This is a genomic window from Jatrophihabitans sp. (assembly GCA_036399055.1).
GTDB lineage: Bacteria > Actinomycetota > Actinomycetes > Mycobacteriales > Jatrophihabitantaceae > Jatrophihabitans_A.
Genome location: DASWNX010000023.1, coordinates 1 through 45,835, shown reverse-complemented (window position 1 = coordinate 45,835; position 45,835 = coordinate 1). Strand labels below are relative to the sequence as shown.

The window sequence follows — 45,835 nt, the reverse complement described above, 5'->3', positions numbered from 1 at the left end:
GGCTCGCGGTGCTCGCCCCACAGCGGCTTGAACGCGTTGCAGATCTCGCCCAGGGTCGCCTCGGCGCGGACCGCGTCCAGCATCGCCGGCACGGTGTTCTCACCGTTCTCGGCGGCAGCCACCATTCGCTTGAGCGCCTCGTCGACGGCGGCGGAGTCCCGGCCGGCGCGCCGGTTGCGCACCAGCTCGACCTGCTCCAGCTCGACCTCGTGGGAGACCCGCAGGATCTCCAGCGGCTCGCCGTACTCGCCCTGGTGGACGTTGACCCCGACGACCCGCTTGTCGCCCTTCTCCAGCGCGACCTGGTAGCGGAAGGCCGACTCGGCGATCTCACCGGTGAACCAGCCGTCCTCGATGCCGCGCAGCAGGCCGGCGGTCATGGTGCCGTCGCCGCCCATCTCCTTGATGTGCGCGAAGATCTTCTCCGCCTCGGCCTCGATCTTGTCAGTCAGCGCCTCGACGTACCACGAGCCGCCGAGCGGGTCGGCGACGTTGAGGACACCGATCTCCTCGCCGATCACCTGCTGGGTGCGCAGCGCGATCTGGGCGGACTTGTCGGTGGGCAGGGCCAGCACCTCGTCCAGGGCGTTGGTGTGCAGCGAGTTCGTGCCGCCCAACACCGCGGCCAGCGCCTCGATGGCGGTCCGGACGATGTTGTTCTCCGGCTGCTGGGCAGTCAGCGACACCCCGGCGGTCTGGGTGTGGAACCGCAACTGCTGTGCCTTCACGGTCTTGGCGCCGTAGACGTCGCGCAACCAGCGCGCCCAGATCCGCCGTGCTGCCCGGAACTTGGCGATCTCCTCGAAGAAGTCCAGGTGGGCGTCGAAGAAGAACGACAGGCCCGGCGCGAACTGCTCGATGTCCAGGCCGCGGGACAGGCCCAGCTCGACGTAGCCGAAGCCGTCGGCGAGGGTGAACGCCAGCTCCTGCGCCGCCGTGGCTCCGGCCTCGCGGATGTGGTAGCCCGACACCGACAGCGGCTTGTACGCCGGGATGCCCTCGGCGACGTACTCCATCAGGTCGCCGATCAGCTTCAGGTGCGGCTCGGGAGGGTAGATCCACTCCTTCTGCGCGATGTACTCCTTGAAGATGTCGGTCTGCAGGGTGCCGTTGAGCCGGGCGACGTCCACCCCTTGGCGCTCGGCGGCCACCACGTACATGCAGAACACCGGGACTGCCGGCCCCGAGATGGTCATCGAGGTGGTGACCGAGCCCAGGTCGATGCCGTCGAAGAGGACGTCCATGTCGGCGACGGAGTCGATCGCCACGCCGCAGTGCCCGACCTCGCCCAGCGCGCGCGGGTCATCGGAGTCCCGGCCCATCAACGTGGGCATGTCGAAGGCGACCGAGAGCCCGCCGCCGCCGGAGGCCAGGATCATCTTGTAGCGCTCGTTGGTCTGCTGGGCGTTGCCGAAGCCGGCGAACTGCCGGATCGTCCAGGGCTTGCCGCGGAATCCGCTGGCGTGCAGGCCGCGGGTGAACGGGAACTCCCCCGGCCAGCCGATCTGCTCGAAGCGAGGGTCAGAAGTGCCCTCGGGCGGCCCGTAGACCGGCTCGACCTCGACGCCGGACAGGGTGGTGAAATCGCGCTCGGCGATCCGGGACTTCTCGTAGCGCTGCTGCCAGCGGGCGCGGCCCGCCTCGATCTCCTCGGAATCCATTCCCTGATGGTACTAGGACGTCCGACTAAGTGCTAGGACGTCCTAGTAGATAGCGTCACATCGACGGGACGCGCTTTCCTGCCCGTCGCCTGGGCGCTCGGTCGACGGGACGCGCTTTCCTGCCCGTCGCCTGGGCGCTCGGTCGACGGGCGCGCTTTCCTGCCCTGTCGCCTGGGCGCTCGTCGACGGGCTAGCGGACGGCGTCGGTCAGCTCGCTGACCTGCTCGGCGGTCAGCCGCACGTCGGCGCCGCCCATGTTCTCCTCGAGGTGGCTCACCTTGGAGGTGCCTGGAATCGGCAGGGTGACCGGCGACTTGGCCAGCAACCAGGCCAGTGCCACCTGCGACGGCGTGGCCCCGGTCGCCTGAACGACGTGGTCGACCGCGCCGCCGGGCTTGGCCAGGTCACCGGCCGCGATCGGAAACCACGGGATGAAGCCGATGCCGTGGGTCTCGCAGTAGCGCAGCACGCCTTCGGACTTCCGGTTGGTCAGGTTGTAGAGGTTCTGCACGGTCGCGATGTCGGCGACCTTCTGCGCCGCCTGGATCTGCTCGACGCTCACCTCCGACAGCCCGATGGCGCCGACCTTGCCCTCGTCCTGCAGGGCCTTGAGCTCGCCGACCTGATCGGCCAGCGGAACCTCCGGGTCGATCCGGTGCAGCTGGAACAACTCGATCCGCTCGAGCTTGAGCCGGCGCAGCGACAGCTCGGCCTGCTGGCGCAGGTAGGCCGGGCGTCCCACCGGGACCCACTTGTCGGGTCCGGTGCGGGTCAGCCCGGCCTTGGTGGCGACCAGCACCGTGTCGGGGTAAGGGTGCAGCGCCTCAGCGATGATCTCCTCGCTGACCACGGGGCCATAGGAGTCGGCGGTGTCGATGAAGTCGACGCCCAGCTCGACCGCCCGGCGCAGCACCGCGACGCACTCGGCGCGATCGGCCGGCTCTCCCCAGATGCCGGGGCCGGTGACGCGCATCGCCCCGTATCCCAAGCGGCGCACGCTCTTGCCGCCGATCTGGAAGGCGCTGGGCTGGTCGGGTGAGGTCATGTCACTCCTTGCGACGAACGCGGTCCTTTCGATTGAGACTAATGCAGCGCCTCTGAGTTCCTCCGCCGTCGAATGCGCTTGCCGGCATGGTGACAATGATCGGCATGGCCGCCTTCGCATCGACTCTGCCGCCCGCGCTGCGGCCGGGCGACACCGTCGCCGTCGTCTCGCTGTCGGCGGGCGGGGCCGCCGCGCTGCCGCACCGCTACGCCACCGGTAAGCGGCAACTGGCCGAGACGTTCGGGCTTCGGGTCATCGACGCCCCGCATGCCGACCGGGACTCCGACTGGTTGCGCGCCAACCCCCGGGCCCGCGCCGACGACCTGCACTGGGCGCTGGAAAACCCTGACGTGCACGGCATAATCTCGGCCGTCGGCGGTTATGACTCAATCCGGATAGTGCCGTTCCTGGATTTCGACCTGATCGCCGCGCACCCCAAGGTGTTCACCGGCTACTCCGACACCACCATCACCCATCTGGCCTTCGGCAAGGCCGGCGTCGGCTCGTTCTACGGCATGGCGGTGCTCAGCACCGCCGCCGAGAACGGCGGCATCGCCGAATTCAGCGCCGACTCGTTCACCGCGACCGTGATGTCCACAGCGCCGGTCGGCGACCTGGCGGCTGCGCCGGAGTGGACCGAGGAGCTTCTGGACTGGAGCGATCAGCGACTGCAGAGCAGGCGGCGGCGCTGGGTGCCCAACTACGGCTGGCTGTGGCTGCAGGGCGGCGAGCCGGTGCAGGGCCCGCTCATCGGCGGCTGCCTGGAGGTGCTGGCGATGGCGTTGGGCACCGAGATCTGGCCCGAGCTGTCGGCCTTCGAGGGGGCGGTGCTGCACCTGGAGATCTCCAACGAGCGGCCACCGCTGACCCAGGTGGTCGCCTGGCTGCGCAACTTCGCCGCGCTGGGCATTCTGCAGCGGATCTCGGCGCTGCTGTTCTCGCGGCCGGAGGCCCTGCCACTGCGCGACACCCTGGCCCTCTACGAGGCGATCGGCGAGGAGCTGGTGCTGTCCGGCCGACCCGACCTGCCCTTCGTGGCCAATCTCGATTACGGCCACTCTTCCCCGATGGGCGTGCTGCCGCTGGGACGGCAGATGCTGGTCGATCCGCGGCAGCGCCGGCTGAGCATCACCGAGCCGGCGGTGCGCTGAGTGCCGGCGGTGCGCTGAGTGCCGACCGGCGCTGAGCGTCTCCACTCGAGTGCCGGCGGTGCGCTGAGCGTCTCCACTCGACCGGCGCTGAGCGGTTCAGACGGCGAAGTCGCCGGCCTCGATCCGCAGCCGGCGCAGGGCGGCGAACAGTCCCTGCAGGTCCTCGGGCGGGAGTCCCTGCAGTCCGAACTGGTTCTTGTGCAGCTCGCGGGTAGCCGCGTCGGCGACCCGCCGGCCCTCGTCGGTGATGACCGCCAGGGTGCCCCGGCCATCATGCGGATTGGGCTCGCGCCGCACCATGCCCGAGGCCTCCAGCCGGTCGATGAGGTTCGTCACGCTGGTCGCGTGCACCTGCAACCGCTCACCGATCTTGGACAGCGGCAGCGCCCCGGTCGATGAGAAGGTCAGCAGCACCAGCGCCTCGTACCTGGCGAAGGTCAGGCCGAAGGGCCGCAGCGCGGCGTCCAGGCCGGCGATCAGGATCTGCTGGGCCCGCATGATCGAGGTCACCGCTCGCATCGCGGCGTACACCTGCTCGCCGGCTTCGGGGTAGTGCTTGGCCCACGAGTCGCTGGCGCGCTCGACCGGATCGAAGGGCAGCGGTCCGGACATGTCCGACAGCCTAACGACTAGCCCACATTCGCTGCTCAGCCCGACCGGCGCGGGCGGCGCCGAGGACTATCGTGGCGTCCATGACGATCGAACCTCAGGCCGACTTCGACGCCCTCGACCGGTTGGACCTGCTCGACCTCGATGACACCCTGGACAGCGAGGACCGGCTGCTGCGCGACACCGTCCGCCGCTTCGCCACCGAGCAGCTTCGCCCGCACATCGCCGAGTGGTTCGAGGCGGGCGCCCTGCCGGCTCGGGACCTGGCGCTGGAGTTCGGCAAGCTCGGGGTGCTCGGGATGCACCTTGAGGGTTATGACTGCGCCGGCGCGAAGGCCAGCCAGTACGCGCTGGCCTGCACCGAGATCGAGGCGGTCGACTCGGGCCTGCGCTCTCTGGTCAGCGTGCAGGGCTCGCTGGCGATGTATGCCATCCACGCCTATGGCAGCGAGGAGCACAAGCGCGAATGGCTTCCCCGGATGGCGCGCGGTGAGGCGATCGGCTGCTTCGGCCTGACCGAGGCCGACGCCGGCTCGGACCCGTCGTCGATGCGCACCTACGCCCGCCGCGCGGGAGCGGGCGAGGACGCCGACTGGATCCTGCACGGCTCGAAGATGTGGATCACCAACGGCTCGATCTCCGACGTCGCCGTGGTGTGGGCGCGCACCGACGACGGTGTCCGCGGCTTCCTGGTCGAGAAGGGCGCCCCCGGGTTCACCAGCTCCGACGTGCACCACAAGATCTCGCTGCGCGCCTCGATCACCTCCGAGCTGAGCTTCGACGAGGTCCGGCTGCCCGCCAGCGCCCAGCTGCCCGAGGCCCGTGGGCTGCGGGCGCCGCTGGGCTGCCTGACCGAGGCGCGGTTCGGGATCATCAGCGGCGTGGTCGGCGCGGCTCGGGACTCCCTCGCCAGCGCGCTGGACTACGCCAACAGCCGCGTCCAGTTCGGCCGGCCGATCTCGTCCTTCCAGCTGACCCAGCGCAAGCTAGCCGAGCTGGCGGTGACGGTGACCAACATGCAGCTGGTGTCGCGCCGGCTCGGTGAGCTGAAGGACGCCCACCAGCTCCAGCCGCACCAGGTCAGCTTCGGCAAGTTCTCCAACGTGCGCTCTGCCCTGGAGGTCTGCCGGGAGGCGCGCAGCATCCTGGGCGGTTCGGGCATCACCACCGAGTACTCCCCCCTGCGGCACGCGGTGAACCTGGAGACGGTCTACACCTACGAAGGCACCCACGAGGTGCACACCCTGGTGCTGGGCGAGCGGCTCACCGGGTTCTCGGCCTACCGCTGAGGTCGGCTGCCGCCAGGCTCACCGAGCTGGGCTGTGGATAACTCGACGCGCTGACCGGGCGGAATTGCCTAACGTGCTGCGGCATGCGGATGAGGCCCGGGCGGCGTGGTGGCCATGGCGGTTAGCCGGTTCGAGCTGCCCGGTGACGGGTTGTCGGCGGCGCGGCTGTGCCTGGGCCAGCGCATGCCGGCCGGAGACCCGGCGCAGATCCGGGCCGCGGCCCGCCGGACCGGCGCCCAGGCCGCAGACCTGCGCCGAGTGGCTTCGGCGCTGCTGTCCCGGGTGGACACGCCGTTATGGAGCGGCCCGGCGCATCGGGCGTTCGTGGAGCAGATCCACGCCCACGCGCCCTCGATGACAGCCACCGCCGACCGCTATGAGCAGTACGCCAGCGCGTTGCACGCCTACGCCGGCGCCCTGGACGAGACCACGCCCCGGCTGGTCACCGCCCGCAGCCGGCTGCGCCAACGCCACGACGAGCTGGTCCAGCAGCTGGCCCGCTCCCAGCAGGCGCCGGCAGCCTTCGGAGCCGCCGACCAGCAAGGTTGGCCGGCGCCCGACACAGTGGACCTGCTGCTGACCGCCCGAGACTTCAAGGCCGGCTATGACCGGTGGGCCGACGCCCTGGAGCACTGCATCCGGGCACTGTCCCGGGCCGACGAGGCTGACCCGACCCGCGACCGACACGGCCTCGGCGGCCTCGGCGGCTTGGCGCACCAGCTCACCGCGGCGGCCTCCCGGCACCTCAGCCCCTTCGCCCGGGCGATGAGGCACCCGTCACTGCACAACATCTCCGACTGCCTCAGCGCGCTGACCACCGACCTGACCGTGCTCGGCCTGGGTCTGCTGCTCATCTGCCCACCCGCGGCAACCGCCTGCCTGGCCGCCGCGACCTTCCTCGCCCTCACCCAGCTGGCCGTGGACGCGACCCGGCGCGCCCACGGCGAGCAGGTCAGCAACACCGACCTCGGCCTGGGACTAGCCGCCGCGATCCCGATCGGCGGCGCCGCCGTCCGTGGTTTACGAGCTGCTGACAACGTCGTTCACCTCGTTCCTGGCGGCGGACTGATGGCCCACGAGGGACTAGACGGCGGACATACCCTGGCCAAGCACGTCGGCAAGAGCGAGGACTACCTGCGCAACCGGCTAGCCACCGAACCCAACCTCGGCATCGCCTCGACATTTCACAATCGTCAGATTGCTGAGAGTTCCCTGTCTCAGCTTCTCGACGCAAACGCGCGCGGGGTCGAGCGCTGGCTTGTAGATGGTTCAAGAAGCTTGGTCCTAAACGGTCGGATGCCACATCCGGTAGGCGTTGCAATCATAAGAGAGGCTGTTGGTCCCGTCGAAGCTTCGGGAATAAGGTTGGTGCTCAAGCGCAGCGCAACTATGACAACGGGATACCGGATACACACGGCAATGGTGGAGCTATGAAGCGATTGGCAGCGTTAGAGCTCTTTCTGGGTGCCTACCTTCACGAAGATTGGGCCGACGACTACCCGGACCTGTGGCATGCGGTCGACGACTTCACCGATGGTGAACCGCAATCGGCTCCGCACTTTCGTGCCGATGTGGAGCAAGTACTGAGCCAGTGCCAGAGTGAGCAGGAAATCCAGCAGCGCCTTCGCCAACTGGGCATCGTCTATTACCCGCCTGGCGATGGGTGGCAGAGTCACCGTGCCTGGTTGCTCGCCGTAGCGGCACACGTTGACAAGAATTTGCACAAGTCACCGGCCGCCTGAGGCGCCGGACTCCACCCGACACGATCAGCGCGGCGCCTTGCGGGCCCCTCGCAGCACCCGTGCCACCATCGCCGGCTTGAGCAGCACGGCGGGATCGGCGATCAGGTGCTGCACCGAGGTGAACGCCTTGCGCACCTGGGGATCGACCATCGAGGCCTGCTGGACCCGCTTGGCGTAGGCGTTCTTCAGCCCGACGCCGCGCGGGCGATCCCCGCTGGTCTCGGGATAGCTGAAGTCGCCGCCGGTGGCGAACTGCCACGGCGTCGCCACGATCTTGGCGGCCTGCAGGTAGTACTGGATGGACAGCTCCGGGATCGGACCGGCAGCGGCGGGCCCGGGGCGGCTGTCCAGCAGCCTGCCCAGCTCGAGGGCCTGCAGCGCCGCGCAGGTCATGCCCTGGCCGTAGATCGGATTGAAGCTGCACAGCGCGTCGCCGAGCGCCAGGTACCCGCCGGGCACCTCGGACAGCTCCTCGAAGTGGCGTCGCCGGCTGCTCGGGTACTGCACCACCGACAGCTCCGTCACGGGCTCGCACCGCTCGATCAGCCGCGCGATGCCCGGATGCGGCAAGGCCCGGGCATGCTGCTCGAAGGCGGGCAGGTCGCGGGGGAAGTCGTCGTGCCAGCCGCCGAGGGAGATCAGCCAGCGGTCGCCCTCCACCGGCAGGGCCAGCCCGGCGCGCCTGTCCTCGGGCGGGCTCGGCAGCGAGAAGACCGCCGAGCCCTCGGCCAGGTCTCCCGGTGAGCGGCGGTAGAACCGGGTCGCGTATCCGACGCCGACCTTGACCTCGCTGACCCGCGGAGCCGGAAAGCCCAGGGCGCCCAGCCAGTGGTTGGACCGGGCGCCGCGGCCGGTGCAATCGAGGATCAGGTCGGTTCCGATCACCTCGCCGTCGTCCAGCCGCGCTCCGGTGACCTGGCCCTCGGCGCCCTGCAGGGCCGTCACCGACACCCCGTCGCGAATCCTCACCCCGGGCAGCGCCGCCACCCGGCGGCGGATCGCCAGCTCCAGCAACGGCCGGCTGAAGGTCACCAGCCGCAGCTCGGAGGGCACCCGGGGCCAGATCGCGCCGAACCGGTAGAAAGACAGCTCGGCGCCCGGGTCAAAGCGCGCCCCGCCGGCCTCGACCAGCTCGTCCATCAGGCCCGGGAACAGCTCGTCCAGCGCCCGTTGCCCCGAGACCAGCAGGACGTGGCCGTGCCCGCCCTGGGTCACCCCACGCCGGGGGACGGCGGTGTCGGGCAGCTCGTCACGATCGAGCACCAGCACCTGCTCGAACCGGTCGGCCAGCGTGCGGGCCGCGCACAGTCCGGCGATCCCGGCGCCGATCACCAGAGCTGACTTTCCGACGGGCTGCGTCACCACCACAGCGGCAGCTCTTCCAGCCGCCGGACCACCAGGCCCTGGGTGTAGCGCAGCTCGGACTCGGGCACCGCCAGCCGCAGGTTGGGCATCCGGCGCAGCAGTCCTGCCAGCGCCTCCTGCAGCTCCACCCGGGCCAGCTGCGCGCCGAGGCAGTGGTGCACGCCCGCGCCGAAGGCCAGGTGCGGGTTGCTCGGCCGGTTCAGATCCAGCCCGTTCGGCTCGGAGAACATCGCCGGATCGCGGTTGGCGACCATGAAGGCCGGCAGCACGGTGGCGCCCGCGGGGATCAGCGTGCCGCTCAGCTCGATCGGCTCGGTCGCGATCCGGGGCAGCATCACGCCGGTCTCGCCCAGCTGGATGAACCGGCTGAGCTCCTCGACGGCATCGGGGACCTTGCTCGGATCGGCTCGCAGCGCGGCCAGCTGCTCGGGAAAGCGCAGCAGGGTCAGGACGAACAGGTTGATCTGGGTGGTGGTGGTCTCGTGGCCGCCGATCAGCACGCCGATGCTGACCATCAGCAGCTCCTGGTCTGAGAGCCGGTCCTGGTCGACGTTGACCTTCAGCAGCGCGGTGATCAGGTCCTCGCCCGGGTGGGCCCGGCGCCTGTCGATCAACTCCGAGAAGCCCTGGACGGCGGCCGCGGTGCCCTCGGGGTCGAGCTGCCAGTCCCCCATCATGGTGTCGGACCACTCCTTGCACTTGTTCCGCTCGGACTCCGGAATGCCGAACAGCTCGCTGATCACCGCCACCGGCAGCGGAGTCGAGAAACCCTCGACCAGGTCCACCGGACCCGGCCCCACCAGCATCTTGTCCAGCAGCTCGTTCACCAGCTCGGCGATCCGAGGCCGCAGCCCCTCCACCCGGCGCGGGGTGAAGGCATGGGACACGAGCTTGCGCAACCTGGTGTGGTGCGGCGGGTCCATCCCGATCAGCGACTCGGTCTCCAGCTCACCCAGCTCCTTGGCCGGCCCGCCCGGGCCCTTGACGGCCTCCCGGCTGAAGCGTCGGTCCACCAGGATCTGCCGGACGTCGGCGTAGCGCGACACCAGGTAGGCCTCGGTGCCGTCGGCCATCACCACCTGCACCACCGGCTGCTCGCGCTGGTACTCCACAAGCTGCGGCAGCGGCTCGTAGATCGAGGGCGGCGGCGGCAGCGGGTAGCTGATCGGTTGGCTCACAGGTGCGCTCCTGACAGTGATCCGGCACGGGTGGTGCTGCAAAGCCGTTCCAAGACCGGCACGATCTGCGACGGCGCGGGCATCGCGCGGATCTGGTCGGCGACCTCGGCCGCTCGTCGCCGTTCCGGGGCGCCGCTGAGCAGCTCGGCCACCAGTCGCCGCACCTGCGTCGGCCCGGCGGCGCCCTGCGGCAGGCTGCGCCCGGCGCCGATGGCGACCAGCCGCTCGGCGTTGAGATGCTGGTCGGCGACCAGCGGCACCACGACCTGCGCGACGCCGGCTGCCAGCGCGGTCATCATGCTGCCGGCCCCGCCCTGGTGGATCAGCGCCTGGCAACTGGGCAGCACCAGCTGCAGCGCCAGCGGTGTCCGGGCCAGCCGGACGTTGCCGGGCAGGTCGGTCAGCCCGGCGTGTTGAGCCGGGTGCAGCGCCAGCACCAGCTCGACGTCGAGGCTGGCCACCTCGGCGATCATCGCCGCCAGGTCCCGCGCCGGGTCCAGGCCCAGCGCGGCCATCACGGTGCCCCAGGTGAGGCAGACCCGGGGGCGTTCGGGCGGCGTGCGCAGCCAGTCGGGCAGCATGCTGGGCCCGTTGTAGGGGATGAAGCGGACCGGCTGGGACGGCCCGGCCAGCCGGACCTGCATGCCCGGCGGGCACGGGTCCAGCATCAGCGAGCCGGCCGGGCGGACATCGGCCGGCGCCACGCCGACCCGGTCAGCCAGCGGCCCGAGGATGGCAGCGGTGTCCAGGTCCAGCTGGGTGGTCTCGTCCGGGCCCCAGAGCTGGCGCACCCCGGGCACCCCCAGTGCCGCCGCGGTGATCGCGGCGGCGAAGTTCTGCGGCTCGAACACGACCAGGTCGGGATCGAACTCACGGCCGAAGGCGACCAGGTCGCCGACCATCGCGGCGGCGAACCGGACCACTCCGCCGTCGGGGGTCACCGCCGGTCGCAGCGCATCCGGGGTAGCCGCGCCGCGAGCCCGCTCAGCCCGGGTCGCGACCCGCCCGACCTGGCCGCTGAACACCTCGATGAAGTCCAGGTCCTCGCCGACCGCGACGGCCGGCAGGCCGGCGCCGAGGATGACCTCGGCCATGCCGGGCTGGCTGGCGACCAGCACCTCGTGGCCGGCCGAGCGCAGCGCCCAGGCCAGCGGGACCAGCGGATAGAAGTGCGAGCGCCAACCCCAGCTGGAGACCAGCACCCTCATCCGGGCGCCACCGCGCTCAGCAACAGCCGGTTGGCCTCGTCGGCGCCGACGGTCACCCGGACCCCCACGCCCGGATAGGCCCGCACCAGGACGCCGGCGGCGTGGCAGCGGGCGGCGAAGTCCTCGGTGTCGGCGCCGATCGGCAACCACAGGAAGTTCGCCTGCGAGTCGGGGACCGGCAGCCCCGCCGCCCGCAGGTCCTCGGTGAGCTGGGCACGGACTCCGGCGAACTCGGCGCAGCGCTCGAGCACCTGCTTGTCAGCCTCAGGCTCCAGCGACGCCACCGCGGCTGCCTGGGCCAGGCCGCCGGGGTAGAAGACCAGGCCGGTCATCCGGGCCCGCTGGGCGATGGCTTCTGCCGCCACGGCGTAGCCGACCCGCAGGGTGGCCAGGCCGTAGGCCTTAGAGAAGGTCCGCAACACGCACACGTTGTCCCGGCCGGCCCGCAGCTCCAGCCCGTCGGCTGCTTCGGGATCGGTGACGAACTCCCGGTAGGCCTCATCGATGATCACCGGCACCGAAGCCGGCACCCGGTCCAGGAAAGCCGCCAGCTCAGCGCGGCCGAGCACGGCGCCGGTCGGGTTGTTCGGATTGCAGATCAGCACGCAACGGGTCCGCTCGGTGACCGCGGCTGCCATCGCGTCCAGGTCATGGGTGTCGCCTGCCATCGGCACCGCGACCGGCCGGCAGCCGGCGTTGAGCACCATCAGCGGGTAGGCCTCGAACGACAGCGCCGCGTACACCACCTCGTCGCGGCCGGGGCCCAGCGAGGTGATCAGGTTCTGGGTCAGCCCGGCCGAACCCGGGCCGACCAGCACCTCGGCCGCGGGCACGTCCAGGTGGCTGGCCAGCGCGCTCACCAGCCCGGCCGCGGTGTGCGAGGGATAGCGGTGCAGCTGCGCGGCGCCCTGCTCGACGACCGCGCGCACGCTGGGCAGCGGGCCGAAGCGGGACTCGTTCATCGACAGGTCGTGCATGCTCATCAGCCGGTCCCCTCACTGCTGGCTGGGCTGTGGACGGCGGACGCCGAACCCGCCCCGGTCTGGGTCTTGCTCTGGTACAGCCCCAGCGCGCGCAGCGCCAGGCCTCGGGTGATGGCGCCGTTGGGGTAGTGCATGTGGTGCCGGATGTAGGCGCAGACCCGGCTGGGCTGCCAGCCGCCGGTGGGCTGCTGGGCGTTCACCAGCCAGTCGACTGCCGAGCTGGCCGGCGCCGAGGCCGGGTCCAGCCCGGCCTCGAGCAGCGCGTGCAGGGCCCAGGCCGTCTCCTCCACCGAGCTGTCGGACTCGGCCCCGTCGCCCCACGAGCCGTCCGGGCGCTGGGTGTCCAGCAGCCACCGCCGGGCCCGCTCGGCCACCGGGTCACCGGCCTTGCCGGCCCGGCCCAGCGCGGCCAGCACCGCGGAGGTGCCGGTGGTGTGATCGCGGTACCAGAGGTTGTCGAAGGTCCCGTCGGGCCGCTGCTGGGTGAGCAGCCAGCCCACCGCCTTGCTGACCGCGGGGCCGTCGGCCGGCTCGCCCGCGTCCAGCAGCGCCGTGATGGCCTGGCTGGTGATGCTCGGGCACGGGCCGTCGTTGGCCAGCTTGGTGTCGCGGACCCACAGGCTCCACGAGCCTCTGCTGTCCTGCCGGCCGCGCAACCACTCCAGGCCGGTTCGCAGCGACTGGTCGCTCTGGTGGCCGGGCATCCCGGCCAGCGCGGCGATGATCTCGGCCGACTCCAGCGTCACCGGCCAGCCGCGCGCGCCGGAGAAGCTCCAACCGCCCGGAGGGCAGGCCAGCACGGTGAACTCCTGGCGTTGCTGGCAACGGTGAAACAGCTGCCGGGTCGGCTCCAGCCGTGGATCGGCGGCGTAGCCGGCCGCGATCAGGCCGGTGGCCGCGAAGCCGGACCGGGTCAGGTCCAGGTTGCTGACGGCGTCCCAGGAGCCGTCGGGGCGAACCGAACGGCGCAGGTAGCCCGCACTGGCAGCGACCATGTCCGGCGCCAGGCCGGCTCTGGCAAGGCTCAGGCAGACCAGCGCGGACGGCCACGGGTCCTCGCTGAAGTCCCCGGTCCGGCCCTCGTGCTCATAGACCTCGCCAAGCAGCCGCAGCGCCTTGCCGCGGGCCAGCCGCGAGGTCTTGCCACGCAGCCCGCGCGCCGGATCGGTGACCGACTGGGCCAGTGCCATCGCCGCGAACGGCGCGGTCCGGAACGAGACGTTCTGCCGTCTGACCCTGTCGAACAGCACGATCTCCAGCGGTAACCGGCGCAGGTCCTCCGGCTGCAGGAAGCCGGCCAGCATGCCGAAGGTCTTGCACAGCAGCAGCACCGCCGGATCGGTCACCGCCGCGAGGCCGCCGAGCTGCTCGAGCCTGGCCCGGCCGGCGGCGATCGCCTCGGCGCTGGCGTCGGGGTCGACGATCTGCAAGGTCGCGGCGGCCACCGAGGTGGCGACCGGCTCGCTGCCGGCGCCGAGCACTCCGCCCCAGCCGCCGTCGGGCAGCTGCGCCGAACGCAGCCATTGGCTGCCGGCGGCGACCAGCTCCGCCGAGCCGGCGGGATCGGCGAACCGCAGAGCGGTGATCGCGCCCGCGGTTCCCAGCACCGAGCTCGGCGGGTCGTCGCCGAAGGCGCCGTTCTCGCGCTGGCGGCCGAATAGCTCCTCGGCGCCCAGCCGGATGGCGTGCTCGGCCCGCTGGGAGACTTCAGGCATAGGTGCTTCCTTTCGGGACGCTCGGCGGGTGCTCGGCAGTCGGCAGGTGCTCGCCGGCGGCGCCGGAACCGAATTCGTACCAGCTTCGCAGAGTGCGCTGTGACCACCAGGTCAGGATCAGCGCCGGCGCCAGCAGCAGCGCCGCCTTCCACGCTCCCAGGCCCAGCCCGATCACCGCCGCGGCCAGGCACAGCCGCTCCAGCACCAGCAGCTCGTGGGCGCGCAGGGCGTCCCGGGCGGGCAGTTGGTGACGCCGGCTCAGCATCGGCACGATGGCGGCGAGGCCGAACACCGCGACCCCGGCCAGCCCCGCCGGGTACCAGGCCCTTCCAGCGGCGGGTTCGGCCAGGGCCCCGCCCCAGGCGGCCGCCAGCAGCGTCAGGATGTACAGGCCCAACGCGACCCGGACCCCGGTCGCGGCGCCATGGGTGACCGGCAGGGTGCGGTAGCCACCGGCCCGGTCGCCTTCGACGTCGCGCAGTGTGCCGACCAGGTTCGAGCAGGTGTCGTGCAGCCAGAAAGCGGCGACGAACGGCAGCAGCGCCGTCCAGTCCAACGGCGGCACGGTGGCCGCCCCGTACAGCAGCGCCAGCGCTCCGAGGGCTCCGCGGACCAGGTTGCCGGCGATGCCCAGGGCCTTGAGCCGCAGCCCGTAGGCCAGCACCGCGGCCACCGCCAGCACCGCGATCAGGCTGGTGCGCCAGCCGGTGAGCACCGCCGAAGCCGCGACGCACAGCATCGCCAGCACCCCGCAGGCCAGCGCCACCCGGGCCGGCAGCCGGCCGGACGGGATCGGCCGGTGCGGCTTGGCGATGGCGTCGAGCTCACGGTCGAAGTAGTCGCTGAGGTAGTGCCCGCCGAGCCAGCCGAGCGTGGGCACCGCCCAGGCGGCGAACAGCCGGAGGCCCTCATGCTGCCCCGGGCTCAGGCTGGCGCCGGCCAGTCCGAGGAACCCGACGTACCAGAAGGTGTAGAGCCGCCAGGTCTGCAGATGCGCGATCGCCCCGACGCGGAGCCGGGGGCCAGCGGGCTGAGCGCTCATGGCCTGGTGGTGATTGCCCACCGGACGATGCCGGCAAGCAGGTCGACGCTGCGCGAGGGCCGCAGCCGGGAAAGCTCATCCAGGGCGCGGCGGCCGTACTCGCTGGCGTGCTCCTGACAGCCCCGCAGGGCGTCGGTGGCCATCAGCAGCGACCGGAACTCGTCGAACTCGGCGGGTTCGGCCGAGCGGCGGGTCAGGGCGGCGCCCATCGCCAGCCGGGTGTCGGCGTCGCTGGTCTGGTAGGCCATCAGCACCGGCAGGGTGGGCCGGCCGTTGGCCAGGTCACTGCCCGTGGGCTTGTCGCTGACCTCGGGATCGGCGAACAGGATCAGGTCGTCCCGAATCTGGAAGGCCACCCCGAGGTCAGAGCCGTAACGGCCCAGCGCCGCGGCCTGCTCGCTGTCGGCGCCGCCCAGCAGGGCGCCGATCTGGCAGACCGCCCGGAACAGCGCCCCGGTCTTCAACCGAGCCATCTCCAGGTAGGTCTCCGGCTCGGCGGTGATGTCGCCGACCAGCCGCGCCTCCAGCATCTGGCCCCGGCACAGGTCCGAGCCGGCTTCGGCCAGCACCGCCACCGACTCCACGACAGCCGGGTCGCGCCGCCCGGCCGCCCGGCACTCGGCTATCCCGGTGAACGCGGCGAAGATCAGGTGATCACCGGCGACGATCGCGTGCGCCAGACCGTGCGCGACGTGCACCGTGGGACGTCCCCGGCGCAGCATGTCGCCGTCGATGATGTCGTCGTGAGTCAGGGTGGCCACGTGCAGGTACTCCATCGCCAGCGCGGCCGGCAACACCTGACCTGGCTCACCGCCGACCGCCTCGGCCGCCGTCATGGTCATCACCGGCCGCAGGAACTTGCCGGCGGGCAACAGGGCGTAGCGGGCGATGGCGTTCAGCTCGTCGCAGTCCGCGGGCCAGCGCGTCGCCAGCGCGTCGTAGAGCAGTTCGCCGGTGCGACTGCGCGCCAGGTCATCGAGCAGCGCTCGGGGAACCGATCCGGTAATAGTCATGGCCTGAGGTCTCCAGAGTGGCAGGTGGACAACATCCGCGGCACGGGTCCGGCGCCAAGTGCTAGTGGGTGGGGCGCCTGGCCGGCACTAGGCGCATGCGTGTTCCTGTGACACTCGATCGACGTCCACCGCCTCCGCTGTCGCGTCCACCTCAGGCACTCCGGCCGCCATCTGCGCGACCGCTCTCAACCAAGCCGCCACCTGAACCGCCAGGGCCGTCTCCAAAGCGATCAGGCCGGGCAGTCCGATGCTCGATCAGGCCCGCCGGCCCGACGTTCGGGTCGTGGGAGGTGGCTGCGTCAGAGGAGAAGGGCACCAGGTGGGCTTTCTGTTCGGGCACAACGTCGTCAGGCGGCCGGCGTGCTCGCCGCATCGTGCTGAGTCGTGCGGGTAGCGCAGACACTAAGTCAAGGTTCGAATCGTCCGCTAGCCAATGGAGATAATCGTCGGGGCCGGCGAATCGACTTGCCGAATAACTGACCAGAAATGCTGAGTTGTCTATGACTATTCAACTTGGGCATTTGTCTGATAACCGCTGTTTCGATCACAGCGGTGAGCGCCTCCCCGTGCCGCGGCCGGCTACCAGGTCACTGGAAACTCAGCCAGCCCGCAGTTGATTCGCTCGTCGCGCCAAGGCAAATCCCGCAGATCGGATGCCGGCGCCAGCGCCGGCATCCGGCGCAGCAGGGTGCCGATGGCGATCTCGACCTGCAGCCGGCCCAGCGCCGCTCCCAGGCAGAAGTGCGGGCCGAAGCCAAAGGTCAGGTGCGGGTTGTTCTGGGGCCGGTCGAGGTCGAAGCGGTCGGGTTCGTCAAAGGCCGCCGCGTGCCGGTTGGCCGCCCACGGCACCGCCATCACGCCGTCGCCGGCGCGCAGCTGCTGCCCGCCCAGCTCGAGGTCCTCGGTCACCGTCTGCACCAGGAACATCGGGCTCACCGAGGTGTAGCGCAGGATCTCCTCCACGGCCGCCGGCAGCAGCGACGGGTCCTCGCGCAGCCGCCGCAGCGCCGTCGGGTGCTGGAACAGCGCGCGAATGCCGGCGCTGGTCGAGCTGATCTCACGACCGCCGATCAGCACCGCGATGGCCAGTCCGACGATCTCGGCGTCGCTCAGGTCAGAACCAGCCTGGGTCGCGATCCAGGACGAGAGCAGGTCCTCGCCCGGCTCGTCGCGCCGGGCGGTCAGCCGCCGCAGCAGGTACGCCCGCAGCTCGGCCTCGGCCTGGGCGGCGCCGGCCTGGCCGTGCGCGGTCAGCGACATCATGTCGTTGGCCCAGTCGGCGATCTTGTCGCGGTCGGCGACCGGAATGCTGAGCAGCTCACAGGTGACGATCACCGGCAGCGGCACCACCAGGCCCGCGACCAGGTCCCCCGGCGGCCCGACTGCCATCAAGGCGTCGATGAGCTCGTCGGTGATCGCCTGCACCCGGGGGCGGTAGGCCTCGATCCGCCGGGCGGTGAAGGCCCGGGCCGCCAACCGGCGCAGGTCATGGTGCGGCTTGCCGTCCATGCTCAGCTGGCGCAGACCGGCTGGGCACTGCCCGGCCTCGCCCGACTCCCGTGACGCCGGGGCGCTATCGGCCTTATCGGCTTCGAGCGCTTCGACGGCGCCGACCGGGCAACCTTCGGGCTGTCCGGCTGCCATGATCTCGGAGTTGTGCCGGGCGAACCGCGGGTCCGAGAGCACCAGGCTCGTCTCGGGGTAACCCACCACCAGCCAGACCACCCGGCCGTCGGGAATCCGGACTCTGGAAACCGGCTTGGTGTGCACCATCTCCAGCAGTTCATGCGGCAAATCGCCTCGAAAGGGCTCGAACGGGTAATCCCGAATCTGCTCTTCGGCGACAGTCATCGACAGCCCCATTCTTCTCATCGCCGACGACTGACGCCTGACGCCGCGCCAGTCTAGAGTTCGCAGACGGTGGATTGCCATCGACTCGTGAGAGTCGAACCGGCGCGGTGAAGGGAAGCCATGACTGAGCTGATCGTGCTGGTCGACGAGGCCGGCGTCACGGTGGGAACCGCCCCGAAGGCGAGCAGCCACCACGACCGCACTCCACTGCACCTGGCGTTCTCGGCCTACGTCTTCGACGCGCGGGGCCGGTTCCTGCTGACCCAGCGAGCGCTTTCCAAGCAGACCTGGCCCGGGGTCTGGACCAACAGCTGCTGCGGTCACCCCATGCCGGAGGAGTCCAACGAGCAGGCCCTGCGCCGGCGGCTGGACTTCGAGCTCGGGCTGAGCGCCGACGAGGTGATCGAGCTGCTCCCCGACTTCCGCTACCGAGCCGAGCTCGACGGCGTGGTGGAGAACGAGATCTGCCCCGTCTTCGGCGTCCGGGTCAGTGGCGAGCCGACACTGCGGCCCTCGGAGGTCGAGCAGAGCCGATGGCTGGACTGGGACGACGTGCTCTCGGGCCGGACCCCGCAGCTGTCGCCATGGTGCGTGCTGCAGCTCCAAGCGCTGGCCGGCCATCCCGGCATCGAACAGCTGCGGTCGCCGGAACAGAGCCGTCCAAGCGGAGCCTGAGCGCAGGCAAGCGCCCTGCGGGCACCCGCGGCCGGCTCAGGCAGCGCGGCTCAGGCAGCGCGGCTCAGGCAGCCCGGCTCAGGCAGCCCGGCTCAGGCAGCCCGGCTCAGGCAGCCCGGCTCAGGCAGCGCGGCTCAGGCAGCGCGGCTCAGGCAGGCAGTGAGGCGACCAGCTCGTCGGCGGCGGCGTAGGGGTCCAGCCGGCCGGCGGCCACTCCGCTGGCCAGCTCGTCCAACCCGGCCGCGCCGTGGATCTCACTGAACCGTCGCCGCACAGCCTCCACGGCGATCGCCTCGATCTCGGCGCCGGCCCGGGCCTGCCTGCGTCGCCGCAGCTCACCGGTGCCCGTCATCCAGTCCCGGTGCTTGTCGATGGCGGCCACCAGGTCCTCGACGCCCTCGCCGCGCGCTGCCACGGTCTTGACGATCGGCGGGCGCCAGGCGCCGGCCGTGGAGTGCTTGCCGCCCAGGGACTGCATGTAGCGCAGGTCGCGCGCGACTTGATCGGCGCCGTCACGATCGGCCTTGTTGACCACGAAGACGTCGGCGATCTCGAGGATGCCGGCCTTGGCCGCCTGGATGCCGTCACCCATGCCCGGGGCGAGCAGCACCACGGTGGTGTCGGCCAGCTGCACCACCTCGACCTCGGACTGGCCCACTCCCACCGTCTCGATCAACACCACGTCGCAGCCCACCGCGTCCAGCACCCGCAGGGCCTGCGGCGCCGCGGCGGCCAAACCGCCCAGGTGTCCACGGGTGGCCATCGAACGGATGAAGACACCCGGGTCGGTGGCGTGGTCCTGCATCCGCACCCGATCACCGAGCAACGCACCGCCGGAGAACGGCGAGGACGGGTCGACCGCCAGGATCGCGACCCGCTTGTCCGCCGCCCGGAGCGCGCCGACCAGGGCCGACGTCGAGGTCGACTTGCCGACACCCGGCGAGCCGGTGATGCCCACCACCTGCGCATGGCCGGTGAAGGGCATCAACCGTTCGGCGACCTCCCGCAGCGCGGGCGAGCCGTCCTCGACGAGTGAGATCAGCCTGGCGACCGAACGCGGGTCGGCCTGCCTGGCCCGCTCCACGAGTTCGGCTACGTCAGGCCTGGCCCTGCGCGAGGAAGGTCGCCCGGAGACCACCGATCAGGCCGCTGGGGTCGGATTGTCAGAGGTCGGGTTGTGGGCGCTCGATCGCTTGGGGACCCGCACGATCAGGGCGTCGCCCTGACCGCCGCCGCCGCACAGCGCCGCCACGCCGATCCCGCCGCCGCGGCGCTGCAGCTCCAGCGCCAGGTGCAGGGTGAGCCGGGCGCCCGACATCCCGATCGGGTGGCCGATGGCGATCGCGCCGCCGTTGGGGTTGACGATGTCGGCCGGGACGCCGAGTTCCTTGGCCGAGGCCAGCCCGACCGCGGCGAAGGCCTCGTTGATCTCGATCAAGTCCAGCTCGGCGACCGTGATGCCTTCCTTGGCGAGCGCCGCCCGGATGGCGTTGGCCGGCTGGTGCTGCAGGCTTGAGTCCGGTCCCGCGACCACGCCGTGCGCGCCGATCTCGGCCAGCCAGCTCAGGCCCAGCTCCTCGGCCTTGGCCTTGCTCATGACCACGACCGCGGCGGCGCCGTCGGAGATCGGCGAGGCCGATCCGGCCGTGATGGTGCCGTCCGGGCGGAACGCCGGGCGCAACCGGGCCAGCGTCTCGACGTTGGTGTCAGCGCGGACACCCTCGTCGTAGCGGAACTCCAGAGGCTCGCCCTTGCGCTGGGGAATCCAGACCGGCACGACCTCGTCGTCGTAGACGCCGTTCTTCCAGCCCTCGGCGGCCAGCTGGTGGCTGCGGGCGGCGTAGGCGTCCTGCTCCTGGCGGCTGAACTCCCAGTCACCGTTGTTGGCCGCCTCGGTCAGCCCGCCCATCGCCTGGTCGGTGAAGACGTCCCAGAGGCCGTCGTAGGCCATGTGGTCCTGCATCTGGACGGGGCCGTACTTGAAGCCCTCGCGAGACTTGGCCAGCAGGTGCGGCGACTGGGTCATCGACTCCTGTCCGCCGGCCACGATCACCTCGAACTCGCCGGCCCGGATTAACTGGTCGGCCAGGGCGATGGCGTCGAGGCCGGACAGGCAGACCTTGTTGATGGTCAGCGCCGGCACGGTCAGCGGGATGCCTGCCTTGTGGGCGGCCTGACGCGCGGGGATCTGGCCGGCGCCGGCGGTGAGCACCTGGCCCATGATCACGTACTGCACCTGCTCCGGGGCGACGCCGGACTTCTCCAGGGCGGCCTTGATGGCCACGCCGCCCAGGTCGGCGGCGGAGAAGTCCTTGAGCGCGCCGAGCAGCTTGCCTACCGGGGTGCGGGCGCCGGCGACGATCACCGAGGTGGTTGCTGACATGTCTGCCTCCTACAGCTGGGGGGCAGCAGCGACGTGCTGCCCGGACGCCGCGGACAGATGGGCTGTCGCGGGCGCGATATGCCCACAATATCGAGCTTCCCGGCCAGAGCCAGCCTTGCCGGGATATGAGCCGCGCCACCTGCGCTTTTCTGCAGGCCTGCCAGCACCCACCATGTGGCCATGACCATCCTGCGGATCGACCATGTGGGGATCGCCGTCGCCGACCTTGACGCGGCCATCGCCTTCTACCGCGACACCTTCGGTCTTCTGAGCGTGCACGAGGAGGTCAACTCCGAGCAGGGCGTCCGCGAGGCGATGCTGTCGGTCGGCGACGGCGTCAGCCAGATCCAGCTGTTGGCGCCGTTGGACGGCAGCTCGACGCTGGCCAAGTTCCTCGACCGCAACGGCCCCGGCATGCAGCAGCTGGCATACACCGTCGACGACATCGAGGCGACGTCGGCCGAGCTGCGAAGCCGGGGCCTGCGATTGATTTATGACCAGCCCAAGCGCGGCACCGCCGGCTCCCGGGTCAACTTCGTGCACCCCAAGGACGCCGGAGGCGTGCTGATCGAGTTGGTGGAGCCGGCGACGCCGGCTGTGTGAACCGTCACGCCACTCCGCCGAAAGCGCTACCCGTCAGTAACCTGCTCGAAACGTCAAGCCTGCGCGTTCAACCCGGAAGGGCTCCGCCGTGGACCAAATACGTGCCGCCGTCAACCAAGCCAGCGCCGACTCGCTGTCGGACCTGGCCGGGCTGGCGGTTCCCGACAGCTACCAGGGCGTGGTCGTGCGCGCCGATGAGGCCGACATGTTCGCGGGTCTGAGCACCCGCGACAAGGACCCGCGCAAGTCCCTGCACCTGCAACAGGTGCCGACCCCCGAGGTGGGGCCGGGCGAGGCGCTGATCGCGGTGATGGCCAGTGCGATCAACTACAACACGGTCTGGACGTCCATCTTCGAGCCGGTGTCGACCTTCTCCTTCCTGCAGCGCTACGCCCGCAGCTCCGAGCTGGCCCGCAAGCACGACCAGCCCTACCACGTGGTGGGCTCGGACCTCTCGGGCGTGGTGCTGCGGACCGGCCCGGGGGTGTCGCGGTGGCAGGTGGGTGACCGGGTGGTGGCGCACTGCCTGTCGGTAGAGCTGGAGGACCCACAGGGCCACGACGACACCATGATGGACCCGCAGCAGCGCATCTGGGGCTTCGAGACCAACTTCGGCGGCCTGGCCGAGCTGGCCCTGGTCAAGTCCAACCAGCTGATGCCCAAGCCCGAGCACCTGACCTGGGAGGAGGCCGCCTCCCCCGGCCTGGTCAACTCCACCGCCTACCGGCAGCTGGTCAGCCACCACGGCGCTGACATGAAGCAGGGCGACGTGGTGCTGATCTGGGGCGCCTCCGGCGGCCTGGGCGGCTATGCCACCCAGTACGCGCTCAACGGCGGCGCCACCCCGGTCTGCGTGGTCTCCTCGCCGGACAAGGCCGAGCTGTGCCGGCGGATGGGCGCGGAGCTGATCATCGACCGGTCAGCCGAGGGGTACCGGTTCTGGAAGGACCCCCAGACCCAGGACCAGGCCGAGTGGAAGCGGTTGGGCGCGCGGATCCGCGAGCTCACCGGCGGCGATGACCCCGACATCGTCTTCGAGCACCCCGGTCGCGAGACCTTCGGCGCTTCGGTCTTCGTCGCCAAGCGAGGCGGCACGATCGTCACCTGCGCCTCGACGTCGGGTTACCTGCACGAGTACGACAACCGCTACCTCTGGATGAACCTCAAGCGCATCATCGGCTCGCACTTCGCCAACTACCGCGAGTCCTGGGAGGCCAACCGGCTGATCGCCAAGGCCGCGATCCATCCGACGCTGTCGCGGACCTACCCGCTGGCCGAGACCGGGCAGGCCGCCTACGACGTGCACCGCAACACCCACCAGGGCAAGGTCGGCGTGCTGTGCCTGGCCGACGGCGAGGGCCAGGGTGTGACGGCGCCGGACCTGCGCGCCGAGCACCTGCCGGCGATCAACCGCTTCCGCGACGCCTGAGGCCGGCGGGCGGCACGCGCGCGTGCGCGAGTCGCTCTGGAAGGTCAGGACACGGCCGTCACCGCCAGTCGGGCCGGCGCCGGACATGCGACCATGGTGGCATGGCAGCCGAAGACAACAGCACAGAACTCCTGCCGTTGCTCGACGAGGACGAGCCCATCTTCGACGTCGGCATCCGCGGCTACGACAAGCGCCAGGTGGACAGCTACGTCTCCCAGGCCGAGACCCAGATCGCCGAGCTGAAAGCAGCCCGTGACGCCGCGCTGTCCACCAGCGCAGACCGAGCCGCGCAACTGGCCAGCCGTGAGGCCTATATCGAGTCGCTCAAGCAGCAGGCCGCCAAGGCCTCCGAAGCGCCGAGCCCGGTGGTGCACGTCTCGGACCGGATCCGCGACATGTTGCAACTGGCCACCGACGAAGCCGACCAGACCCGGCGCACCGCCGAGGAGGAGGCGGCCGCGATCCGGCGGGCAGCCGAGGAGCAGGCCGACCGGGTGCTCTCGGCCGCTCGCGCAGACGCCGAACGGGTTCGCGCCGAGGCCGCCGCGGCCCAGCAGCGGCTGACGGCCGGCGCCGCCCAGCGCTCGGCCGAAGCCGACCAGAAGCTGGCTCAGGCCCGGGTGCAGAGCGCGGCCGAGCTGGACAAGGCCCGGGCCGAGGCCTCCAAGATCCTCGACCTCGCCACTGCCGAGCTGGACAAGGCCGTCGCTGCGGGGGCCAGCATCACCGAGGCCGCCGCCGCTGAGCGTGACCGGCTCGACGACGAGGCCGCCGCCGCCCGCGCCGCGGCCGAGCGAGCGTCGATCGAACGGCTGCGAACCGCCGAGCAGGACTTCGAGATCACCCTGCGGAGCCGGCGCAGCAGCGCCGAGCGGCAAGCCCAACTCGACCAGCAGGCCGCTCGCGCCACCGCCGAGCAGCTGATCACCGAGGCTCGCGAGCAGGCTGCCGCCCTCCACGCCGAGCGCCAGCAGACTCATCAGCGGCTTCGCGAGCTGCACCAGCGCCTCGGCGAGGTCATCTCCGACGCCGCCTCCCCGTGAGCGAGCCGGTCGAGCCCGCGAACCACCTGACCGCACCCCCGAGGCGGGGGTTCGCCACTTACTCGCCCTTCCGGCTCGGCCTCACCGCGACGGTCGGCTTCGGTCTGACCTACCTGCTGTTCCGAGCCCTGGACCAGAGCAAGGACACCTTGCTGCTGCTGGCGCTGTCGCTGTTCCTGGCCGCCGGACTGGACCCCGCGGTGCGCCGCATGGAGAACGCCGGCGGGATCAAGCGCGGCATGGCCGTGGCCATCGTGTTCGTGGGCGTCCTGGTGTTCCTGATCGGCATGTGCGTGGCGGTCATCCCGCCGCTGGTCGAGCAGACCAGCACCTTCACGCGCAACCTGCCCGGTTATGTGTCCGATCTGCAGCACCACCGCCGGATCGCCGACCTGGACCGGCGGTTCGGCCTGCTGGCCTCCCTGCAGAACCGGCTGCAGGGCTCGACCGTGGACCAGCAGGTGGCCGGCAACCTGCTCAGCGTCGGCACCACGGTCGCCGCGAGCATCTTCAAGGCCTTCACGCTGGCGATCCTGACGCTGTACTTCCTCGCCTACCTGCGTGACATCACCGCCTTCGTCTACCGGATGACGCCGGCCTCACGCCGGACCCAGGTCAGCGGGATCGGCGACAAGATCGTGGCCCAGATCGGCGCCTACGTAATCGGCACGGTGGCCCTGGCCCTGCTTCGGGGCACCTTCACGCTGGTGTTCCTGTGGGCCGTCGGGGTGCCCTACCCCTTCGCGCTGGCCTTCATCGCGGCCTTGCTGGATCTGGCGCCGGTGGTCGGCACCGCGCTGGCCGGAGTCGTGGTCTCGACCGTCGTCATGCTCGAATCGGTTCCCACCGGTATCGCGGTGATCTGCTTCTTCATCGCCTACGAGGTGCTGGCCCGGCTGGTGTTCTTTCCCCGGCTGCTCGACCGGTCGGTCCGGATCAGCCCGGCGTCGGCGCTGGTCGGAGCCCTGGCGGGTTACACGACGCTGGGCGTGGTCGGCTTCCTGATCTCGATCCCGCTGGTGGCGGTGATCACCCTGATCATGCGCGAGGTGGTGCTGCCGCGCCAGGCCAGCCGCTGAGGCCGGCAGGCTCTCAACCGTAGCGCGGGGCGTTGCGGCTGCGCTGGACGCCTGGCGTCCGCCGCTCCCGCGCCTGCCAGCAGGCGGTGTGCCAGTGCCGGCGGTCCGAGGCGTCCAGGTCATCGCCCGGCCAGGCCACCAGATGGGCTACTCCGGCCGCCAGCAGCTGGTCGCAGCCCGGGCACCGGTACGTCGACGACGCCGACCCGGACACTGCCCGCACCCGGTACTCCACGCCGCGCCACCACTGCGCCTGCTCACCGCCGCGGCGCTCGCCGGCCCCGTCGGCGGCCCGGCCACTGGCGACGGGCTTGCGAGCCGCCCCGTGCCGGGCGGGCAGATTACGACGGGGCATCGGTCGAGTCTAACGGCGAAGGCGCAGCCAGCGCCGACCTCAGCGCGGCGCGAGCGCCTGCACCACCCGGGACGGGCTTGGCCGGCCGAGCTGACCGGCCATCCAGACGCTGGTCTCGACCAGCTTGGTCAAATCGACCCCGGTCTGGATGCCCAGTCCTGCCAGCTGCCACAGCAGGTCCTCGGTGGCCAGGTTGCCGGTCGCGCTCTCGGCGTAGGGGCAGCCGCCCAGGCCGCCGGCGGAGGCGTCGACGATCGAGACGCCGCACTGCAGCGCGGCCAGCGTGTTGGCCAGCGCCTGGCCGTAGGTGTCGTGAAAATGCACCGCGACGCTGTCGAGGTCCACACCGGCCTGGGCCAGCAGGGCCAGCAGCGCGCGGACCTGACCAGGCGTGGCCACTCCGATGGTGTCGCCCAGGCTCAGTTCGGTGCAACCCAGTCCCATCAACGCAGTCGCCGCCCGCACCACCTGAGGCAGCGGCACCCGGCCTTCCCACGGGTCACCGAAGCACATCGACAGGTAACCCCGCACCCGCAGCCCACGCTCGCGGGCTCCGGCCACCACCGGCGCGAACATCTCCACCGACTCGGCCATCGTCCGGTTGAGGTTGCGCCGGGCGAAGGTCTCGGTGGCGCTGCCGAAGATCGCGATCTCGGTGACGCCGGCGTCCAGTGCCCGGTCCAGCCCGCGGGCGTTGGGCACCAGCACCGGATAGCGGACGCCGGGCCGGCGCGGTAGCCGGCTCAGCAGTTGCTCGGCGTCGGCCAGCTGCGGCACCCAGGACGGGTGCACGAAGCTGGTCACCTCGACCAGTTGATGACCGGCGTCCACCAGGCGCTCGATGAACTCGAGCTTGACCTCCACCGGCACGATGGCCGACTCGTTCTGCAGCCCGTCCCGCGGGCCCACCTCGCAGATGACCACCCGGGCGGGCAGCTTGTCCAACTCGACGACGTCGGGCAATCCGTTGGCGGCCATGCCGCGATCCTCCTCCTGACATGGGCCGGCAGCGGCCGGCGGCCTGGCGAGCCTGCGCTCAGGTGTACTCGCGGAAACCCTTGCCGGTCTTGCGGCCGAGCCGGCCGGCGGTGACCAGGTGCTCCAGCAGCGGCGCGGGCGCGAAACCCGGCTCCCGGAACTCCAGGTAGAGCATCCGCTGGATCGCCAACGCGACGTCCAGGCCCACCACGTCGAGCAACTCGAACGGGCCCATCGGGTAGCCGCAACCGACCTTCATGGCCGAGTCGATGTCCTCGCTGGTGGCGTAATGCGCCTCCAGCATCTTCACGGCGTCGTTGAGGTAGGGAAACAGCAGGGCGTTGACGATGAAGCCGGCCCGGTCACCGCAACGCACCGGGTGCTTGCCCAGCTGGGCGCAGACCGCCAGCGCGGTGGCCTCGACGTCGGGCGCGGTGGCGACCGTGCTGACCACCTCGACCAGCGCCATCACCGGCGCCGGGTTGAAGAAGTGCAGGCCGATCACATCGGCCTGCCGCGAGGTGGCCGCCGCGCACTCGATCACCGGCAGCGACGAGGTGGCGGTGGCCAGGATCGCGCCCGGCCGGCAGATCTCGTCCAGGTTGGCGAACAGCGCCTGCTTGACCGACAGCTCCTCGACCACCGCCTCGACGACCAGGTCCATCGGCGCCAGGTCGTCCAGGCGGGCCGAGCCGGTGACGTGGGCCAGGGCCTGGTCGCGCTGCTCCTCGGTGAGCTTGCCCCGCTGCACGCCCTTCTCCAGCGAGCGCTGCAGCGAGCTGTGCACCTGGGCGACCTTCTCGGCCGAGCGGGCGATGAAGTGCACGTCGTAGCCGGCTCGGGCGAACACCTCGACGATGCCGGTCGCCATGACTCCGGAACCGACCACGCCGACGCGCCGGACCGGCCGGGCCCCCTCGGCGCCTGGCTGCTGCGCCGGGGTGTGGGCGTCGGCCAGGACCTTCGGCGAGTCCGGCCCGTCGTAGGTGTAGAAGCCGCGGCCCACCTTGCGGCCCAGCAGGCCCGCCGTCATCATCTGCTTGAAGATCGGGGTCGGGGCGTGCAGCCGGTCGCGCGACTGCTTGTACATCGTGTCCAGGATCTCGTAGGCGGTGTCGAGTCCGATCAGGTCCAGCAACGCCAGCGGACCCATCGGCAGGCCGCAGCCGAGCTTCATCGCGGCGTCGATGTCCTCCCGGCTGGCGTAGCGCTCGGAGTACATCGCGGCGGCGTGGTTGAGGTAGCCGAACAGCAGCGCGTTGGCGATGAAGCCTGCCCGGTCGCCGATCGTGACGTCGGTCTTGCCCAGCGAGGCCACGAACGCCTCGATGTCGGCGACCACGTCCGGATCGGTGACCACGCTGCGCACCACCTCGACCAGCTTCATCACCGGCGCCGGGTTGAAGAAGTGGACGCCGATGACCTTGTCCGGGCGCGAGGTCGAGACCGCGATCTCGGTGACCGACAGCGACGAGGTGTTGGTGGCCAGGATCGTGTCGGGCCCGCAGATCTCGTCCAGCGCGGAAAAGATGGCACGCTTGAGGTCCAGCTGCTCGGGCACCGCCTCGATCACCAGGTCGGCGTCGGCGAGCGACTTCATCTCGGTGTCGAAGGTGATCCGCGACAGCAACTCGGCCTGCTCGGACTCGGCCAGCTTGCCGCGGGCCACCGCCCGCCCGGTGGACTGCTCGATGTGGCCCCTGCCCCGGGTGATCGAGGCCTGATCGCGGTCGACCGCCACCACGCTGAGGCCGTTGCGGGCGAACACCTCGGCGATGCCCGCGCCCATGGTGCCCAGGCCGACCACGCCTACTCGAGTGAATCTCCGCGCCACTGCTGGTGCCTCCTTCGGGTCGCTGTCAGGTCGTTCTCCGGCCGTCGGCCGGTCAGCTGACTTGTCAGCTCGTCAGCCTGCCAGCTGTCGCCTGCCAAGCGCGTCAGCCAGACCGGCCGTTGGGATCGACCTGCGCCGACTAGCCGGTCGGCTCACGGTAACCGGCCAGCCCGCCGACGGTGCCACGCGCGTGGGTGAAATCTCACGCCGGCGGGTCCGGGCTAGTCGCTGCCGGCGCTCGCGCGCTGGCTCAACGCCGACCCCAGCGCAGCCTGGCCAGCTGGCGGAGCTGGCCGATGGAGCTGTCCGGACGAGCGAAGGTGGCGACTTTGAGCGGGATGTCGAACAGCTGCGAGGTGACGGCCCTGGAACGGGCGAACTCGCGCAGGCCGTCCGGGCCGTGGATCCGGCCGAAGCCGGACTGGCCGCTGCCACCCCAGGGCAGCCCCGGGATCGAGGCGTAGGTGAGCACCGAGTTGACGCTGACCATGCCGGCCGTCAGCCGGGCGGCCAGCTGCCGGCCCTGCGCGCGGCTGAACACCGACGCGCCCAGGCCGTAGTCCCCGGAATTGGCCAGCGCCACTGCCTCGTCGAGGTCTGTGACCTTGCTGATCACCATGGTCGGGCCGAACGTCTCCTCGGTGACCGCCGGCTGGTCCGCCGGCACGTCGACCAGCACCACCGGCTCGACGTAGGGCCCGCGCACCGAGTCGGGCCCGCCGACCAGCGCTCGGCCGCCGGCCTGGACGGCCTGGCGGATGTGCCGGGAGATCACCTCCAGCTGGGCAGGCATGGTGATCGCGCCGTAATGCGCCGCAGGTCGCGCGCCGGTCGTGTCCGGCGCGCCGGGTGGGCCGGTGCGGATGCCGGCCGCCACCGCGCTGACCTTGGCGATGAACTCGTCGTAGACGCCCGCCTCGACGTAGACCCGTTCCACCCCCGCGCAGGTCTGGCCGCCGTTGAACATCGCGCCCCAGACGGCCTGCTCGGCGGCGCGTTCGAGGTCGGCGTCGGCGGCCACGATCAGGGCGTCCTTGCCGCCGCACTCGATCACGCACGGGGTGAGGGTGGCCGCGCAGCTGGCCATCACCAGCCGGCCGGTCGCCGCCGAGCCGGTGAAGGCCAGCTTGTCCACGCCCGCCTGGCACAGGGCGGCGCCGGTCGCGCCGAACCCGGTGACCAGCTGCAGGACGGGCTGTTCGCCGACGACTTCGGCGAAGGAGTCCACCAGCCACTGGCCGACGGCCGGGGTGAACTCGCTGGGCTTGAAGACCACCGCGTTTCCGGCGGCCAGGGCGTAGGAGATCGAGCCCATCGGGGTGTGCACCGGGTAGTTCCACGGCCCGATCACCCCGACCACGCCGAACGGCAGGTACTCCACGCTGGCGGAGTGGTTCACCGCCAGCAGTCCGGGGTTGACCCGGCGGCGGCGCAGCACCTTGGCGGCGTTGCGGCTGGCCCACGCCAGGTGGGCAATGGCGATGACGACCTCGACGACGGCGTCGTCGTGGGGCTTGCCGTTCTCCCGTGAGATCAGCTCGGCCAGCTCGTCGGCGCGCCGGACCAGCTGCACCCGCCAGGCGGTCAACCGCTCGCGCCGGCCGGCCGCGCCGAGCTCGGCCCACCAACCGGCGGCCGCCCTGGCCCGAGCCACGGCCGCGCCCACGTCCTCGGCGCTGTGGATCGGGAAGTCGCCGATCAGCTCGCCGGACGCCGGACTCGTGGACTGGAAGGTCTGCCGGCCGCCTGCCGCCCCGCTCTCGGGATGCTGGGCCGTGCCCTCGGGATGCTGGGCCGTGCCCTCGGGCTGGGCCGTGCTGTCGGGCTGGGCCGTGCTGTCGGGCTGGGCCGTGCTGCCGGATTGCGCCGTGCTGCCGGAGTGGGCGGAGACAGCGGTCATGCAGGGAGGTTACTGGCCGGTACGCCAGGCCGCCACCGCAGCCGTCAAGGCGGCGGCACGACGCTACCCAGACAGGGCGACGCCGGCTAGAACAGCCGCTGGGACGGGTCGTCCACCCCGCGCAGCAGGTCGTAGTCCAGCACCAGGCAGGCGATGCCGCGGTCGGTGGCCAGCGTGCGGGCCTGCGGCTTGATCTCCTGGGCGGCGAAGACACCCTTGACCGGCGCCAGCAACGGGTCGCGGTTGAGCAGTTCCAGGTAGCGGGTCAACTGCTCGACGCCGTCGATGTCGCCTCGCCGCTTGATCTCCACCGCCACCGACACGCCCTGGGGGTCGCGGGCCATGATGTCGACCGGTCCGATCGCGGTCGGAAACTCCCGCCGGACCAGCCGGTAACCCGCGCCGAGGGTCTCGATGTGCTGGGCCAGCAGCACCTGCAGATGCGCCTCGACACCGTCCTTGACCAGCCCCGGGTCGATCCCGAGCTGGTGGCTGGAGTCATGCAGCACCTCGGTGACGGTGATCAGCAACTGGTCGCCGGACTTGTTGGTGACCGTCCAGAGCGCGGCGCCCTCGGGCAGCTCGGACTCCACGAAGGTGCACGGCGGGGACATCCAGTTCAGCGGCTTGTAGGACCCGCCGTCGGAGTGCACCAGCACCGAGCAGTCGGCCTTGATCATCAGCAGCCGCGGCGCCATCGGCAGGTGGGCGGTCAGCCGCCCGACGTAGTCGACCATGCAATGAGCTATCACCAGGCGCACCGGGGCAGCCTACCCAGCCGAACGCCAGCGGCTCACTCGAACCGACCGCGCCGCTCAGTTCAGCCCGTTGGCCTCCCGGACGGCCTCCAGCACCCCGCCCAGCACCTTGCTCAGCTCGAAGTCCTTGGAGGTGAAGACCCGGGCCACTCCGAGCGTGAGAAGCCGGGCGGCGTCGGCGTCGGGGATGATGCCGCCCACCACCAGCGGCACGTCGTCCATGCCCGCGGCCCGCAGGCCGTCCAGCACCTCGGGGACCACCGACAGGTGCGAGCCGGACAGCACCGACAGCCCCACCACCGAGACGTCCTCCTCCACCGCCGAGGCCACGATCTGGGCCGGGGTCAGCCGGATTCCGGAGTACACCACCTCAAAGCCGGCGTCGCGGGCCCGGACGGCGATCTGCTCGGCGCCGTTGGAGTGCCCGTCCAGCCCCGGCTTGCCCACCAGGAACCGCAGCCGGCCGCCGAGCTCGTCGCCGGTCTCGGCGACCCGGCGGCGCAGCTCGGCGAACGCCTCGTCGGCGCCCCCGGCCGCACCGGCGCTCGCGGCGCCCGACACCCCGGTCGGCGCCCGGTACTCGCCGAACACCTCGCGCAGCGCCCCGGCCCATTCACCGGTCGTGACGCCGGCGCGGGCGCAGCGCAGGGTGGCGGGCATCAGGTTCGCGGTGGTGGCCGCCACCGACTTCAGGTCGGCCAGGCTGGCCGCCACCTCGGCCTGGTCGCGCTCGGCTCGCCAGGCGCGCACCGAGGCCACCGCGGCTGCCTCGACGCCGGGGTCGATCGTGAGGATCGAGCCCTCGACGTCGGCGGTGAGCGGGTTGGGCTCGGTCTCGGTGAACCGGTTCACCCCCACCACGACGTCCTCGCCGGTCTCCATCCGGCGCCGGCGCTCGGCCAGCGACGAGACCAGCGCGCTCTTGAGGTATCCGGACTCGACCGCGGCCACCACGCCGCCCTGGCCGAGCACCTTCTCGATCTCGGCTCGGGCGCCGGCGGCGATCTCGGTGACCTTGGCCTCGATCACGGTCGAGCCGTCGAAGATGTCGTCGTACTCCAGCAGGTCGGTCTCGAACGCCAGCACCTGCTGCATGCGCAGCGACCACTGCTGGTCCCACGGCCGGGGCAGGCCGAGCGCCTCGTTCCAGGCCGGCAATTGGACCGCGCGTGCTCGTGCATTCTTCGACAGGGTCACCCCGAGCATCTCCAGCAGGATCCTGGTGACGTTGTTCTCCGGCTGGGCCTCGGTCAGGCCCAGGGAGTTGACCTGGACGCCGTAGCGCAGCCGCCGCTGCCTCGGATCGGTGACGCCGTAGCGCTCGGCGGTGATCTCGTCCCACAGCCGGCCGAAGGCCCGCATCTTGCAGAGCTCCTCGACGAAGCGCACCCCCGCGTTGACGAAGAACGAGATCCGCTGCACCACCTCGCCGAACTTCTCCGGCGGCAGCTGGCCGCAATCGCGCACCGAGTCCAGCACCGCGATGGCCGTGCACAGCGCGAACGAGACCTCCTGCACCGGCGTCGCCCCGGCCTCCTGCAGGTGGTAGCTGCAGATGTTGATCGGGTTCCACCTGGGCACCTCGGCCACCGTGTAGGCGATCACGTCGGTGATCAGCCGCAGCGACGGCTCGGGCGGATAGATGAACGTCCCGCGCGAGAGGTACTCCTTGACGATGTCGTTCTGGGTGGTGCCGGCCAGCTGGGCGCGGGCCTGAGCCGGGTCCAGGCCCGCTTTGGCGGCGTGCTCCTCGGCGACGACCAGATACAGCGCCAGCAGCCACATCGCCGGGGCGTTGATGGTCATCGAGGTGTTCATCTGCTCCAGCGGGATGCCCTCGAACAGCGTCCGCAGGTCTCCGAGGTGGGCGATCGGCACGCCGACCTTGCCCACCTCGCCGCGCGCCAGCTCGGCGTCGGGGTCATAGCCGGTCTGGGTCGGCAGGTCGAAGGCGACCGACAGCCCGGTCTGGCCCTTCTCCAGGTTGCGCCGGTAGAGCGCGTTGGACTCCAGCGGGCTGGAGTGCCCGGCGTAGGTGCGCATCACCCACGGCTTGGTCCGCTCGACCATCGGCGCGGCCTCCTGAGGTGGATACGGGACTCGGCTGGCCAGAGTCTGGCACGCGCGCTACCGGTGGGTAGGACGATGTGGCCCAGTTCGCACGGTGAGGCGGCCGGGCGACCGACCGGCTCAGTAGGAGTAGAAACCCCGGCCGGTCTTGCGGCCGAGGTCGCCTGCCACCACCATCCGCGACAGCAGCTCGGGCGGGGCGAACTTGGCGTCCTTGGTGTCGTTGTAGATGTTGTTCGAGGCGTTGAGCATGATGTCGACGCCGGTCAGGTCCAGGGTCGCCAGTGGCCCCATCGCGTGGCCGAAGCCGAGCTTGCAGGCAGTGTCGATGTCCTCGGCGCTGGCCACCCCGCTCTCGACCAGGCGGACCGCCTCATTGCTGAGCGCCGCGATCAGCCGGGTGGTGACGAAGCCCGCGACGTCGCGATTGACGACGATGCAGGTCTTGCCGATCTGCTCGGCGAAGGCCCGCGCCCGGGCCAGGGTGTCATCGGAGGTCTTGTAGCCACGGACCAGCTCGCACAGCTTCATCATCGGCACCGGCGAGAAGAAGTGGGTGCCCACCACCGACTCCGGGCGCCGGGTGACCGCGGCGAGCTGGCTGATCGGGATCGCGGAGGTGTTGGAGGCCAGCACCGCCCCGTCCTTGCACAACCCGTCCAGGGTCCGGAACAGCCCGTGCTTGACGTCCAGGCTCTCGAACACCGCCTCGACGACGATGTCGGCCTCGGCCGCCGAGCCCAGGTCGGTGCTCATGGTGATCCGCTCCAGCGCCGCCTGCACATCGGCCTCAGCGAGCGTGCCCTTCTGGGCGAACCTGGTCAGTGACTTCTCGATCCCGTCCCTGCCGCGTTGCAGGGCCACCTCGGTGACGTCCTGCAGGGCGACCGACAGCCCTGCCACGGCCGCCACCTGGGCGATCCCGGATCCCATCAGGCCGGCTCCGATAACCGCTACCTGCTGTGTCATGGCGTATGTCTCCTCGCTGCGTTCCAACGGGCTGGGGGCGTGCGACGGGCTGGGGGCGTGCGACGGGCTGGTTGTGCGTGCCGCCGCCTCGGCCCGGCTAGGCGGGATGCTCGCACGATAGCGGCCCGTCATCGCGCAGCTCGCGCCGGCTGGTCAACGGCTGTAATGCTGGACTGAGCGGACTGGCGGATCGGTCCGGCGGATCGGTGCGGAGAGGCGTCGGTGATTCTGACATGGGTTTCGATCTGAGCATCCTGGCGTGGGCTATCGGCATCATGGTCATGCTGATGCTGACGAGTCGGTGGGTGTTCCAGCCGTCCCGGCCGCGGACCGGGCGACCGCAGGGCGGCCCGAACGCCGATCTCGGCCTGCTGACCCCGGTGCTGTCCCACGCTCCCCGTTCCCAGGTGCTGGCGGCCAAGAACCTGCTGTCCGAGCGTGGCATCCGCTGCTCGGTGTCGCGGCTTGACCGCGACAGCTATGACCTCCTGGTGTTCGCGGCCGAGGCCGACCGCGCCCGCCAGTTGCTGGCCGATTAGCGCCTCGCGGCCGGGGCAAGGTGGCCAGGACCGCGCCCGCAGGGCCGCCGCGGTGTGCCGCCTCGCCGGCCGCCCCCCTAGATTGAGGCCATGGCCGTACATCTGACCCGCATCTACACCAAGACCGGCGACACCGGCACGACCGGACTCGGTGACATGAGCCGGGTGCCCAAGACCGACATCCGGGTCGCCGCCTACGCCGACTCCGACGAGACCAACGCCGCCGTCGGCGCCGCGTTGGCGCTCGGCGAGCTGGCCGAGCCGATCGCGGCGGTGCTCAGGCACGTGCAGAACGACCTGTTCGACGTCGGGGCCGACCTGTGCACCCCGATCGTGGCCGACCCGAAGTACCCGCCGCTTCGGATCACCGAGAGCTACCTCAGCCGCCTGGAAGCCTGGTGCGATGAGTTCAACGCCGAGCTGCCGGCGCTGGCAAGCTTCATCCTGCCCGGCGGCACGCCCGGCGCGGCGCTGCTGCACGTGGCCCGTACGGTCGCCCGGCGTGCCGAGCGCAGCACCTGGGCACTGGTCGAGGCAGATCCCGAGCACACCAACCAGCTGGCCGCCACCTACCTCAACCGGCTCTCGGACCTGCTGTTCATCCTGGCGCGGTGCGCCAACACCGGCGCCGACGTGCTGTGGCAGCCTGGCGGCCCGACCGCCGGCTGAGCGCCGCCCGGCCGGCCAACCGGTGTCAGAACCTCGGCGCCGAGGCCTCCAGCCAGGACAGAAAGCCGGTCAGCCCGTTGTCCGGAAAGCCCAGGCTGACCTTGGCGCCCCTGAACCGGCACTCGGCGATCATCAGGTTCGGCCGAAGCGCCATGTCGCGTTGCGGGTCCCACGCCCGGCTCAGGATGACCTCGAGGTCAGTGCGCGGCATCCGCAGCGCCGGGGTCGGTGACAGCGACAGGGTGCGGTACCAGACCAACTCGTCGCCCTCGTAGCGGCCGACTCCGTTGGACCAGCGCTGGTCATCGCGCTTGAGCGCCATCGGCAGGCCACCGGCCGAGGCGACCACCCGCCGCTGGTGCAGCACCACGGCGATCCACAGCATCAGCAGCGCGCACACCAAGATGAGAGCGGAGAGCTCGATCTCCGCCAATCGGGTGCCTCCTTCGCACTGCCTGCCCAGCCTGCTGGGCGACGCTGAAACCGCTAAATCTGCTCGCCCGCGGCACGCAAGCGTGCCAGCGCCCGGTTGCGTGCCCCGACCGAGTCCTCGTCGGCGCCGTCGCCGGCCCGCTCCAGCGCCTGCCGGGCTCGGGCGACATCGATCTCGTCGGCGTTCTCGGCCATCTCGGCCAGCACCGACACACCGTCGGCGCGCACCGACAGGAAGCCGCCGTGCACCGCCACCCGCTGCTCGACGCCATCGGCGTGCAGGATGCGCACCAGCCAGCCCGGCGCCAGCGCGCCGAGCAACGGCGTGTGACCGGGCAGGACGCCGATCTCGCCTTCAGCGGTCCGGGCATAGACCGCAGTGGCCTCTCCGGACCAGATCGGACGCTCGACCGACACCAGTTCGACCTGCATAGTGGCGTTGCTAGCCATTCACTCCGCTCCTCGCTCGCTGGCGCTCGCTGCGATGCTCGCTCACTGAGCTAGCCATTCACTCCGCTCCTCGCTCGCCTGCTCGAACCCTGCCGCTGTGCATCAAGAGTTCTTGAGCTCGTGAGCCTTCTTCTCCAGGTCCTCGACGCCGCCGCACATGAAGAACGCCTGCTCCGGGTAGCTGTCGAAGTCGCCGGCCGCCAGCCGCTTGAACGCGTCGATGGTCTCCTCGATCGGCACGAAGGAGCCCTCGATGCCGGTGAACTGCTTGGCCACGAAGGTGTTCTGCGACAGGAACCGCTCGATCCGGCGGGCCCGGTTGACCAGGATCTTGTCCTCTTCGGAGAGCTCATCGATACCGAGGATCGCGATGATGGACTGCAGCTCGTTGTAACGCTGCAAGATCCGCTTGATCTCGGAGGCGACGTTGTAGTGCTCCTCGCCGATGTACTGGGCGTCCAGGATCCGGGAGGTGGAGTCCAGCGGGTCCACGGCCGGGTAGATGCCCTTTTCCGAGATCGGCCGCGAAAGCACGGTCGTGGCGTCGAGGTGGGCGAAGGCGGTGTGCGGCGCCGGGTCGGTGATGTCGTCGGCGGGGACGTAGATCGCCTGCATCGAGGTGATCGAGTGACCACGGGTCGAGGTGATCCGCTCCTGCAGTTGGCCCATCTCATCGGCCAGGGTCGGCTGGTACCCCACTGCCGACGGCATCCGGCCGAGCAGCGTGGAGACCTCCGAACCGGCCTGGGTGAAGCGGAAGATGTTGTCGATGAACAGCAGCACGTCCTGGCCCTGCACATCGCGGAAGTACTCGGCCATCGTCAGCGCCGACAGCGCCACCCGCAACCGGGTGCCCGGCGGCTCGTCCATCTGACCGAAGACCAGCGCGGTCTTCTCCAGCACGCCGGAGTCGGTCATCTCAGCGATCAGGTCGTTGCCCTCACGGGTGCGCTCGCCGACGCCGGCGAACACCGACACGCCACCGAAGTTCTCAGCGACCCGGTAAATCATCTCCTGGATCAGCACCGTCTTGCCGACGCCGGCCCCGCCGAACAGGCCGATCTTGCCGCCGACCACGTACGGGGTCAGCAGGTCGATGACCTTGATGCCGGTCCACATCGGCTCGGTCTTCGACTCCAGCTGATCGAAGGCCGGCGGTGAGCGGTGGATCGACCAGCGCTCGGGAAACTCCAGCTTCTTGCCGGCCTCGTCCATGGGCTCGCCCAGGGCGTTGAAGACGTGGCCCTTGGTGATGTCGCCCACCGGGACGCTGATCGCGGCGCCGGTGTCGGTCACCTCCGCGCCTCGGACGAGGCCGTCGGTCGGCTGCAGCGCGATGGCACGCACCATGTCGTCACCGATGTGCTGCGCCGTCTCCAGCGTCAGGGTCTTGGACAGCTCGCCGAGTTCGATGTCGACCCGCAGCGCGTTGTAGAGCGCCGGCAGGCTGTTGCGGCCGAACTCGATGTCCACGACCGGTCCGATCACCCGGACGACCCGGCCGCGAACCGGCGCCGGTGTGGTGTCGGTGTCTGAGGGGGTTTGCATGACAGTGCTCATCAGTAGTCACTTCCTGCTGCCGCGAGGGCGTCGGCGCCACCGACGATCTCACTGATTTCCTGGGTGATTTCGGCCTGGCGGGCTTGGTTGGCCAGCCGGGTGTAGGTCTTGATGAGGTCCGAGGCGTTGTCCGAGGCCGACTTCATGGCCCGTCGCCGGGCTGCCGACTCCGACGCCGCCGACTCGAGCAGCGCCGAGAAGATCCGGGCGCTGACGTAGCGCGGCAGCAGGGCGGTCAGCAGCTCGCCGGGCTCAGGCTCGAACTCGTAAGCCGGTCCGGGGCCGTCGGAGGACCCGGAGTCGGAGTCGCGCTGGTCCTGGGCGGCCTGCTCTGCGTCAGACAACCGGACCGGCGCCACCAGCGACGCCGTCGGGTTCTGGGTGACCATCGACTCGAACCGGGTGTAGACCACGAACAACTCATCGATGCCGGCCTGGCCGTCGGACTCGCCGTCGCTGGTGGCCAGCAGTGCCGAGACCACGGCCTCGGTCGCGCCGCGGGCGTCGAGGAACGTCGGCTGCTCGGAGAACCCGGTCCAGCTGCCGGCGATGCGGATCTGGCGGAACCGGTAGAAGGCGACGCCCTTGCGTCCGATGACGTAGATCACCGGCTCCTTGCCCTCGGCGCGAACCGAGGCCGCGAGCTCGTTGGCCTTCTTGATCGCGTTGGCGCTGTAACCGCCGGCCAGCCCGCGGTCGGAGGTCACCAGCAGGATGCCGGTGCGCTTGGCGTTCTCGGCTCCGGTCAGCAACGGGTGCTTGAGGGAGGAGTCCTTGCCGAGGGCAGCCAGCGCCCGGGTCAGCTCGTCAGCGTAGGGCCGGGCCGCGTTGACCCGGTTCTGCGCCTTGACGATGCGCGACGCGGCGATGAGCTCCATCGCCTTGGTGATCTTCTGGGTCGACTGGACCGACTTGATCTGCCGCCGGTAGACCCGGAGCTGGGCGCCCATCCGCTACTTCACGTCTTCTTTGACAGCCGACTCGACGTTGTTGACCCGCCGGGGCTTGGGCTGGTCGTCATCGGCGCGAGCGGTCACCGTGGAGGTGAACTGCGCCTTGACCTCGGTCACGGCCTTCTGCAGTTGCTCGATGGTGTCGTCCTCGAGCTTGCCGGTGTTGACGATGCTGTCGAAGATCTCGGGCTTGTTGTGCGCGATGTAATCGTGCAGGGCCGCTTCAAACGGGCGGACATCGGCGACCTCGAGCTCATCGAGCTGGCCGGTGGTGCCGGCCCAGATCGAGACGACCTCACGCTCGGCCGGGAACGGCGAGGCCGCGGGCTGCTTGAGCAGCTCGACCAGCCGGGACCCGCGCCGCAGCTGCTGCTGGCTGGCCTTGTCCAGGTCCGAGCCGAAGGCGGCGAATGCCTCGAGTTCACGGTACTGGGCCAGGTCGACCCGGAGCCGGCCGGCGACGGACTTCATCGCCTTGGACTGCGCGGCGCCACCGACTCGCGACACCGAGATGCCGACGTTGATGGCCGGGCGGACACCGGCGTTGAACAGGTCGGTCTCCAGGAAGCACTGGCCGTCGGTGATCGAGATGACGTTGGTGGGGATGTAGGCCGAGACGTCGTTGCCCTTGGTCTCGATGATCGGCAGGCCGGTCATCGAACCGCCGCCGAGCTCGTCGGATAGCTTCGCGCAGCGCTCGAGCAGCCGCGAGTGTAGGTAGAACACGTCGCCCGGGTAGGCCTCGCGGCCCGGCGGGCGGCGCAGCAGCAACGACACCGCGCGGTAGGCCTCGGCCTGCTTGGACAGGTCGTCGAACACGATCAGCACATGCTTGCCGTCATACATCCAGTGCTGGCCGATGGCTGAGCCGGTGTAGGGGGCGAGGTACTTGAAGCCTGCCGAGTCCGAGGCGGGCGCGGCGACGATGGTGGTGTACTCCAGCGCGCCGGCCGCGTCCAGGGCCGATCGCGCGCCGGCGATGGTGGAGCCCTTCTGGCCGATGGCGACGTAGATGCAGCGCACCTGCTTCTTCGGGTCGCCGCTGGCCCAGTTGGCGCGCTGGTTGATGATCGCGTCGAGGGCGACGGTGCTCTTGCCGGTCTGCCGGTCGCCGATGATCAGCTGGCGCTGTCCCCGGCCGATGGCGGTCATCGCGTCGATGGCCTTGATGCCGGTCAGCAGCGGCTCCCGGACCTCCTGACGCTGCACCACGGTGGGCGCCTGCAGCTCCAGGGCGCGCCGGGTGTCCGAGACGACCTCGCCGAGGCCGTCGATGGGCTCGCCGAGCGGGTTGACCACCCGGCCGAGGAAGGCGTCGCCGACGGGGACCGAGAGGATCTCACCGGTCCGCTTGACCTGCTGGCCCTCGGTGATCTTCGAGTCGTCACCGAGGATGACGACGCCGATGTCGCGGACGTCGAGGTTCAGCGCCAGGCCGAGGGTGCCGCCCTCGAATTGGAGCAGCTCGTTGGTCATCACGCTGGGCAGGCCCTCGACGTGGGCGATGCCGTCACCGATGTCAGCGACGATCCCGACCTCTTCGCGGGAGGCTTCCGGCGAGTACGAGGACACATAGCCCTCGAGTGCGGTCCGGATCTCTTCGGCAGAGATCGTCAGCTCAGCCATCTTGGTTCCTCAATCTCAATCATCGGATGTTGCTCGGTCACGTGTTTCACTTCTCAGCCGGCGAACGCGGCGCGGGCAGCTGCCAGCCGGCTGGCGACGCTGCCGTCGATGACCTCGTCGCCCACTCGGACCACCAGGCCGCCCTTGACACTTTCATCCACAGCGGTTCGAACGTTTATCTCTCGACCGTAGAGCCGGGTCAGCGCCGCCGCCAACCGCTCGGTCTGCGCCGGGGTGAGCTCGGTGGCCGAGAGCACCCGGGCGACCGAGCGTTCCCGGCGCGCGGCGCTTGCCTGCAGCAGGTCATCGATCGCCAGCGTCAGGGTGGGCCGGCGGCCGCTGGTCACCGCGTGCTCGAGCAGCTGTGCGGTGATCGGCTGCACCTTCTCACCGAGCAACGACTGGAGCAGGCCGCGACGACGCTCGGCCGGAACACCCGCTTCGTCCAGCGCGGCGCCCAGCTCACCGGAGTCGGCCAGGATCCGCTCGAACCGGAACAGCTCGTCCTCGACGGTGTCGAGCTGACCGTCCTGCTCGGCGGCGGCCAGCAGGGCGTCGTCGCCCAGGATCGCCAAGGCGTCAGTGAGGTCCCACGGCGAGGACCAGCGCAGCGACACCGCGTCGGCGATCAGGCCCAGCGCCACGTCACCGACCTGGCCGCTGAACAACGACCGGGCCAGGTCCGCGCGCGCCGAGGCGTCGGTGGAGGGATCACCCAGCGCCCGCCGCAGCCGGGGCTGCTTGCTCAGCAGCTCAGCGGCCGCGTACAGCTCGTCGGCCAGCTCGCGATGCCGGCTGCCGTCCTCGTACCGGCGCAGCAGCGGGATCCAGTTGACCAGGACGCTGGAGAGATCGGGCAGCACCGTGTTCAGCCGCTCGCGCAATTCGGCGAGGGCAGAACGCGAGGCAGCGTGGATCATCGCTGCTCGCCTGCCTGCTGGCGCTCGATGTCGGCCAGGAACGCATCCACCGTGCCGCGGATCGCGGCGTCGTCAGACAGTCGCTGCCCGACGATCTTCTCCGACAGCTCCACGGCCAGAGTGCCGATCTCACCGCGCAGCTCGCGCACCACCTGACCGCGCTGGGCCGCCAACTGCTCCTGACCGCGAGCCACTATGCGGGCTGACTCCTGCTGTGCCTGGGTGCGCAGCTCCTCCACGATCCGCTGGGCCTCGGCGCGGGCGCTTTCGCGGATCTGGGCGGCCTCGGTGCGAGCCTCGGCCAACTGGGCGTTGTACTGCTCCAGCAGTCGGGCCGCTTCGGCCTGCGCCTGCTCGGCGCGCGCGATGCCGCCCTCGATCGCGTCCCGACGGTCGTCGAAGGCCTTCTCGAACCGCGGCACCACGAACTTGCTGATCATGAAGAGCAACAGCCCGAAGATGATCAGCACGAGGATGAATTCGGACAGCACGAAGCCCAGCGGGTTCGGCTCGTGCCCCTCTTCTTCCGCGGCGAGCAGAGTCAGATACATAACGCACCCCTAGAGATCGGTGGAACTGCTCTTCGAGCTGCCGGCTAAATAACGAAGGCGAGCGCGATGCCGATGATGGCCAGCGCCTCGGCGAGAGCGAACCCGAGAATGGCGATCGGCTGCAACCGGCTCTGCATCTCAGGCTGGCGTGCCGTGCCGTTGATGTAGGCGGCAAAGATCAGGCCGATGCCGATGCCCGGACCGATAGCCGCCAGTCCGTAGCCAACCATGTTGAGCGAGCCACCCATGGGGGGTTTCCTTTCGTTTCTCGGCCGCGATGGCCGATCGTGATCGTTATCCGATGGTGCGCACGGTGCGCGGTCAAGCAGGTGGTGCCGGAAATCAGTGCTCGGAGGCAAGCGCTCCGGAGATGTACTGCGCGGTCAACAGCGTGAAGACGTAGGCCTGCAGCACGGCCACCACGATTTCGAGGAAACCGATTGCCACCCCGAGAGTGAAAGCGAGCACACCGGCCGGCTTGAGCACCGGCGAACCAGTCGCGGTGATCAGCAGGTAAGCGCCGCCGGTGGAGAACAGGATGATCAGCAGGTGACCGGCGAACATGTTGGCGAACAGACGCAGCGAGAGCGTCACCGGCCGGATCAGGATGTTGGACAGGAACTCCAGCGGGATCAGCAGCGGCAGGATCCAGGCCGGCACGCCGGATGGAACCGTGGTGTGCTTGAGGTAGCCCAAGAAGCCCTTCTGCATGACGCCGACGCCGTTGTAGATCAGCCAGACCAGCAGCGCGAGGCCGTAGGCGAAGCTGACCTTGGAGAACGGCGAGAAGGCGAGCAGCGGCACGATGCCGAACAGGTTGTTGATCACCACGAAGAAGAACAGCGAGACCAGCAGCGGGACGTAGCGGCGGTACTCCTTGCTGCCGATGATGTCCTGAGCGATGCCGTTCCGGACGAAGGTGTAGGCCTGCTCGCCGAGGTATTGGCTCTTGCTCGGGACCACGGCGCTTCGCCGCGAGGTCATCGCCAGGAACAGGTAGGCCAGCACCGCGCCGAGCACCAGCAACAGCGACGCCTTGGTCAGCAGCGCCTGGTAGCCGTGCTCGCCCCAGTTATTGCCCGCGAAATCTGGCAAAAAGAACTCAGCCGGTCCAGGCGCGTGGAATCCTTCAGCTGCTGCCAGGACTTGGCCGGTGTGGCTCACGCAGTCTCTCCTCGGTCATCACTATCTGGCCGTGTTGTTCGGGCTGCCTCGTCATCAGACGTCGTCCGATTCTTGGACGGAGTGCTCTTGGTCGTGCGGGGTTCGGCTTTGGGCGCTTTGATGCTGTAACGGGCGAACACCATGTACATCCCGAAACCAGCGCCAACCAGGATTCCGATCGGAATCCAGTAGTCGGCGTGCAACCAAACGCTCAGCAACCAGCCCACGAAACCGTAGAACAGCACTCCGGCTACAAGATAGCCGAAGGCCGCCCATGGATCTCCGCCACCCTCTGCGGGGGGGTTCGGACGTGGCGAGCTGTGCATTTGTGAGGGAATGCTAACAGGCTTTTCAGGGGTGTTCCCGCACGACCCAAGTGGCCGCCAGCTCCCCGCCCAGCCAGATCGCCAGCCCGGCGAACAGGCCCACCGCGATCGCCTGCCCGTCGACCACCCGGGGGCTTGAAGCGGCCAGCACCAGCGCCAGGGCGATCGCGGTGGTCAGGTAGCTCAACATCGCCACCAGCAGTGTCATACCCGGCAGATGACGGCCGACGAACCGGATGTTGAACGCTCCGAACTCAAAGCACGCGGTCACCAGGGCCAGGCCCCCGACGAAGCTCAGACCGGCCCGCACGCCGTTGGCCGAGGCGAGGCTGAACCCGATCAGGCCGAGCGCCGCGGCGGCGGCCAGCGCCCACCAGCGCAGGGTCACCGGCTTTGACGCGGTCATCGGCCTGCTCACAATCGGGCCGAGCGCAGCCGCGGGATGGCGGTCGCCAGCAGGCCGGCTGCCAGCAGGGCGGCCACCACCGTCAGCACCAGCCATGGCCCGCTGCTGAAGGACATGGCCACCGCTCCGAAGGCCAGCACCGCCGACCAGAAGTACAGCAGCAGCACCGCCCGGCGATGGCTGTGCCCCAGGTCCATCAACCGGTGGTGCAGGTGCTCCTTGTCCGGCGCGAACGGCGACTGGCCGCGCCGCAACCGCCGCAGCACCGCCAGCAGCAGGTCGAACAGCGGCAGCGCCAGCACCGCCAGCGGCAGGATCAGCGGCAGGTACAGCGGCAAGGTCCCCTTGATGCCGAGTGACTGCGGGTCAGCCTGCGAGGAGGCCGTGGTGGCGCCGGCCGAGAGCATCAGCCCGACCAGCATCGACCCGGAGTCGCCCATGAAGATCCGCGCGGAGGCGAAGTTGTGCGGCAGGAACCCGATGCAGGCGCCGACCAGGCCGGCGCAGATCAGCGTCGGGGCCAGCGCGATGTCGGTGTTGCCGATCTGCGCCAGGTGATAGCTGTAGCCGAAGAAGGCCATCCCCTGGATCGCGGTGACCCCGGCCGCAAGGCCGTCCAGGCCGTCGATGAAGTTGATCGCGTTCACGGTCAGCACGGTGAGCAGGATGGTCAGCTCCACGCTGGCGTCACGGTCCAAGGGAATCGTGCCGATGTTGCCCCATGGCACGTAGATGTAGAGCAGTTGGATGCCGCCGACGATCGACATCACGGCCGCGGCCGTGACCTGCCCGGCGAACTTGGTCAGCGAGTCCAGTTCGTAGCGGTCATCCAGCACACCCACCGCGCAGATGATCAGACCGCCCCACAGCACCCCGGTTATCTCACTGCCGTTGCCGAAGGTGCTGCGCAGGGTGGGCAGGGCGTGCGCGACCAGCATGGCCACCGCGAAGCCGGCCAGCAGCGCCACGCCGCCCAGGCGCGGGGTGTCCACGGCGTGCACGTCCCGGTCGCGCGGCTTGGCGACCGCCCCCCAGCGGGTGGCGAACTGGCGGGCCAACGGGGTGCACAGAAACGTCCCAAGGGCGGCGATCAGGCCGACCAGCGCGTATTCCAGGGACGGATGCATGAGCTACGCCAACGTCGCGCTCAACCTTGCGGGTAGGCCGGGTGGGCAGCGACCAGGGTGCTGACCTCGGCGCGGACGTCGGCGTGCACGGCCGGGTCGTCGCTGGTGACCGCCCGTCCGATCAGCCGTGCGATCTGCGTCATCTGCGGCTCGGTCATGCCCTGGGTGGTCACCGAGGGGGTGCCCACCCGGACGCCGGAGGCCACCGAGGGCGGCGCCGGGTCGTTGGGGATGGCGTTCTTGTTCAGGACGATGCCCGCGGCGTCGCAGCGGCTCTCGGCGTCCCGGCCGGTGACCCCGATGCCTTGCAGGTCCAGCAACGCCAGGTGGGTGTCGGTGCCGCCGGTGACCGGGCGCATCCCCACCTCGGCCAGGCCCGCGGTCAGCGCCTGGGCGTTGCTGATCACCTGCCTGGTGTAGGCCTGGTACTCCGGCGTGGCGCACTCGGCGAGGTTGACCGCCTTGGCCGCGATCGCGTGCATCAACGGGCCGCCCTGCATCATCGGGAACACCGCCTTGTTGAGCTTGGCGGCGTGTTCGGCCTTGCACACCAGCGCCCCGCCCCGTGGGCCGCGCAGCACCTTGTGGGTGGTGAAGGTGACCACGTCGGCGTAGGGCACCGGCGAGGGGATCGCCTTGCCGGCCACCAGGCCGATGAAGTGCGCCGCGTCGACCATGAAGATGGCGCCGACCTCGTCGGCGATCTCCCGGAAGGCGGCGAAGTCGATCAGCCGCGGGATCGCCGAGCCGCCGGCGATGATCAGCTTCGGCCGGTGCGTGCGCGCGAGGTCGCGCACCTGGTCGTAGTCGATGTGCTCGGTCTCCTCGGCGACGCCGTAGTGGACGGCGTCGAACCACTTGCCGCTGAAGCTGACCTTCGCGCCGTGGGTCAGGTGGCCGCCGTGCGGGAGCGACATGGCCAGGAAGGTGTCGCCGGGCTGCAGGAAGGCGCCGTAGACGGCCAGGTTGGCGTTCGCGCCGGAGTGCGGCTGGAGGTTCGCGTGCTCGGCGCCGAAGAGCTCCTTCGCCCGCTCGATGCCGATTGATTCGGCGCGGTCGACGACCTCACATCCGCCGTAGTACCGGCGTCCCGGGTAGCCCTCGGCGTACTTGTTCGACAGCGTGCTGCCCAGCGCGGCGAGCACCGCGGGGCTGGTGAAGTTCTCGCTGGCGATCAGCTGCAG

43 protein-coding genes are annotated in these 45,835 nt (G+C 70.3%); 11 read left to right on the top strand and 32 right to left on the bottom strand.

Translation table 11 applies throughout. The features are described from left to right. Both VGB75_09355 and VGB75_09350 read right to left on the bottom strand, forming a co-directional pair. Positions 1-1,661: methylmalonyl-CoA mutase family protein (locus VGB75_09355; protein ID HEY0167237.1), on the bottom strand; the 1,661-nt coding region annotated here is incomplete at its 3' end. 190 nt (positions 1,662-1,851) lie between these two features. Next, a complete protein-coding gene (locus tag VGB75_09350) occupies positions 1,852-2,706 on the bottom strand; it encodes an aldo/keto reductase (GenBank protein ID HEY0167236.1) in 855 nt (284 codons plus the stop codon). Between the two features lie 104 nt (positions 2,707-2,810). Between VGB75_09350 and VGB75_09345 the strand changes: the two genes are divergently transcribed. After that, positions 2,811-3,857 carry a S66 peptidase family protein gene (locus VGB75_09345; protein HEY0167235.1) on the top strand — a complete coding sequence of 349 codons (1,047 nt, stop codon included), beginning with the start codon at positions 2,811-2,813 and terminating at the stop codon, positions 3,855-3,857. Positions 3,858-3,953: 96 nt separating this feature from the next. Here VGB75_09345 and VGB75_09340 read toward each other — a convergent pair whose 3' ends face one another. Beyond that, positions 3,954-4,469, bottom strand: a complete 516-nt coding sequence (locus VGB75_09340) for a MarR family transcriptional regulator (protein ID HEY0167234.1) — start codon at positions 4,467-4,469, stop codon at positions 3,954-3,956. Positions 4,470-4,549: 80 nt separating this feature from the next. Here VGB75_09340 and VGB75_09335 point away from each other — a divergent pair, with 80 nt between their 5' ends. From VGB75_09335 to VGB75_09325, 3 genes are all read left to right on the top strand, one after another. Next, positions 4,550-5,755, top strand: a complete 1,206-nt coding sequence (locus VGB75_09335) for an acyl-CoA dehydrogenase family protein (GenBank protein HEY0167233.1) — start codon at positions 4,550-4,552, stop codon at positions 5,753-5,755. A gap of 114 nt (positions 5,756-5,869) precedes the next feature. Further along, on the top strand, positions 5,870-7,189 hold the full coding sequence (locus VGB75_09330) for an RNase A-like domain-containing protein (GenBank protein ID HEY0167232.1): 1,320 nt from the start codon (positions 5,870-5,872) through the stop codon (positions 7,187-7,189). Next, on the top strand, positions 7,186-7,497 hold the full coding sequence (locus tag VGB75_09325; GenBank protein HEY0167231.1) for a contact-dependent growth inhibition system immunity protein: 312 nt from the start codon (positions 7,186-7,188) through the stop codon (positions 7,495-7,497). The genes VGB75_09330 and VGB75_09325 overlap by 4 nt, the downstream gene beginning before the upstream one ends. Positions 7,498-7,521: 24 nt before the next feature. Here VGB75_09325 and VGB75_09320 read toward each other — a convergent pair whose 3' ends face one another. The 8 genes from VGB75_09320 to VGB75_09285 form a co-directional block, all read right to left on the bottom strand. Next, the gene (locus VGB75_09320) at positions 7,522-8,859 is read right to left on the bottom strand and encodes a tryptophan 7-halogenase (GenBank protein ID HEY0167230.1); all 1,338 of its coding nucleotides are present in this window, start codon (positions 8,857-8,859) and stop codon (positions 7,522-7,524) included. Further along, positions 8,856-10,040, bottom strand: a complete 1,185-nt coding sequence (locus tag VGB75_09315; protein HEY0167229.1) for a cytochrome P450 — start codon at positions 10,038-10,040, stop codon at positions 8,856-8,858. The genes VGB75_09320 and VGB75_09315 overlap by 4 nt, the downstream gene beginning before the upstream one ends. Continuing rightward, positions 10,037-11,248 (bottom strand): nucleotide disphospho-sugar-binding domain-containing protein, encoded by a 1,212-nt coding sequence (locus tag VGB75_09310; protein ID HEY0167228.1) that lies wholly within the window; start codon positions 11,246-11,248, stop codon positions 10,037-10,039. The genes VGB75_09315 and VGB75_09310 overlap by 4 nt, the downstream gene beginning before the upstream one ends. Continuing rightward, positions 11,245-12,231 (bottom strand): histidinol-phosphate transaminase, encoded by a 987-nt coding sequence (locus VGB75_09305; GenBank protein ID HEY0167227.1) that lies wholly within the window; start codon positions 12,229-12,231, stop codon positions 11,245-11,247. The genes VGB75_09310 and VGB75_09305 overlap by 4 nt, the downstream gene beginning before the upstream one ends. Beyond that, positions 12,231-13,946, bottom strand: a complete 1,716-nt coding sequence (locus tag VGB75_09300; protein HEY0167226.1) for a prenyltransferase/squalene oxidase repeat-containing protein — start codon at positions 13,944-13,946, stop codon at positions 12,231-12,233. Before VGB75_09300 ends, VGB75_09305 begins: the two co-directional genes overlap by 1 nt. Then, positions 13,939-14,988 (bottom strand): UbiA family prenyltransferase, encoded by a 1,050-nt coding sequence (locus tag VGB75_09295; protein HEY0167225.1) that lies wholly within the window; start codon positions 14,986-14,988, stop codon positions 13,939-13,941. Before VGB75_09295 ends, VGB75_09300 begins: the two co-directional genes overlap by 8 nt. Continuing rightward, entirely contained in the window at positions 14,985-16,001 is a 1,017-nt protein-coding gene (locus VGB75_09290) for a polyprenyl synthetase family protein (GenBank protein ID HEY0167224.1), read from the bottom strand. The genes VGB75_09295 and VGB75_09290 overlap by 4 nt, the downstream gene beginning before the upstream one ends. A 579-nt stretch (positions 16,002-16,580) precedes the next feature. Beyond that, entirely contained in the window at positions 16,581-17,852 is a 1,272-nt protein-coding gene (locus tag VGB75_09285; protein HEY0167223.1) for a cytochrome P450, read from the bottom strand. A 120-nt stretch (positions 17,853-17,972) separates the two neighbouring features. Between VGB75_09285 and idi the strand changes: the two genes are divergently transcribed. Then, the gene (gene idi, locus VGB75_09280; protein HEY0167222.1) at positions 17,973-18,527 is read left to right on the top strand and encodes an isopentenyl-diphosphate Delta-isomerase; all 555 of its coding nucleotides are present in this window, start codon (positions 17,973-17,975) and stop codon (positions 18,525-18,527) included. A 148-nt stretch (positions 18,528-18,675) separates the two neighbouring features. Here idi and meaB read toward each other — a convergent pair whose 3' ends face one another. Then, positions 18,676-19,611: a methylmalonyl Co-A mutase-associated GTPase MeaB gene (gene meaB, locus VGB75_09275; GenBank protein HEY0167221.1), complete on the bottom strand. Its 936-nt coding sequence runs from the start codon at positions 19,609-19,611 to the stop codon at positions 18,676-18,678. 57 nt (positions 19,612-19,668) lie between these two features. Further along, complete coding sequence (locus tag VGB75_09270) at positions 19,669-20,910, bottom strand: acetyl-CoA C-acetyltransferase (protein HEY0167220.1); 1,242 nt, start codon at positions 20,908-20,910, stop codon at positions 19,669-19,671. Between the two features lie 180 nt (positions 20,911-21,090). On the opposite strand from VGB75_09270, the gene mce reads away from it, so the two are divergent. From mce to VGB75_09250, 4 genes are all read left to right on the top strand, one after another. After that, positions 21,091-21,513: a methylmalonyl-CoA epimerase gene (gene mce, locus VGB75_09265; protein ID HEY0167219.1), complete on the top strand. Its 423-nt coding sequence runs from the start codon at positions 21,091-21,093 to the stop codon at positions 21,511-21,513. Positions 21,514-21,601: 88 nt separating this feature from the next. Beyond that, positions 21,602-22,942 (top strand): crotonyl-CoA carboxylase/reductase, encoded by a 1,341-nt coding sequence (gene ccrA / locus VGB75_09260; protein ID HEY0167218.1) that lies wholly within the window; start codon positions 21,602-21,604, stop codon positions 22,940-22,942. A 101-nt stretch (positions 22,943-23,043) separates the two neighbouring features. Then, positions 23,044-23,985 carry a hypothetical protein gene (locus tag VGB75_09255; GenBank protein ID HEY0167217.1) on the top strand — a complete coding sequence of 314 codons (942 nt, stop codon included), beginning with the start codon at positions 23,044-23,046 and terminating at the stop codon, positions 23,983-23,985. Continuing rightward, positions 23,982-25,064, top strand: coding sequence for an AI-2E family transporter (locus VGB75_09250; protein ID HEY0167216.1), 1,083 nt, complete (start codon positions 23,982-23,984; stop codon positions 25,062-25,064). The genes VGB75_09255 and VGB75_09250 overlap by 4 nt, the downstream gene beginning before the upstream one ends. 13 nt (positions 25,065-25,077) lie before the next feature. On the opposite strand, the gene VGB75_09245 is transcribed toward VGB75_09250, so the two are convergent. The 7 genes from VGB75_09245 to VGB75_09215 all read right to left on the bottom strand — a co-directional run bounded on the left by VGB75_09245 (position 25,078) and on the right by VGB75_09215 (position 33,928). Continuing rightward, positions 25,078-25,419 (bottom strand): hypothetical protein, encoded by a 342-nt coding sequence (locus VGB75_09245; GenBank protein ID HEY0167215.1) that lies wholly within the window; start codon positions 25,417-25,419, stop codon positions 25,078-25,080. 39 nt (positions 25,420-25,458) lie between these two features. Further along, entirely contained in the window at positions 25,459-26,397 is a 939-nt protein-coding gene (locus VGB75_09240; GenBank protein HEY0167214.1) for a hydroxymethylglutaryl-CoA lyase, read from the bottom strand. A 58-nt stretch (positions 26,398-26,455) separates the two neighbouring features. Next, positions 26,456-28,231 (bottom strand): 3-hydroxybutyryl-CoA dehydrogenase, encoded by a 1,776-nt coding sequence (locus VGB75_09235; GenBank protein ID HEY0167213.1) that lies wholly within the window; start codon positions 28,229-28,231, stop codon positions 26,456-26,458. A 250-nt stretch (positions 28,232-28,481) separates the two neighbouring features. Further along, entirely contained in the window at positions 28,482-30,131 is a 1,650-nt protein-coding gene (locus tag VGB75_09230; GenBank protein HEY0167212.1) for an aldehyde dehydrogenase family protein, read from the bottom strand. A gap of 86 nt (positions 30,132-30,217) precedes the next feature. Next, positions 30,218-30,892, bottom strand: a complete 675-nt coding sequence (gene nucS, locus VGB75_09225; GenBank protein HEY0167211.1) for an endonuclease NucS — start codon at positions 30,890-30,892, stop codon at positions 30,218-30,220. 54 nt (positions 30,893-30,946) lie between these two features. Continuing rightward, the gene (locus VGB75_09220) at positions 30,947-33,001 is read right to left on the bottom strand and encodes a protein meaA (GenBank protein ID HEY0167210.1); all 2,055 of its coding nucleotides are present in this window, start codon (positions 32,999-33,001) and stop codon (positions 30,947-30,949) included. A 78-nt stretch (positions 33,002-33,079) separates the two neighbouring features. Beyond that, a complete protein-coding gene (locus VGB75_09215; protein HEY0167209.1) occupies positions 33,080-33,928 on the bottom strand; it encodes a 3-hydroxyacyl-CoA dehydrogenase family protein in 849 nt (282 codons plus the stop codon). A 233-nt stretch (positions 33,929-34,161) separates the two neighbouring features. On the opposite strand from VGB75_09215, the gene VGB75_09210 reads away from it, so the two are divergent. After that, entirely contained in the window at positions 34,162-34,467 is a 306-nt protein-coding gene (locus tag VGB75_09210; GenBank protein ID HEY0167208.1) for a hypothetical protein, read from the top strand. 90 nt (positions 34,468-34,557) lie between these two features. Then, positions 34,558-35,136: a cob(I)yrinic acid a,c-diamide adenosyltransferase gene (locus tag VGB75_09205; GenBank protein ID HEY0167207.1), complete on the top strand. Its 579-nt coding sequence runs from the start codon at positions 34,558-34,560 to the stop codon at positions 35,134-35,136. 25 nt (positions 35,137-35,161) lie between these two features. On the opposite strand, the gene VGB75_09200 is transcribed toward VGB75_09205, so the two are convergent. The 12 genes from VGB75_09200 to glyA all read right to left on the bottom strand — a co-directional run. Continuing rightward, a complete protein-coding gene (locus tag VGB75_09200; GenBank protein ID HEY0167206.1) occupies positions 35,162-35,569 on the bottom strand; it encodes a DUF2550 domain-containing protein in 408 nt (135 codons plus the stop codon). A gap of 53 nt (positions 35,570-35,622) precedes the next feature. Next, positions 35,623-36,018 carry a F0F1 ATP synthase subunit epsilon gene (locus VGB75_09195; GenBank protein ID HEY0167205.1) on the bottom strand — a complete coding sequence of 132 codons (396 nt, stop codon included), beginning with the start codon at positions 36,016-36,018 and terminating at the stop codon, positions 35,623-35,625. A 102-nt stretch (positions 36,019-36,120) separates the two neighbouring features. Continuing rightward, positions 36,121-37,566, bottom strand: coding sequence for a F0F1 ATP synthase subunit beta (atpD, locus tag VGB75_09190; protein HEY0167204.1), 1,446 nt, complete (start codon positions 37,564-37,566; stop codon positions 36,121-36,123). A gap of 11 nt (positions 37,567-37,577) precedes the next feature. Continuing rightward, positions 37,578-38,528, bottom strand: coding sequence for a F0F1 ATP synthase subunit gamma (locus VGB75_09185; protein ID HEY0167203.1), 951 nt, complete (start codon positions 38,526-38,528; stop codon positions 37,578-37,580). A gap of 3 nt (positions 38,529-38,531) precedes the next feature. Next, positions 38,532-40,157, bottom strand: a complete 1,626-nt coding sequence (gene atpA, locus VGB75_09180; protein HEY0167202.1) for a F0F1 ATP synthase subunit alpha — start codon at positions 40,155-40,157, stop codon at positions 38,532-38,534. 53 nt (positions 40,158-40,210) lie between these two features. Beyond that, the gene (locus VGB75_09175) at positions 40,211-41,077 is read right to left on the bottom strand and encodes a F0F1 ATP synthase subunit delta (GenBank protein HEY0167201.1); all 867 of its coding nucleotides are present in this window, start codon (positions 41,075-41,077) and stop codon (positions 40,211-40,213) included. Beyond that, on the bottom strand, positions 41,074-41,628 hold the full coding sequence (locus VGB75_09170; GenBank protein ID HEY0167200.1) for a F0F1 ATP synthase subunit B: 555 nt from the start codon (positions 41,626-41,628) through the stop codon (positions 41,074-41,076). The genes VGB75_09175 and VGB75_09170 overlap by 4 nt, the downstream gene beginning before the upstream one ends. A 44-nt stretch (positions 41,629-41,672) precedes the next feature. Then, positions 41,673-41,876: an ATP synthase F0 subunit C gene (gene atpE / locus VGB75_09165; protein ID HEY0167199.1), complete on the bottom strand. Its 204-nt coding sequence runs from the start codon at positions 41,874-41,876 to the stop codon at positions 41,673-41,675. A gap of 94 nt (positions 41,877-41,970) precedes the next feature. After that, positions 41,971-42,792, bottom strand: coding sequence for a F0F1 ATP synthase subunit A (gene atpB / locus VGB75_09160; GenBank protein HEY0167198.1), 822 nt, complete (start codon positions 42,790-42,792; stop codon positions 41,971-41,973). Between the two features lie 351 nt (positions 42,793-43,143). Then, complete coding sequence (locus tag VGB75_09155; protein ID HEY0167197.1) at positions 43,144-43,524, bottom strand: hypothetical protein; 381 nt, start codon at positions 43,522-43,524, stop codon at positions 43,144-43,146. An 8-nt stretch (positions 43,525-43,532) separates the two neighbouring features. After that, positions 43,533-44,651: an MraY family glycosyltransferase gene (locus VGB75_09150; protein ID HEY0167196.1), complete on the bottom strand. Its 1,119-nt coding sequence runs from the start codon at positions 44,649-44,651 to the stop codon at positions 43,533-43,535. A gap of 20 nt (positions 44,652-44,671) precedes the next feature. Then, the coding region (gene glyA, locus VGB75_09145; GenBank protein HEY0167195.1) for a serine hydroxymethyltransferase at positions 44,672-45,835 on the bottom strand (1,164 nt) is incomplete at its 5' end.

Coding starts and splice junctions, on each gene's coding strand:
- VGB75_09350 (HEY0167236.1), bottom strand. CDS start 2,706: ATGACCTCACCCGACCAGCCCAGCGCCTTCCAGATCGGCGGCAAGAGC.
- VGB75_09345 (HEY0167235.1), top strand. CDS start 2,811: ATGGCCGCCTTCGCATCGACTCTGCCGCCCGCGCTGCGGCCGGGCGAC.
- VGB75_09340 (HEY0167234.1), bottom strand. CDS start 4,469: ATGTCCGGACCGCTGCCCTTCGATCCGGTCGAGCGCGCCAGCGACTCG.
- VGB75_09335 (HEY0167233.1), top strand. CDS start 4,550: ATGACGATCGAACCTCAGGCCGACTTCGACGCCCTCGACCGGTTGGAC.
- VGB75_09330 (HEY0167232.1), top strand. CDS start 5,870: ATGGCGGTTAGCCGGTTCGAGCTGCCCGGTGACGGGTTGTCGGCGGCG.
- VGB75_09325 (HEY0167231.1), top strand. CDS start 7,186: ATGAAGCGATTGGCAGCGTTAGAGCTCTTTCTGGGTGCCTACCTTCAC.
- VGB75_09310 (HEY0167228.1), bottom strand. CDS start 11,248: ATGAGGGTGCTGGTCTCCAGCTGGGGTTGGCGCTCGCACTTCTATCCG.
- VGB75_09305 (HEY0167227.1), bottom strand. CDS start 12,231: ATGAGCATGCACGACCTGTCGATGAACGAGTCCCGCTTCGGCCCGCTG.
- VGB75_09300 (HEY0167226.1), bottom strand. CDS start 13,946: ATGCCTGAAGTCTCCCAGCGGGCCGAGCACGCCATCCGGCTGGGCGCC.
- VGB75_09295 (HEY0167225.1), bottom strand. CDS start 14,988: ATGAGCGCTCAGCCCGCTGGCCCCCGGCTCCGCGTCGGGGCGATCGCG.
- VGB75_09290 (HEY0167224.1), bottom strand. CDS start 16,001: ATGACTATTACCGGATCGGTTCCCCGAGCGCTGCTCGATGACCTGGCG.
- VGB75_09285 (HEY0167223.1), bottom strand. CDS start 17,852: ATGACTGTCGCCGAAGAGCAGATTCGGGATTACCCGTTCGAGCCCTTT.
- idi (HEY0167222.1), top strand. CDS start 17,973: ATGACTGAGCTGATCGTGCTGGTCGACGAGGCCGGCGTCACGGTGGGA.
- VGB75_09270 (HEY0167220.1), bottom strand. CDS start 20,910: ATGTCAGCAACCACCTCGGTGATCGTCGCCGGCGCCCGCACCCCGGTA.
- mce (HEY0167219.1), top strand. CDS start 21,091: ATGACCATCCTGCGGATCGACCATGTGGGGATCGCCGTCGCCGACCTT.
- VGB75_09255 (HEY0167217.1), top strand. CDS start 23,044: ATGGCAGCCGAAGACAACAGCACAGAACTCCTGCCGTTGCTCGACGAG.
- VGB75_09245 (HEY0167215.1), bottom strand. CDS start 25,419: ATGCCCCGTCGTAATCTGCCCGCCCGGCACGGGGCGGCTCGCAAGCCC.
- VGB75_09240 (HEY0167214.1), bottom strand. CDS start 26,397: ATGGCCGCCAACGGATTGCCCGACGTCGTCGAGTTGGACAAGCTGCCC.
- VGB75_09230 (HEY0167212.1), bottom strand. CDS start 30,131: ATGACCGCTGTCTCCGCCCACTCCGGCAGCACGGCGCAATCCGGCAGC.
- VGB75_09215 (HEY0167209.1), bottom strand. CDS start 33,928: ATGACACAGCAGGTAGCGGTTATCGGAGCCGGCCTGATGGGATCCGGG.
- VGB75_09210 (HEY0167208.1), top strand. CDS start 34,162: ATGGGTTTCGATCTGAGCATCCTGGCGTGGGCTATCGGCATCATGGTC.
- VGB75_09205 (HEY0167207.1), top strand. CDS start 34,558: ATGGCCGTACATCTGACCCGCATCTACACCAAGACCGGCGACACCGGC.
- VGB75_09195 (HEY0167205.1), bottom strand. CDS start 36,018: ATGGCTAGCAACGCCACTATGCAGGTCGAACTGGTGTCGGTCGAGCGT.
- atpD (HEY0167204.1), bottom strand. CDS start 37,566: ATGCAAACCCCCTCAGACACCGACACCACACCGGCGCCGGTTCGCGGC.
- VGB75_09185 (HEY0167203.1), bottom strand. CDS start 38,528: ATGGGCGCCCAGCTCCGGGTCTACCGGCGGCAGATCAAGTCGGTCCAG.
- atpA (HEY0167202.1), bottom strand. CDS start 40,157: ATGGCTGAGCTGACGATCTCTGCCGAAGAGATCCGGACCGCACTCGAG.
- VGB75_09175 (HEY0167201.1), bottom strand. CDS start 41,077: ATGATCCACGCTGCCTCGCGTTCTGCCCTCGCCGAATTGCGCGAGCGG.
- VGB75_09170 (HEY0167200.1), bottom strand. CDS start 41,628: ATGTATCTGACTCTGCTCGCCGCGGAAGAAGAGGGGCACGAGCCGAAC.
- atpE (HEY0167199.1), bottom strand. CDS start 41,876: ATGGGTGGCTCGCTCAACATGGTTGGCTACGGACTGGCGGCTATCGGT.
- VGB75_09155 (HEY0167197.1), bottom strand. CDS start 43,524: ATGACCGCGTCAAAGCCGGTGACCCTGCGCTGGTGGGCGCTGGCCGCC.
- VGB75_09150 (HEY0167196.1), bottom strand. CDS start 44,651: ATGCATCCGTCCCTGGAATACGCGCTGGTCGGCCTGATCGCCGCCCTT.